Raw genomic sequence first — 55,668 nt, 5'->3', positions numbered from 1 at the left:
CAAGGCCACACTGTCGAGGCGACGAGTGACCCGGCGTGGCCTCCGTCTTCCACTGTGCCCCCGTCGCGCCCGTGCCGCACGGCCGCGACGGGGGAAGCGGACGTACCGGGGGCGGGCGGGTGCGCCGCCGCGGGCAGAATGGGGGGCATGACCACGCGTTCCTGCCCGTGCGGGCTGCCCGAGCCGTACGAGAGGTGCTGCGGCCGCTATCACGGTGGTGCCGCCGCCGCGCCGACCGCCGAGGCGCTGATGCGGTCGCGGTACTGCGCCTTCGTGCGGCGAGACGCGGGGTATCTGCTGCGGACCTGGCACCCGCGGACCCGGCCGGCGCGGCTCGACCTGGATCCCGGGATGCGCTGGACGGGGCTGGAGATCCTCGGCGCGACGGACGGTTCGGCGTTCCACGGCACCGGGACGGTGACGTTCCGGGCGTCCTACCGGGGTGGCTCGCTGCTCGAACGCAGCCGGTTCGAGCGGGTCGACGGGGCGTGGGTGTACGTGGACGGGGACTTCCCCGAGCAGTGAAGGCGCGCCGGGCTACGGCGCCAGGACGTCCAGTTCCTGGAGGGCCCCGACGGTGATCTCGCGGGTCAGCCGCTCGGCCTGGTCCGCGTCGCGGGCCCGGACCGCCTCGGCGAGCTGGACGTGGAGGGTGACGGCGGCGGGGTCGGGCTCCTCGAACATGACCTCGTGGTGGGTGCGGCCCGCCAGGACCTCGGCGACGACGTCGCCGAGGCGGGCGAACATCTCGTTCCCGGAGGCGCTGAGGATCACCCGGTGGAAGGCGATGTCGTGGACCAGGTACGCCTGGAGCCGGTGGTGGCCGCGTGAGTTGGCCACCATGCCGAGGGCGCACTCGGTGAGTTCGGCGCACTGCTCGGGGGTGGCGAGCCGGGCAGCCAGACCCGCGGCGGCCGGTTCGACGGCGGAGCGCAGCACGGTCAGCGACCGCAGCTGCCGGGGCCGGTCGGCGCCGGCCAGGCGCCAGCGGATGACCTGCGGGTCGTAGACGTTCCACTCGGCCTGGGGGAGCACGGTCACGCCGACGCGGCGGCGCGAGGCGACCAGGTGCATGGACTCCAGGACACGGACCGCCTCGCGCATCACGGAGCGTGACACGTCGAAGCGCTGCGCCAGTTCGTCGGTGCGCAGCACGCTGCCCGGCGGATACTCGCCCGCGGTGATGGCGGGGCCGAGGGTGTCCAGTACGCGGCCGTGCAGCCCTCGGCCCGGTGTGCTCATGCACTCAGCGTACGGGGCGGATCACGATCCCAAAAAGTCAGACTTATATGTCACAGACCCTTGAATTAGTCGTACCTATGGGTTTCAGTGTGGCGGACGCCGGATGTCGGCGTCCCATGTCGAGGAAGACAGCGAGGCAGTGATGCGCACCCCCCACGTCGTCGTGGTGATGGGCGTCGCCGGCACGGGCAAGACCACGATCGGTCCCCTGCTCGCCGCCCGGCTCGGCGTCCCGTACGCCGAGGGCGACGACTTCCACCCGCAGGCCAACATCGCCAAGATGACGGCCGGGATCCCGCTCGGCGACGAGGACAGGTGGCCGTGGCTCGACGCCATCGGCGCCTGGGCCCACGGGCGGGCGGGGCTGGGCGGGGTGGTGAGCAGCTCGGCGCTGAAGCGGTCGTACCGCGACCGGCTGCGGGCCGCGGCTCCCGGCGTCGTCTTCGTGCACCTGACGGGCGACCGGAAGCTCATCGAGGACCGGATGGCGCACCGCCAGGGTCACTTCATGCCGACGGCGCTGCTGGATTCCCAGTTCGCCACGCTGCAGCCGCTCCAGCAGGACGAACGGGGCGTCGTGGTCGACGTCTCCGGGTCGCCCGAGGAGATCACCGCACGCGCGGTGGCCGCGCTGGACGGCCTCGACAGCTCCACGCAGCCCTCCGAGGAGCCGCGGCCGTGAGCCCCGGCGCTTCTCCCCCACGCTCGCCGGCTGCGGCACACCTCTCCCCACCGTCCCTCTTCACCTGCAAGGGAACACCGTGACCAGACTCAGCGTCGAGATGCTGGCAGCGGACGCGCCCCCGCCGATCACCTCGGCCGGCCACGCCCAGCTCGGCATCGCCGTCCTCGCGGGCATCGCCGTCATCGTCCTGCTCATCACCAGGTTCAAACTGCACGCCTTCCTGTCCCTGACCATCGGATCGCTGGTGCTCGGCGCGGTCGCCGGGGCACCGCTCGACAAGGCGATCGCCAGCTTCACCGCCGGACTGGGCTCCACCGTCGCCGGCGTGGGCGTGCTGATCGCCCTCGGCGCGATCCTCGGCAAGCTGCTCGCCGACTCCGGCGGCGCCGACCAGGTCGTCGACACGATCCTGGCGAAGGCCAAGGGCCGGGCGATGCCGTGGGCGATGGTGCTGATCGCCTCCGTGATCGGTCTGCCGCTGTTCTTCGAGGTCGGCATCGTGCTGCTGATCCCGGTCGTGCTGATGGTGGCCAAGCGCGGCAACTACTCCCTGATGCGCATCGGGGTGCCGGCGCTGGCCGGTCTGTCCGTGATGCACGGCCTGATCCCGCCGCACCCCGGCCCGCTGGTCGCCATCGACGCGGTCAAGGCCAACCTGGGCGTGACGCTGGCGCTCGGCATCCTCGTTGCCATACCGACGGTGATCATCGCCGGTCCGCTGTTCGCCAAGGTCGCGGCCCGCTGGGTGGACGTCCCCGTTCCGGACCGGATGCTGCCTCAGCGCCCGTCGGAGGAGCTCGAGCGGCGTCCGGGCTTCGGCGCCACGCTGGCAACGGTGCTGCTCCCGGTCGTGCTGATGCTGGCCAAGGCCCTGGTCGACATCGTCGTGGACGACCCGGCGAACATGACCCAGCGTGTCTTCGACGTCATCGGCTCCCCGATGATCGCGCTGCTCGCCGCCGTGCTCGTCGGCGTCTTCACGCTGGGGATGCCGGCCGGGTTCAGCAAGGAGCGGATCTCCTCGACCGTCGAGAAGGGCCTCATGCCCATCGCCGGCATCCTGCTGATCGTGGGCGCGGGCGGCGGCTTCAAGCAGACGCTGATCGACGCCGGGGTGGGCCAGATGGTCCTGGACATCTCCAAGGACTGGTCGATACCGGCGCTGCTGCTGGCCTGGCTCATCGCGGTGGCGATCCGGCTCGCGACCGGTTCGGCGACCGTGGCGACCATCTCGGCGGCCGGTCTGGTCGCCCCGCTCGCGGCCGACATGTCGACCACCCACGCCGCCCTGCTGGTGCTGGCCGTCGGCGCCGGCTCGCTGTTCTTCAGCCATGTCAACGACGCCGGGTTCTGGCTGGTGAAGGAGTACTTCGGGCTGAGCGTCGGCCAGACGATCAAGAGCTGGTCGGTCATGGAGACGATCATCTCGGTGGTGGCGGGAGCCCTGGTCCTGCTGCTGTCCCTGGTGATCTAGCGGTACGCCATCGACGGCGGCCGTGGCCGGGCACCGCCCGGTCACGGCCGCCGCGTCCGTACGTGCCCCCCCCGCCGATGGGCCTACGGGCGCCACAGCGGGTGTTCCCCGGCCGCCCACTCGCGGGTCACCAGGCCGGTGCGCAGGCCGCGGCGGGCCTCCGGGTCGCCGAGGGCCATGCCGATGTGGCCGGCCAGGACGACACCGATGGTCAGGGCGAGCCAGTCGTGGACGAAGGTCGCGCTGGTGCGCCAGGCCACCGGGGTGAGGTGGGTGAACCACATCAGCAGGCCCGTGCCGAGCATGACCAGGCCGGCGCCCGCGATCCAGGCGGCGTAGACCTTCTGGCCGGCGTTGAACTTTCCGGCCGGGCGGGAGGCGGGCCGGGGGTCGCGGCGCAGGGCGGCGCGCAGCCAGACCCGGTCGTGCCGGCCGAAGCGGTTGAGGCGGCGCAGGTCGGCGCGGAAGGCGCGGGAGACCAGGCCCAGCAGGACCGGTACGGGCAGGGCGAGGCCCGCGCACTCGTGGACGCGGACGACCAGTTCGCGGCGGCCGACCAGTTCGGCGAGCTGGGGGATGTAGAGGCAGGCCGCTGTCACCACGCACACGCCCATGAGTGCGCCCGTGGTCCGGTGCACCCACCGCTCGGCCCGCGTGAAGCGGCGGACGCGGGTGCCGGGCGGGGCCGGGGTGTCAGCTCGTAGGGACATCGGTGCGTCCGTTCGAACGGCCGACCCAGGCGTCGACGTCGTAGCCGAGCTTCTCCCAGTAGCCGGGCTCGACGCGGTCGGTGACGGTGATGCCGGAGAGCCACTTGGCCGACTTGTAGAAGTACATGGGGGCCACGTACAGGCGGACCGGCCCGCCGTGCGCGTGGGTCAGGTCCTTGTCCTGCATGCGCAGCGCGACCAGCACGTCGGGGCGGCGGGCCTGGGCGAGGGTGAGGCTCTCGGTGTAGGTGCCGTCGAAGCAGGTGAAGCGGACGGCTCTGGCGCCCGCCCGCACTCCGGCCGCGTCGAGCAGCCGGGAGAGCCGTACGCCCTCGAAGGGTGTGCCGGGCACCCGCCAGCCGGTGACGCACTGGACGTCGCGGACCATGCGGGTGCGGGGCATGGCCCTGAGGTCGGCCAGCGTGTAGGCGGCGGGGTGGTCGACGAGGCCGTCGACGGTGAGGCGGTAGTCCGTGGCGTCCTCGTGCGGGACCGAGGCGGCGACCGAGTAGTAGCGGAAGCCGCCGCCGTTCGGCAGCAGCCCGGTCAGACCGGTGGGGTCCTTGCCGGACACCGCGCCGAGGAGGCCCTCCATGCCGCGTTGCAGCGTGGGCGCGGTGGCCACGCCGAGGGCGCCGAGGCCGAGGGTGGCGAGGAAGATGCGGCGACCCATGGGGCGGCCTTCCTCCTCGGACCGTCCCTCCTCGTCGGGGAGTTCGGGGTTCACGTCTTCATTCGAACACCCGCGCCCCCGTGCGGGCCAGGGATCGCGGGTGCCCGTCAGACTTCCGTCACTGTTTCCCGTACCCGGGGCTCAGGGCGCTGTCTCCGCGGTCTGCGCCGCCTCCGCGGCCTTCTCCAGTTGGAAGGCCTCGTTGCCCAGCCCGATGCGGGCGTGTGCCTCTGGCCGACGGGAGCGCAGTACGGCGCCCTGGACCAGGCCGACGACGAGGGCGAGGCCGATGATGCCGGGCAGCACCCGACTCAGGACCGAGCCGGGGCCGGCGTCGACCAGGACGTCGAAGTCCTTGACGGTGTAGGTGGCGATCACCAGCAGGGCCAGGCCGGCCACGGCGGAGGTGACCAGCCGCCAGGCCTGCGCGGCCGCCGCGCCGCGCCGCACGAAGAAGACGATCACCGAGACGCTGGCGGCCGCCATCAGCACGATCACGCCGAGCGCGCCGAGGTTGCCGAACCAGGTGAACAGGTGCAGCACGGGCGCGGTCGGGTCGCCGGTCGGCTTGTCGTCGGTGACGGCGAAGGCGATCACGATGACCAGTGAGACGACGGTCTGCGAGAGGGATCCGGTCGCGGGCGCGCCGCTGGAGCTGGACGTGCGCCCGAAGGCGGCCGGCAGCAGGCCCTCGCGGCCCATGGCGAAGGCGTACCGGGCGACGACGTTGTGGAAGCTCAGCATGGCCGCGAACATGCCGGTGACGAACAGGACGTGCAGGACGTCGGTGAAGGTGCCGCCGAGCCGCGACTCGGTCAGGGTGAACAGCAGCCCGGCGCTCTCCTTCTGCGCCGTGCCGATGATCGCCGAGGGGCCGGTGGCGACGGTGAGGGCCCAGCTGCTGACCGCGAAGAAGACGGCGACGCCGGCGACGGCGAGGAACATCACGCGCGGGACCAGGACGTGCGGGCGGCTGGTCTCCTCCGCGTACACCGGGGCCTGCTCGAAGCCGAGGAAGGCCGCGATGCAGAAGCACAGCGCGGTGCCGATGCCGGCGCCGGCGAGGGTGTCCGGGTTGAAGGCGTGCAGGGACAGGCCCTCCTTGGCGGGGTCGGCGATCGCCGCCACGTCGAAGATCACGACGAGTACGACCTCGATGACCAGCAGCACGCCGAGCACGCGCGCGTTGACGTCGATCTTCAGCCAGCCGAGCGCGCCGACGACGGCCGCGGCCGCGAGCGCGGGGATCCACCAGGCGACGGTGACGTCGGCGTAGGTGGCGAACAGGTTGGAGACCTCGAAGCCGAAGATCCCGTAGATGCCGGCCTGGAGCGCGTTGTAGGCGACGAGGGCGACGAGCGCCGCGCCGGCGCCCGCCGTGCCGCCGAGGCCCCGGGAGATGTAGGCGTAGAAGGCGCCCGCGTTGTGGACGTGGCGGCTCATCTCGGCGTACCCGAAGCTGAAGAGGATCAGCACGGTGCCGAGGACCACGAAGAGCAGCGGCTGTCCGACGATCCCCATCACCGCGAATGTGGTGGGCATGACACCCGCGACCACCATGAGCGGGGCGGTCGCCGCGAGCACGGAGAGCAGCAGGCCCCCCGTGCCGAGGCGGTCGGCGCGCAGGGCGCGCTCCTGTCCCTTGAACGTGCTGATGCCGCCGCCGTCGGCGGTGGTGGTTCTGCTCGTGCTCGAACTGCCCGTCGTCATCGGGGGTTCGTCCTTTCGGGCGTCGGGGTCGTGGTGCGTACGGGGTTGCGGGGCACTACACCGCACCGAGCGCGCCGGCGCGCGCGATGCGGAAGGCGGTGTACGGATCTCGGTCGGGGTACGCCCACGGCGCCTGGGTGGGATGGTCGCCGATGCGGTGGAACAGGGCGGCGGCCTCGGCACCCCGGCCCTCGCAGTGCTTGGCGTGGGCGAGGAAGTTCAGATCGACCAGGCGGCGGGGATGGCCCTCCTGCTCCCACTCCAGCCACCAGTCGAAGGCGGCCTTCATCACCTGGCGGGCCCGGCGGCCGGTCCAGTGCCCGGAGGCGGCCGGGTCGGCCTGTGCGTGGCCGGTGCCGGCCAGGACGCGGTAACGCTCGGCGTGCGCGACCACCGGGAGCATGGCCAGCGGTGAGTCGGCGGGCGCCCGCTCGGCGGCCCAGTTGGCGAAGTCGTAGACCTCGTGCAGCGGATCCGGGCCGGCGTCGGCGTGCCGCTCGGCCAGCTGGGCCACCATCAGGTGGTGCGCGTGGTGGTGGTCGGGGTGGCGGTGGTGGACCTTGTCGAAGAGGCGGACCACCTCCTCCTCGTCGCCCAGGCCCCGCTCCAGCAGGAGCAGGCCGAGCCACGGCGTGGGGTCCCCGGGCGCCAGCTCGGCCGCCGCACGGCAGGCCTCGCGGGCCCGGTCGGGCTTCTCCCTGCCGCACAGGGCACCCTGCACCAGGGACATGCCGAGCAGGACGGAGGCGTCGGCGGACTCGGGCTCGGCGAGCAGCCAGTCACGGGTCCAGGCCGCGGTGTGGGACTCCTCGGCGAGGACGGTGACGCGATGTCCCCGGCGGTCCCAGTCGTCGTTGGTGCGCACGAGCAGCGAGCGCACCGCCTGCCACCGGCCCTGCGCCAACGCCATGCGCGCGTCACGGAGTTCGGTGTCGTCGAGAGCGGTGTCGAAGGCCTGGGCCGCTCGCTTGCGGCCGCGTCCGAGGGGAGGCGGGGGTGGGGACACCGCGGGACTTCCTCACGCGCTCTTTGTTTCGTGGCCCGGTACGCCCCGGGAGCGGCCCCCCGTTCGGCCCACCGGCCTCGGCTTGCTCGTCGGTCATCGGCTTGCCATCGGCTGATCACGGACAGCAAACCCCCAGCCAATGCGCTCCGTCAAGGGTCACCCTCGCGTTACACGCGTCAACTGCCTTTGCATGTATGGCACTTGTGCGCCGCCGGGCAAGTCGACCCACGGCGTCAGCAGCAGGATCGAGGGTCACTCCTGTGGCGTATCAGGCGGGGCAGGAAGAGCCGATTCGCCGCCAAGGCGGATCGGTGTTCGGTAGGGTGACCGCGTCAGGTACCGCCGGACGGGCGGGAACGGAGCCCTCGGGCTCGAAAGCCTGTGGAGACCCGATAGGACCACCTCGGTGGCGCGGGTCGGCGAAGCAGGAAGCCTCAGAGGTGCCACATCACGCGGCACGGGCTGAATCTCCGGCATTCATGTCGGAGAGCGCGTCAAAGTCGGCCACTACGCATGGCCCGGCCGGATGATCGAGGTAGCGGCGTGTCGGTTCTGGTTCTGATTCTCGCCTTGAGCGCCGCCTGCTGCCTCGGCTTCGGTTTCGTGCTCCAGCAGAACGCGGCCCAGCGGGCACCGCTCGGCGACTTCCTCTCGCCCCGGCTGCTGCTGGACCTGATGAAGGTGCCGCGCTGGCTGGGCGGTCTGGGGCTGATGATCGGAGGCATGGTGCTGGGCGCCTTCGCCCTGGGCCGGGGCGAGATCTCGCTGGTGGAGCCACTGCTGGCCACGAACCTGCTGTTCGCCCTCGCCCTGTCCCGACGGCAGACCAGGCAGCCACTGGGCCGCCAGGGCTGGGCGGGGCTCGCCCTGCTGGCCGGCGGCGTGGCCGCGTTCATCGTGGCGGGCCGCCCGCGTGCCGGCAGCGCCGTCACCGACCCGCTGCGGCACTGGCTGATCATCGGCGTGATGGTGGGCGTGGCCCTGCTGCTGACGGCGTTCGCCAAGCGCTCGCGGCTGAGCTGGGGACCGGTCCTGCTGGCGGTGGCCGCCGGGCTGCTCTACGGCGTGCAGGACGCGCTGACCCGGGTGAGCGGGCAGCGGTTCTCGGCGGGCGGCTGGACGGAGCTGTTCACCGGCTGGCAGCCGTACGGCCTGCTGGTGATCGGCGTCGCCGGGCTGATCCTGGTGCAGAGCGCGTTCGAGACGGCGCCGCTGCGCATGTCCCTGCCGGCCCTGACCGCGGCCGAGCCGCTGGCCGGGATCGTCTGCGGGGTGGGCTTCCTCGGCGACCGGCTGCGCACCGACACCGGGGCGCTGGCCTGGGAGGCGTCGGGCCTCGCGGCGATCGTGGTGGGCATCGTCCTGCTCGGCCTGCACCCGGCGATGCCGTACGGGGCGGCGGTGCCCGAGCGGAAGCACGACCTGCAATCACGCTGAGCCGGACCGGGCCCGCGGCCACGCGGACGGTGACGGCCGCCCACCCGGACGGCGGCCTGCCGGCACGGCGGCCTGCTTGGATGTCGGCATGAGCGCTGAAGACGAGATCCTCGACATCGTGGACGAACAGGACCGGGTCGTCGGGCGGTCCCCGCGCGGCGAGGCGTACGCCAAGGGGCTGCGCCACCGCTGCGTCTTCGTCCAGGCCCGGGACGCGGAGGGCCGCCTCTTCGTCCACCGGCGCACCTCCACCAAGCTGGTCTTCCCCTCCCTCCACGACATGTTCGTCGGCGGGGTGGTCGGCGCGGGCGAGGCCTACGACGACGCGGCCCTGCGCGAGGCCGAGGAGGAACTGGGGGTGACGGGACTGCCCCGCCCCGAGTACCTCTTCAAGTTCCTGTACGACGACGGCGCCGGCCGCACCTGGTGGTCGGCGGTCTACCAGGTGCGCTGCGACCTGCCGGTGCGGCCGCAGGCCGAGGAGGTCGCCTGGCACGACTTCCTGCCCGAGGACGAGGTGGAACGCCGCCTGGGCAAGTGGGAGTGGGTACCGGACGGCCTGGCCGCCTACGAACGGCTTAAGGCGCACCGGTCACGGGGGTGAACCGGCCCCGGTGGCGGCACGGCGGGGGCCGCCCCCAGCACCCGCTCGGACGCCGGCCGGGCGTACGAACGCGCTACGGCCGCAGCGCCCGCAGCAGCAGGTCGGCCAGGTGGTCGGCGACCTGCTGGGGGCCCATCGGGCCGTCGGGCCGGTACCAGGTCGACAGGTGGTGGACGGAGCCGAAGTGGTAGTCGACCACCAGGTCCGCAGGGGTCGCCGTGGAGAAGACGCCGGCCCGCTGGCCCTCCTCGATGAGCGCGCGGAAGCGTTCGTGGTAGCGCCGGCGCTCGGCGCGCACCTGCTTGTTCTTCTCCGGGCTGAGATGGTGCATCGAGCGGAAGAAGATCATGGCGTCGTCGAGGTTCTCGATGGTGGTGACCACCACGTCCGCCGCCGCGTCCCGCAGTCGCTTCTCGACCGGTTCGTCGGCGTCCGCGAAGGCGTCGAGGCGCTCCTGCTGGACGCGCAGCACGCGCGCGTACACCTCGTGCAGGAGGTCGTCCTTGGAGCCGAAGTAGTGGTAGAGCGCACCTTTGGTGACGCCGGCCGCCTCGACGATCTCCTGCACCGAGGTGCGGTCGTAGCCCTGCTCGGCGAAGAGCCGGGTGGCGGCGGCCAGGAGCCGCTGCGGCACCGGAGTACCGCCTGAGTCCGTCGTCCTGGGCACCTGCCGCCACCTGCCTTCCGTGTTCCTGCTCGCTGTGCTGCCTACGGGAACGCAGTTCCCGACGGAGGATCTTCCCATTTGCCGTCCTCGGCAAGTCCGGCAGGATCTCGGTCGGCCCCGGTCGCCCGCGCCCCCGGTGTCAGCGGGTCTCCTCCCATGTCCGCTGGATGTGGTTCATGTTCGTCAGCCAGCGGTCGGGGTCGGCGGCCCGGGCCCGGTAGAACCCGGCGACCTCGGGGTGCGGCAGGATCAGGAAGCGGTCCTCGGCGATGCCCTCGAGCAGGGCGTCGGCCACGTCCTCCGGCTCGATCGCGGTGGGCTGGAGCACCAGGTCGCCGGCGCTGCCGGTGGCGGCCAGCATGTCGGTGCGCACGCCCTGAGGGCAGATCGCGTGCACCTTGATCCCGCGGTGGCGGTAGGTCAGCGACAGCCACTCGGCGAAGGCGTACGCGCCGTGCTTGGTCACGCTGTACGGAGCCGCGCCGATCATGGTGAGCAGCCCGGCCGCGGACACAGTGGAGACGAACCGGCCGCTGCCACGTTCCAGCCAGGCGGGGAGCAGCGCCTCGGCGGCGCGGACATGGGCCATGACGTTGACGTCCCAGGCCTGCGCCCACACCTCCTCGCCGGCCGCCTCCGAACCGCCCGAGCCGAGGCCCGCGTTGGCGCAGTAGACGTCGACCGTGCCGCCGAGCGCGTCACGGGCCGCGGCGACGGCCTCGGAGGCGTCGCCCGGGACCGCGATCCCGCCGATCTCCCCGGCCACGGACGCGGCCCGGTCGGCGTCGAGGTCGTTGACGACGACCCGGGCGCCCTCGGCGGCGAACCGGCGGGCCAGCGCGGCGCCGATGCCGCCTCCGGCCCCGGTGACGACCACTCCCGCACCCTGCACGGCTTGCACCATCGGCCTCCTTCGGCAGGCTCCGATACGACACGGATCGACTCGACTCCGCCGCTTCAGACTAACCAGTCGGTATGTGGTCTCGGAAGGCATGTTCCGCAGGAGGCGCCGTCCGCTCCGTTCCCTGGCGGGCGGGCGCAGGCTAGCGTGCGTGCACATGACACCCGCAGCGATCACGGAGGTCACTGTATGAAGCTGTCCAGACGGAGCCTGCTCGCCACCACCGCCGCCGCGGCGGCCTCCGGAGCCGTGGCGGCCCCGGCCCAGGCCGCCTCCGGGGGCAACCGCACGCTGCGCACCGGTTTCGAGCGCCTCGACGCCGAGGGCTACGCCTCCCTGCGCGGGCAGCGGGTCGGGATCGTCACCAACCCGACCGGCATCACCCGGGACGTGCGGCACATCGTGGACGTGATGCACGCCGACCGCCGGGTGGACCTGATGGCCGTCTTCGGCCCCGAGCACGGCTTCCGCGGCACCGCGCAGGCGGGTGGCTCGGAGGGCCGCTACGACGACCCGGCCACCGGGCTGCCGGTGTACGACACGTACCTCAAGAGCGGGCAGCCGCTCGCCGACGTCTTCACGGCCTCCGGCGTGGACACGGTCGTCTTCGACATCCAGGACGCGGGCGCCCGCTTCTACACCTACATCTGGACGCTCTACGACTGCATGGAGGCCGCGGCTCTCGCCGGCAAGCGGTTCGTGGTGCTCGACCGGCCCAACCCGGTGACCGGCCGGGAGGCCCTGGGGCCGGTGATGCACACGGAGTTCGCGACCTTCGTCGGCCGGAAGCCGATCGCCCAGGCGCACGGCATGACCGTCGCCGAGCTGGCGCGGCTGTTCAACGGCGAGTTCCTGACCACGCCGGTTCCGCTGGAGACCGTCCTGATGACCGGCTGGAGGCGGTCGGACTTCTACGACGCCTCCGGGCTGCCCTGGGTGCCGCCGAGCCCGAACATGCCGACGCCCGACACCGCCCTGGTGTACTCCGGAACGTGTCTGTTCGAGGGCACCAACCTGTCGGAAGGACGGGGCACCACCCGTCCCTTCGAGCTGCTCGGCGCGCCGGGCGTCGACGGACGCTGGGCGGCCGCGGCCAACGCGCTGCGCCTGCCGGGCGTGCGCTTCCGGGAGGCGTACTTCGCGCCAACCTTCTCCAAGTTCCAGAACACGACCGTCGGCGGGGTGCAGATCCACGTGCACAACCGGGACGCCTTCGACCCGGTGCGGACCGGGATCGCGCTGCTCGTGACCGCCAAGCGGGTCTGGAGCGGGTTCGCCTGGCGCTCGGACAACTGGATCGACAAGCTCACCGGTTCCACCCAGGTGCGCACGATGATCGACGCCGGGGCGGACACCGACGAGGTGGTGGCGGCCTGGCGGCAGGAACTGGCCGCGTTCCGGAAGACCCGGAAGGAATACCTCCTCTACTGACGAGCCGTGCCCCCTGGCCGGCCCGGCCCGTTGGCAGGACGATGCGCGACACATCGCTCCGCTTCCGGGAACGAGGGGGTCGGTCATGGCGGTACCGGACATCAGCGTGGCTCCCTACTGGGAACTGACCTTCGACGCCGACGGGGACGTGGACGGCGCCGAGCGGGACCGGCTGCTCGCCGGAGTCGAGCGGCGGGAGGTGCGCGACCTGATCGTCTTCGCGCACGGCTGGAACAACGACCGTTCGGGCGCGACCCGGCTCTACAGCAGCTTCTTCGGGCCCGTCCCGCGGCTCGCCCCGGTGGCCCGGATCGGGTACGTCGGGGTGGTGTGGCCGTCGATGCGGTTCTGCGACGAGCCCATCCCCGACTTCCCCCGGTCCACCGCCGCCGGGCCGGTGCCGTCGGCTGCGCTCGACAAGGACACCCGGAAGGCGCTGCGGGACACCTTCCCCGGGCGGGCCGCGGTGGTCGACGCGCTCGCGCGGATGCTGGACGGCCCCGCGCGCGAACCGGCCGCGCTGGAGGAGTTCGGACGGCTGGTGCGGCGGCTGGTCGAGGACGTGTCGCCGGGGCCGTGGGCCCGCTTCGCGGCGGACACCGTGACGGAGGGCGTGCCGCAGCGCGAGCCGGCGATGTTCGCACGGCCCGCGGCGGAGGTCTGCGCCGAGTTCGCCGGGGCCCTCGCCGGGCTCGGGGACCCGGGCGGGCAGCGGTCGTTCACGCTGCCGAACCCGTGGGACGGGGCGAAGGAGCTGCTGCGGCAGGCGACGTACTACACGATGAAGCGGCGCGCGGGCACGGTCGGCGAGCGGGGGCTCGGCCCGGTGGTCGGGCGGCTCGCGCAGGCGGCGCCCGGGGTGCGGATCCATCTGGTGGGCCACAGTTTCGGCGGGCGGCTGGTGTCGTTCGCGCTGAGCGGGCTGCCCGAGGGCGTGCGGACGGTGAAGTCCGTGACGCTGCTCCAAGGTGCCTTCTCCCACTACGCGTTCGCGCCCCGGCTGCCGGGCGATCCGCGCGCGGGCGGAGTGCTGCGGGGCCGGGAACGCCGTGTCGACGGTCCCCTCGTGTGCTGCTACTCCCGCTTCGACACGGCCCTCGGCACGCTGTATCCGCTGGCCTCGCGGATGGCGGACGACGACCGGTCGGTGCTCGGTCTCGACGTGGGCGCCCTGCTCGGGGCTCGCTGGGGTGCGATGGGGCACGACGGCGTGCAAGCGGTGCCCGGCACGCGCGCGTGCACCCTCTCCGCGGCCCTGGCCGCGCCGTTCCCGGCGTCGGGATGCGTCAACGTGGACGCGGCCGAGGTGGTCAGGCGCGGCGGCCCGCCGTGCGGCGCGCACAGCGACATCGTGCACCCGGAGCTGGCGCGGGTGGTGCTGGCGGCGGGCCGTGTCCGCTGACACCGGCCCGCCGCCCCGGTCGAGCCGCCGGTTCGCAAGACCTAACGGTGGCCGGTGTACTCCACGATCTGCTGGAAGGTCGGGCGGTTCTGCCAGCTGATCTTCCCGTGCTTGATGCCGCCCAGGGCGCGCTGGACGATCGAGTCGGCGCACCACTGGTCACCCGCGGAGCACTGGTCGTCGCCGGGGTAGACCTGGGCCGCCTTCGCTCCCGTCGCCTGCTTCAGGGTGCCGATCAGGGTGTCACGGCAGGTGCTCAGGCTGCCGCCGCCGCAGAACGTCCGGCCCAGTGGACCTTGCACCGGCTCGCCGAGCACCGCCCGGATGTCCTTGTCGACATAGCTCCACCAGCCGTACTGGAAGGCGCTTCCGGCGTGCGAGCCGGTCGGGCCGTGCCCGGCCGACGGGGACTCGTCGACCGGCAGGTTGGCGGTGAAGGCGCTGTACAGGTCGCTGCCGAGCCCCGGTTCGAACTCGGCCTTCACCAGCAGCGGCCACCAGGCGTCCAGGATCCGGATGGCCTCGGCGTTGGCGTAGGTCTTGGAGCCCGCCGAGGTCTCGGTGCGCCTGGCGCCCGCGGACAGCCACGTCTGGAGCTTGCCCACCGCCGCCGCGGCCGCGGAGTCGGTCACCGGCGAGCTGTTGATCACCTTCAGCAGGTTCGGCAGCACGTCCTCGGCCCTGAGGTCGGCCACGGCCGCGTCCGCCATCGCCCTCACCAGTGAGGCACGGGTCACCCCGCCGGCCGCGACCAGCTTCCTCACCCGGTCCTCCAGCAGGTCGCCGCGGTGCACGGAGCCGTTGCCCCAGGAGGCCGCGGAGTAGTCCAGGGCCTGCTTGTTGTTCCAGGAGACGTAGTAGTCCTGGTCGACGGAGGCGGGGTGGGCGGAGGGCGGGGTGTAGTCCGCGGTGTTGACCCCCGGGTTCCAGTTCCGCCACTCGTACGCCGGCTGCGCCCACACCGGGAACTCGGCGTCCACGCCGTTCGCCCGCACCGGGTTGTCGCCGCTGTTGTAGTACGCGGTGCGCCGGGAGTCGGCGTAGAACCAGTTGAACGTGTAGTTGATGTGCTGCGCGGCCTTCTGGAAGTCCTCGGGGCCCTTCACGAAGTCGGGGTCGTTGAGCATCTGGAAGCCGATGATCGAGTCGGCCTCGTGCAGGAAGGAGGAGCGCAGGGTGGTGTAGGCGACCTTCTTGCCACCGACGGTGGCGCGGTACTCGACCGGGCCGTACTTCGTGCGCCACGCGCGCATGGTGTAGGAGCCGGCCGCCGTTCCGTCGGCGACGGTGGGCTTCCAGGAGTTGGTCTGCTCGACCTTGTCCATGGCGGTGCAGGTGCCGCGGTACAGGTAGTGGAAGTCGTCCTGGCACAGTTCGACGGCGTAGGTGTCGATGATGTCCTGGCCGGAGGTCGTGGCGCTCCACGAGTAGTCCTGGCCGCGGCCGAGTTCGACGTACATGCTCAGGCCGGCGAAGGAGGCGCCGCGGGCGCTGATGCCCGGGCCCTGGATCTCCTGGAGCATCAGCAGCTGGGGCGCGAAGTAGCCGGTCTGCGGGCCGAAGACGGCGACCGGGTGGCCGCTCGCGGTGTGCTCGCCGCCGACGACGAGGGCGTTGGACATGCCGCGCCGGGCGGAGGTCAGGGCGCTCTTCGCGGCCGAGGAGGTGGCGCCCCGCGCGGCCGCGGTCGCCGCGCTGCCGGTGCGGTCGTACACCAGCGGCTCCTGGGCCACCGAGCCGGCGTCGGCCAGGGCCCGGCCCCTGGGGTCGTCGGGTTTCGTCGCGTACGGGTAGCTCTTGCCGTCGTGCACGGTCAGGACGGCCTCGGGGTCGTTGCGCTCACGGAAGGACTCCCAGATCCTGGTGCCCTCCTCGACGCCGAACTTGGACTGGGCGGCCAGCAGGGACAGCGCGTTGTCCACCTCGCCGCCGCCGCCCGAGCCGAACAGGGCGCCGACCACGGAGGCCAGCGCGACCAGGTCGGTGACCTTGAAGTGGGCGATGGTGCCGGCGTTGGTGATCGAGTCCTTGTGGCCGGTCAGGACGTACTCGCCGGGGAAGTAGCGGCCGGAGTCGGACGCGTCGATGTAGGCGTTGATGCCGTCGAGGTAGGCGTTCACGTCGGCGAGGGCCTGCTGCCCGCGGGCGCCGTTCCCGGCCACGGCGCGGTCGATCTGCGCCTGGAGGTCGGCCTCGGTGTACGGGGCGTTGCGCCAGAACTCCTGTTCCAGGCCCTGGTTGGCGGCCGCGCCGCCGGCGAAGGAGGTCAGCTGCCCGCGGCCGACGTGCCGGAAGACGTCCATGAGCCACAGCCGGTCCTGGGCGGCGGCGTACCCGGCTCCGAACTCGGTGCCGTAGCGGGTGGTGCCCGTGATGTGCGGCACACCGGTCTTCCTGTCGCGGACGATCGTCACGTCACTGCGGCCCGCGGGTTTCTCGGTGGAGGCGATCTGCCCGGAGGCGACGCCGAACGAGGCGTCGTTGAAGAAGGAGTTGATCTTCGCGTCGGTGAGCGCGGGGTAGCCCGTGGCCAGGTTGGCGTACGGGCCGAGCTGGTCCTCGGCGTGGCTCGGCTGGGTGCCGAAGGCCTGGTTGAGGAGGATCTGGGCGAGGGTGGCGTTGCCGTTCTCGCCGGGCGGCAGGATGTCGGAGCACTGGCCGCCGCAGTAGTCGTTCGAGGCCGCGGCGGTCGCGCCGGCGGCGCCCCCGGCCGGCGTCCCGGCCGCGGCCGCTTGGGAAAAGGGCGACAAAAGACCGGTAATGAGGACGCATACCGATGCGGTCTTCAGGAACCCGGGGAATCTGCGGGGAGTTCTCAGTCTGGCAAGCGCGAAGTGTGGGGTGCGCCGGTGCATGGCAGCTCCTCCCGACGGGGGTGGTGCCGGGACGTTACCGCCGGTATCACCCAGGGGGAAGATGAACATGCGTCACTTTTTGGGGCCACCCCGTGGAGGTCAACCAGGGCGGCGTTATGGCGGGCATCGGAAAACGGATGGAGCCGGATCGAATGTCGGCACGTCTATCCGGCGGAGCCGTCGCGACGGCTCCGTACGACGACGCCGCAGTGACCGAAGTGCGGATGCAGGTGTGACGGAGGTGCAGGGCGATGGCCGGTTTCCGGAGTCTGGCGAGACAGGTGAGGGACCCGCGGTGCGATCTGGCGCTGCGGCGTTACTCGCTGCGCAAGTGCCTCGAGCGGTTCGCTCCCTATGGGCACAGGGCGACCTGGGACCATCTGTGCTCCCGGGCCGGGTTCGGACCCGAGGACAGGTCCCCCGATCCAGTGCGGCTCGTGGCCGCACTGGACGAACTGGAAGAAGCGCGTTCGGTGTGGCTCGACTACGAGGCCGGGTTCGCCAGGCGCCGCAAGCAGGAGAAGCACGACGGGCTGCGCAGGCCGGGCAGCGTGGACGACTGGCACCGGATGACCTGGGGCGGCTTCGGGGTCGCCTGGTGCGACGACCCGCGGGTGCACCCGCGGGAACCGCTGGCCGAGGTGCTGCGCCGGCTGATCGCCGCGCTGGAGCGCGAACCGGGCGCGGCGTGCCCGGTGTGCGGTGGTGAGCGGCTGGCCTGGACGTACGACCTGGATCACGAGCCGTCGTCCGGCCCGGTCTGCGCGGTCTGCGGGATCCTGGTCCCGCTGCCCGTTCTCACGCCCGAGGCCCTGGCGTACGCCAGGCGGGGGCGGCTGCTGATGTCCGCCTGACCACGACGTCAGGCCCTTGAGGTGAGGTGCACCGGTCCTGCCGGACGGATGACGGAGCGCCTCGGAGCCCGCCCGGCGGCCGGGGGACCGCCGGCGCCCGTCGGCACGCGGCGGACCGGCGCGTCTCGCAGGGCGGTCCGGGGAGTTCGGCGCGGCGGCGGCCGATTCCGCCGGGATGCGCTGCCGCCCACCGCGGGGGGACTACGCGCGAGCGGCGCCGCTCCCCCGTTCCGCCATCAGGCGCGAGCCCGTCAGGCGTTCGCCGAAGACGTCGTCCGGGTTGGACAGCACGCAGGTGTCCAGGGACAGGCAGCCGCAGCCGATGCAGTCGGTGAGGTGGTCGCGCAGGCGGTTGAGCTGCCTGATGCGCTCGTCGAGTTCGGAGCGCCAGGCCTCGGAGAGCCGTGCCCAGTCCTCCCGGGTGGGGGTGCGCTCCTCGGGGAGCCGGGCGAGCGCCTCACGGATCGTGGCGAGCGGGATGCCCACGCGCTGCGCCGCCCGGACGAAGGCGACCCGGCGCAGCGTGTCGCGGGAGTAGCGGCGCTGGTTGCCCGTTGTGCGGCGGCTGCTGATCAGACCCTTGGACTCGTAGAAGTGCAGGGCGGAGACGGCGGCGCCGCTGCGGGCCGACAGCTGGCCGACGGTCAGCTCGTGGATCTTCTCGGGGATCTGGGGCACCTCTCAGAGCCTACCCACCGCGCCACCCGCCCGGTCCGTTGACAGGGACCCCGCACGCGACCATGCTAAGCAGTTGCTTAGACTTCGACCGTGAGGCGGGAGGCCGGACACATGGCAGAGCCGAGGATCTTCACGTCCCCTGACGAACTCAGGGCGGCGGTGGGTGAGCGGCTGGGGTACACCGACTGGCTGGAGATCGACCAGAAGCGGATCGACCTGTTCGCCGACGCGACCGGCGACCACCAGTGGATCCACGTGGATCCGGAGAAGGCCGCCGCGGGCCCCTTCGGTACCACCATCGCCCACGGCTATCTGACCCTGTCGCTGCTCCCGCTCTTCGGTCCGCAGCTGATCGCGGTCGAGGGCGTGCGGATGGGCGTCAACTACGGCACCAACAAGGTCCGTTTCCCCGCCCCCGTCCCGGTCGGCTCACGGCTGCGGTCCACCGCCGCGATCACCGGCGTGGCCGACGTGCCGGACGGGGTGCAGGTGACCGTCGCCTTCACCGTGGAGCGCGAGGGCGGCGACAAGCCGGTGTGCGTGGCGGAGTCGGTGGTGCGCTACTACTTCTAGAGCGTCTCGGGAAGGTTCCGGTTCTAGAGCGTCTCGGGAAGGTCCCGGCCGGCCCCGACCATCCGCAGCACGAGGTCGGCGTACAGCGCGCCGACCTCCTCGGGGGTGCGGGGGCCGTCGAGGTTGAACCAGCGGGCGACGTCGATGCACAGGGAGAGCACCGCCAGCGTGGTGCCGCGCACGTCCGGCACGTCGAACTCGCCCGAGGCGACGCCGTCCTCGATGATCCCGCGCACCTCGGCGTCGACCTGGCGGCGCAGTGCGAGGATCTCCGCTCGGGCGTCCGGACCGAGCGAGTCCAGTTCGTACTGCACGACCCGGGCGGTGGTGCGCCCGCCCGCGTGCCAGCGCACGAAGGAGCTGACGGCGTCGGCGAGCCGCTCGGTCGCCCCGCCCTCGCGCCGGGCTGCGGTGCGCAGGATCTCCAGCGCCTTCTCGTGGCCGATCCGGCTGATGCGGTGGAGCAGTTCTTCCTTGGTCCGGTAGTGGATGTAGAGGGCGGCCGGGCTCATTCCGGCCCGGCCCGCGATGTCGCGGGTCGTCGTCGCGTGGTAGCCCCGTTCGGCGAAGGCCTCCACGGCGGCCACGAGCAGCCGCCGGGCCGCGTCCGGGGTGACCTCGCCCCACGGCTGCGGGTCACCGCCGGCCGTCTCCTCCGCCGTAGTCATCGCTCGCCCCTCTTTCGCGTCAGGGCGTCCACCATACCGCCGAGGGTGAGCGCTCGCTTAGCCTGCTGGGCCGGCGGTGTACGGCGGCCCGCGGCCTCACAGCTTCTCGAAGGGATCGTGTTCGGAGAGCAGCTTCTCCAGCCGTGCCTGGTCGACCCGGCTGACGATCCGGCCGGCCTCCTGGCGGTCCCTGATCACCTTGGCGAGCGTGAACGCGGAGGTGACAAGGTACAGGACGGCGATGGCGAGGAAGGCGCGCACCCAGGCGTCGGCGTTCAGTCGGAAGATGCCGATGGAGGTGGCCGCCATGGCGATGCCGAAGGAGGCGACCGCCTGGCCGTAGAAGGCGGCCGTGTTCTGCTGCTTGACCGGTGTGTCACTCATGGCGACCAGCGTCGGCCCACGGGCCCGGCACCGCATCCGCCGGGATACTCAGCTCGCGTACTCAGAAACTCCGGGTACCGGCGCGCGGGGCCCGGAACGCCCGCCCGCGGGAGCACCGCCTGTTCGATCCCGCCGCTCTACGATGTGCGCCATGGCCCGACCCCGCACCCCCCTCCTCAGCACCGGCCGCATCGTCGCGACGGCGCGGGAGCTCGTGGACGCGGAGGGCCTGGCGGCCGTCTCCACCCGCCGGCTCGCCGCCGAGCTGGGGGTGAGCGGGCCCTCGCTCTACAACCACTTCCGGACCAAGGACGAGATCCTGGAGGCGGTCGCGGACTCGGTGAGCGCCCAGGTCGACCTGTCGATGTTCGAGGACGGCCGGGACTGGCGGACCGCGCTGCACGACTGGGCCGTGTCCTACCGGGCCGCCCTGCGCGACCACCCGAACATCGTTCCGGTCCTGGCCCGCGGCCCCGGCCGCCGTCCCGCCGCGCTGCGGCTGGCCGACGCGGTCTACGGCGCGATGGCCGACGCGGGCTGGCCGCCGGCGCAGGCGACCTCCATCGGCGCGCTGATGCGGTACTTCGTCATGGGCTCCGCGCTCGGCTCCTTTGCCGGGGGCTTCGTGGACGACACCGGCGCCTACGACCCGGCCGACTACCCGCGTCTCGGGCAGGCCCATCTGCTGGCCGAGCAGCAGGAGAAGATCGACGAACGGGCCTTCGAGACCGGTCTCGTGGCCCTGCTGGACGGGCTGGCGCGGCAGTACGAGCAGGTGGGGCGGAGCGCGTGAGCACACTTCGGCGCGCGCCGAACCGTCGGTGTCCCATGCTGGCCTCATGAGCACCGGAGAACGGGTACGGACCCGGCGCGCGGACCCCGTGGCACCATCGCTGGCCGCGCTCGCCGGGCTGATCGCCGACGAGACGCGGGCCGCGTGCCTGCTGGCGCTGCTCGACGGGCGGGCGTGGACGGCCGGCGAACTGGCCCGGCACGCGGGCGTCGCCGCCTCCACGCTCAGCGAGCACCTGGGCAAGCTCGTCGCGGGCGGGCTGCTCACCGAGGAGCGGCAGGGCCGGCACCGGTACGTGCGCCTGGCCGACGCGCGGGTCGCCCAGCTCGTGGAGGACCTGGCCGCCCAGGCCGCACCGAGGACCGCGCGCCGGCCGCGCACACTGCGGGAGTCGAGCGCCGGGTCGGCGATGGCCCGCGGGCGCACTTGCTACGACCATCTCGCCGGGCGGCTCGGCATCGCGCTCACCGACGCGCTCACCGCGCGCGGGCTGCTGCGCCAGGACCTCGGCTTCGCGCTCACGGACGCCGGGCTGAACTGGTTCGGCACGCTGGGCATCGGCCTGGACCGCACGGGGCGGCGCCCGCTGGTCCGGGCCTGCCTCGACTGGACGGAACGGCGCCCCCATCTCGCGGGGGCCGCCGGCGCGGCCCTGTGCCGGCACGCCTTCGACGCGGGCTGGTGCGTGCGCATCGGCTCGGAGCGCGCCGTCGGGGTCACCCCGGCCGGCGCACGCGCCCTGTCCGACCTGCTGGGGATCGAGACGGCGGCGCTGCGCTGAACGCACCGCGGCCGGTCCTGGCCGTCCGAAATCCGCGAGCCCCGCACACCCCTGCCCGCCTAGCCTCAGGAAGCATGATGAACGTCTCTCCATCCCGCCTGGCCGCAGCGGCCGCCACGGTCACCGTGGTGCTGTGGGCCTCCGCCTTCGTCTCGATCCGCAGCGCGGGTGCCGCGTACTCGCCGGGCGCGCTGGCCCTCGGGCGGCTGCTGGCCGGAGCCCTGACGCTGGGCGCGATCTGCCTGGTGCGGCGGGAGGGGTGGCCGCCGCGGGCGGCCTGGCGCGGGATCGCGATATCCGGGCTGCTGTGGTTCGGCTTCTACATGGTGGCCCTGAACTGGGGCGAGCAGCAGGTGGACGCCGGTACCGCGGCGCTGGTGGTCAATGTCGGCCCGCTGCTGATCGCGCTGCTCGGGGCGCGGCTGCTGGGGGATCCGATGCCGCCTCGGCTGCTGGCGGGCATGGCGGTGTCGTTCGCGGGGGCGGTGACCGTGGGCCTGTCGATGTCGGGCGGCGGCGGCTCCTCGGTGCTGGGCGTGGTGCTGTGCCTGCTGGCGGCGGTCGCGTACGCCTCCGGGGTCGTCGCCCAGAAGCCGGCGCTGGGCCGGGCGAGTGTGTTGCAGGTGACGACGTTCGGGTGCCTGGTCGGCGCGGTCGTCTGCCTCCCCTTCACCGGCCAACTGCTTCACGAGGCCGCCCGCGCCCCGCTGCCGGCCACGCTCAACATGGTCTACCTGGGCGTGTTCCCGACCGCGCTCGCCTTCACGACCTGGGCCTACGCGCTGTCCCGCACGACCGCGAGCCGGATGGGCGCGACGACGTACGCCGTACCGGCCCTGGTCGTGCTGATGTCGTGGCTGGCGCTGGGTGAGGTGCCGGGGCCGGTGACCCTGGTGGGCGGGGCCCTGTGCCTGGCCGGAGTGGCCGTCTCCCGCTCCCGTCCGCACCGCCGGACCTCCCGGACGGCGCGCGAGGAGCCCCGGCCGGAACGCGTGTCCTGACCCCGGGACGAGCGGCGGGCCTCAGAACACCACCAGCGCCCGGCCGCCCTTGCCGGCCAGCATGTTCTCGAAGGCGGCCGGGATGTCGTCCAGGGAGATCCGGTCGGTGACCAGGGTGGTCAGGTCCAGCCGGCCGGCGCGGACGTGCTCGGCGAGCACGGGCAGGTCCCTGGCCGGGTCCGAGTTGCCGTAGACGCAGCCGGTCAGGGTGCGGCCCCAGTGGAAGAGTTCGAGGGCGTTGAAGGTGACCTGCTCGTCCTTGCCGCCGATGCCGACGACCGTCGTGCGGCCGCCACGGCGGGTGGACTCCCAGGCGGCGCGGATGGTGACCGCGCGGCCCACGCACTCCACGGCGGCGTCGACTCCCTGTTTCCCGGTGAGGGCGCGGATCTCGCGGGGGGTGTCCCCGGTGGCCGGGAGGAAGTCGGTGGCGCCCGCCCGGCGGGCGAGTTCCTCCTTCTCCGGGGAGACGTCCACGGCGACGATCCTCTCGGCGCCGGCGATCCGGGCGGCCTGGAGGGTGGCGAGGCCCACCCCGCCGACGCCGAACACCGCGACCGTCTCACCGGGGCGCACCTTCGCCGCGTGGTGGACGGCGCCGTAGCCGGTGAGGACGGCGCAGCCCAGGAGCGCGGCGTCGGCGACCGGGACGCCGTCCGGGAGGGGCAGCACGCAGGAGGCGGCGACCACCGTCTCCTCGGCGAAGGCGGCGACGTTCAGACCGGGGTGCAGTTCGGTGCCGTCGGCGGTGCGGGCGTGCATGTCGGCGGCGCCGTTCATCGCGTTGGCGCACAGCCAGACCTCGCCGAGCGAGCAGGCGTGGCAGTTCCCGCAGGACGGCGCCCAGTTGAGCACCACCGCGTCGCCCGGCGCGACCTGGTTGACGCCCTCGCCGACCGCGACGACGGTCCCCGCGCCCTCATGACCGAGAACGGCGGGCACCGGCACCGGCAGGGTGCCGTTCGTCAGGGACAGATCGGAGTGGCAGACCCCGGCGGCGGCGAGCCGGACACGGACCCGGCCGGGCCCGGGCTCCGGCAACTCGATCCCGGTGATCTCCAGCGGGGAGCCGATGGCGGGCAGGACGGCGGCACGTACGGCCATGACGCGTGACTCCCTTAGAACTGGAGGGACTTGGTCTGGAGGTATTCGGTGAGGCCGTGGGCGCCGAGTTCGCGGCCGACGCCGGACTGCTTGTAGCCGCCGAAGGGGGCGAGGGGGTTGAAGCGGCCGCCGTTGATGTCGACCTGGCCGGTGTCCATCCGGCGGGCGAAGGCCACCGCCTCCGCCTCGTCCCCCGCCCAGACGGCCCCGGCGAGGCCGTAGACCGTGCCGTTGGCGATGCGCAGGGCGTCCTCCTCGTCGTCGTAGCGGAGGATGGAGAGGACCGGGCCGAAGATCTCCTCCTGGGCGACGGTCATCTCGGGGGTGACGTCGGCGAGGACGGTGGGGCTGACGAAGTAGCCCCGTTCGCACGGGGATTCGGGGCCACCCGCGACGAGGCGGGCGCCTTCGGCGACACCCTTCTCGATGTAACCGCGCACGCGTGCCCGCTACGTCCCGGCCCTCGGCGGGACGCCAGGCGCCGTCGATGTACATGCCGTCGTGTGCCTTCATCGTGCTCCTCCGGGGCGGGGGCCGTCGTCGGTCTCGTCCGCGTGGACAAGCTTCCGCGTGAACAAGCTACTGACAGCCCATGAACCAGCGCCGGTAGCTTTCCGTCAACCTCACACCCCTCACCCGGCCGGCCCGCGACCTGCCCGGGTCCTTCACTCCTCCAGGTCGGGCAGGCGGTCCGGGGCCGGGCAGATGCGCTCGCCGCGCTGGTCGAAGACGAACAGGCGGGCGATGTCGACCAGGAGCGGCACCTGCATGCCGTGCCGCAGTTCGATGTCCGGTGTGGTCCGCACGACCAGGTCGCCGGGCAGGCGCGGCTCGGGCGCGGCGACCGGTTCCGGCGCGGGTCCGGCGGGGTGCTCCAGCACCACCACGGGTCCCGCGCGCAGGGCGCCCGCCCGGTCCCGCAGCCGGTTCAGGACCGTGCCCTCGCGCCGGCGCCGCCGGGTCGGGCGCCGGGTGGGACGCGGGGCCTCCAGATCGGGTACGACGGCGGGGCGGGAGCCGGTGTTGAAGTGGACGAGGACCTCGTGGCCCTGGAACTCCATGTGCTCCACCAGCCCGGTGATCGCCACCTCCCCGGGCCGTGCGGCGGGCGCGGGGGCTCTCGTCCGCCGGGACGAAGCCGAGAACTTGGGGTCGATCCGAACGGCCTCCGAGCGCAGCCCCACGATCACCTCGCGGCCCTGCTGCACGCGCAGCAACTGGTGGTCCAGGGAGAGGGGTTCGGGCAGGCGCAGGAACTGCTTGCCCAGGCTGATGGTCATGGCGCCGTCGAGCGGGGCGCGGACCAGGCCGCGCAGCAGGTTGATGCGCGGGGTGCCGATGAAGGCGGCCACGAAGACGTTGCGGGGCAGGGCGTACACCGCGCGCGGGGTGTCCACCTGCTGGAGGACGCCGCCGCGCAGGACGGCGACCCGGTCGCCCACGGACATGGCCTCGGACTGGTCATGGGTGACGTAGACCGTGGTGACACCCAACTCCCGGGTCAGCTTGGATATTTCGGCGCGCAGATGGTTGCGGAGCTTGGCGTCGAGGTTGGACAGCGGCTCGTCCATCAGGAAGGCGGAGGGATGCCGGGAGATCGCGCGGCCCATGGCGACCCGCTGGCGTTCGCCGCCGGAGAGCTGGCTCGGGAAGCGGTCGAGGAGGTCCTCGATGCCCAGCATCCGGGCGGTGGCGTCGACGCGGCCGGCCGGATCCGCGCCGGGCGACTCGATGCGCAGCGGGAAGCCGATGTTGTCGCGGCTGGTCATGTTCGGGTAGAGCGCGAAGTTCTGGAAGACCATCGCCATGTCCCGGCCGGAGGGCGGCAGATCGTTGCCGTACTCGCCGTCGAGCAGCAACTGCCCCTCGGTGATCTCCTCCAGCCCGGCGATCATCCTGAGCACGGTGGACTTCCCGCAGCCGGAGGGCCCGAGCAGCACCAGGAACTCGCCGGGCGCGATGTCGAGCGAGAGGCGGTCCACCACGCGGACGCCCTTGGTGTAGGTCTTGGTCACATCGTGCAGAGAGATGGCGCGTGTCATGAGGCATTCCCCCGGGACTCACCAGAGCACTGAGGCTCCGCGGGTCGAACGCCTCGTGCGGGTCGTACGGGGCGTATGAGCCACGGAAGTTAACGGAATGTGCGCGCCGGGGGGAAGGGACCGGGCAGGATCGGGCGCCGCCGTCCGCCGGGCGGGAAAGCGGACGATCGCGTTCAGCACGGGTGGCCGGCCGTGGGCCACCCGCCCGCCGCGCCGCGCGGCGTCAGGTCGTCGAGGTCAGGTGGGCGAAGACGACGACGTGGCCGGAGTAGCCGGCTCGGTGGGCGCAGAGGCCGCCGCAGGTGATCACGCGGAGTTCGGAACGGCGGGACGTGCCGTACACCTCCTTGTCCGGGAAGCGGGCCTTGTCGAAGACCCGTACCTTGTCGACGGTGTGGACGGCGGTGCGGCCGTCCTCGCCCCGGACCTCGATGCGGTGGCCCAGACCGAGTTGGCCGAGCCCTGCGAAGACGGTGGCGCCGGTCCTGGTGTCGCGGTGCCCGACCGCGACCGCCGTGCCGGGCTCCCCGGGCGTGGGTCCGCCGTCGTACCGGCCGACGAGCTCGGGCTTGTCGACCGGTGGCGTCCGGAGCTCCCGGTCGCCGTCGAGGCCGACCCTGATGATGGGCGCGTCGATGCCGAGGGAGGGGATGCGCAGGGTGGTCGCACGGGACCGGGGCAGCGGCGCGGGTGGTCGCGAAGCAACCGGCACCCTACGCGCCGTCACCGTTCCCCCGCCCGGCGCAACCGTTTCCCGCCCCTCCCCTCCGGGACCTGAGGGCACCGGGAAATCGGCCTCAGTCCAGCACCCGCTCCAGGTAGGCACGCAGCATCCGCCGCATCTCCTCGATGATCCGCTCGTCGCCCTGCGCGTCGACACGGAAGGCGAGTTGGACCAGGGTGTCGGCGGTCTCGACGGCGATCAGGAAGGTGCGGCGCAGGTCGTCGTCGGGCGGGCGGCGCAGATAGCCGGACAGGAGGTCGGTGAGCCGGTCGGCGACGCGGTGGTTGGGTTCGGCGTAGCGGGCGCCGACGGGGATCTGGTTGCCGAAGTCGACGAGGGAGAACCCGGGGGCGGTCCGCTTCATGGCCAGGTACTCGTCCAGGACGGCGTCCATGGCGGCACGCCATCCGCCGGTCCCCGTCTTCTTCGCCTTCTTCAGCCGCCCGGTGACGCGCTCGGTGTACCGGTCGAGGTTGCGCTGGGCGAGCGCGTCCGCCATCGCCCGCTTGTTGCCGAAGAACCGGTAGACCGAGCCGATGGGCACACCGGCGCGCTCCGCGACGGCGCGCGTGGTCAGCGCGTCGTAGCCGACCTCGTCGAGGAGATCGGCGCAGGCGTCGAGGATCCTGGTCAGCCGTTCGGCGCTGCGTCGCTGCACGGGCGCACGGCGAAGCGGGGTCGGGTGGGGCACGGCTTCATCATGCCTTCCCCCGGCGAGCGGGTGAAGCGCGCCTCCCGGCAGGCCGGGCCGCGCCCCGCCACGGCTTCGGAAACACGGCCTGGGCAGGCTCCTTCGGAGACACGGCCTGGGACGACACCGGCGATTCCGGCGACTCCGGGGGCGCGGCCGTGATGTCGGCCGTGCTCTGGACCGGATGGCCCGCGACCGCCCAGACCGTGCCGTCGTCGGCGTAGAGGCGGACGGTGACGTGATAGGTGCCGTGGGGGACGAACCGGCCGGAGAGGCGGTACTCCGGGGCGCGCAGGCGGACGACGAGCCGACCGTCCACCAGCAGTTGGGCGAGGCCGCGCCCGGCCGTCGCCCGGGCCGCCGTGCCGGCCGGGGAGAAGCGGAAGCGGCGCACGGCCAGCCGTACGTCCCAGTCGCCGTCGGCGCCCGGCCGCACCTCGACGCGCACCTCGGGCGCGGTCTTCCGGTCCACCTCGCGGTAGCGCCGGCCCTCCTCGTCGGTGTGGTCGAGGAGCTTGCCCACGGGCTCGGCCGGTTTCCCGTCCACGGGCCCGTGCGCGCCTTTTGGTCCACAGCCCGCCGGCCCGGCGAACAGCAGGGCACAGACCGCGAGCGCAGCGAGTGATCCCCGCGTCCACGACGACATGACTGGGGAGCGTAGAGCAGCGGCCGGACCCGCCGGATCCCCCTGAGGTCGGGTTCCGGCCTCCGCCCGGAGTAGGGGGCCTTGCGCCCCGGAATACCCAATCCTACGGTGTTCCATAGGAATCAGGTTGCAAGGGAGCGATCATGAGCGGGGACGCACGCAAGACCGCCGAGAAACTGACCTACCTCTCCGGGTTCGGCAACGAGCACGGTTCCGAGGCGGTTCCGGGCGCGCTGCCCGAGGGCCGCAACTCCCCGCAGCGCGCCCCCCTCGGGCTGTACGCGGAGCAGCTCAGCGGTACGGCGTTCACCGAGCCGCGGGCCCACAACCGCCGCTCGTGGCTGTACCGGATCCGCCCGTCGGCCGCGCACCCGGCGTTCGCCCGGACCGGCAACGGCATGATCCGCACGGCGCCGTTCACCGAGACGGTGCCCGACCCGAACCGGCTGCGCTGGAACCCGCTGCCGGAGCCCGCCCGCGGCACGGACTTCCTCGCCGGACTGTGGACGCTGGGCGGCAACGGCGACGCCACCCAGCGCACGGGCGTGGCCGTGCACCTCTACCACGCCGACTCCTCGATGGAGCGCGTCTTCAGCGACGCGGACGGCGAGTTGCTGATCGTGCCGGAACGCGGCGGGCTGCTGCTGCACACCGAGTTCGGGATGCTGCACGCCGAACCGGGCGACGTGGCGCTCATCCCGCGCGGGGTGCGCTTCCGCGTGGAGCTTCTCGACGCCACCGCCCGCGGCTACGTCTGCGAGAACTACGGCGCCCCCTTCCGCCTCCCCGACCTCGGCCCCATCGGCGCCAACGGCCTCGCCAACGCCCGCGACTTCCGCGCTCCGGTCGCCGCCTACGAGGACACCGAGGGCCCGGTGGAGGTGGTGAACAAGTTCTGCGGCAATCTGTGGACCGCCACCTACGACCACTCCCCGCTGGACGTGGTGGCCTGGCACGGCAACCTCGTGCCGTACGTCTACGACCTGCGCCGCTTCAATGTGATCGGCACGATCTCGTACGACCACCCGGACCCGTCGATCTTCACGGTGCTGACCTCGCCCTCCGACACCCCGGGCCTGGCCGGCGTGGACTTCGTCGTCTTCGCGCCGCGCTGGCTGGTCGGCGAGGACACCTTCCGGCCGCCGTACTTCCACCGGAACGTGATGAGCGAGTACATGGGCCTGATCGAGGGCGCCTACGACGCCAAGGCGGAGGGCTTCGTGCCGGGCGGCGGCTCGCTGCACAACATGATGTCTGCGCACGGCCCGGACCGGGAGACCTTCGACCGGGCGAGCGCGGCGGAGCTGAGGCCGCACAAGGTGGACGACGGTCTGGCGTTCATGTTCGAGACGCGCTGGCCGCTGGCGCTCACGCCGGACGCGGCCGGGGCCGAGCACCTTCAGCGGCGGTACGACGACGTGTGGCAGGGGCTCGAGCGGCACTTCCGCCCCTTGCCCTGATCGATTCCCTACCGGTACGGATGAACCGTGACCTCCTTCGCCCCGGATTCGATCGTCCTGAACCGCAAGTTGCCGCTGTGGTACCAGGTGTCGCAGTCGCTGCGCGCCTCGATCCTCGGCCGCTCGCCCCAGGATCCGCTGCGCCTGCCCACCGAGGAGCAACTGGCGGGGCACTACGGCGTGAGCGTGCTGACCATGCGGCAGGCGCTGAAGGAGCTGGAGGACGAGGGGCTGATCACCCGGCACCGGCGGCGCGGCACGTTCATCGAGCCCGGTGCCCGGCGGGGCGCCCCGGTGCGGCTGCTGGGCTCGGTGGACGCCATCGTGGCCCAGCAGTCCGGCATGACCACCGAGCTGCTGGCCCACGGCACGGAGGCGGTGCCCGCCGAACTGGCCGAGTACTTCCCGGATCTGGGCGAGGTGGCGACGTACCACCGGCTGCGCGGCGACGAGAAGACCGGTGAGCCGACCAACCACGCCCGCAACTACGTCCGTCCGGAGCTGGCCCGCCGGATGGCGCCGGAGGATCTGGTGCGGTGGCCGATGACCAAGGTGCTGCGGGACGTGGTGGGCGCGGACATCAGCCGGATCACGGACACCGTGCAGGCCCGGCTGGCCGACCCGGAGACGGCGCGGCTGCTGCAGGTCCCGCTGCTCAGCCCGATCCTGCACTACACGGGGATCACCTACGACGCGGCGGGGCGGCCGCTGGACGTGGCGGTGATCCACTACCGGGGGGATCGTTTCTCCTTCACGGTCACCCTCGACGCCACCTGACCCGGCCGTCCGGGTCAGGTCGTACGATGCCCGGCGTGACGCACGACGACGCTCCGCCGCTGGCCGACCTCATGCCGTGGTCCGTCGCACCGCCGCGGCTGGGCCGGGGGTGGCCGATGGCTCCCGACGCGGGCTGTCTCAGGGCCCGCTGGAAGGCCCTGCTGAAGGCCGAGGGCCCCGACCGGGAGGCCCTGTTCGAGCCGACGCGCTCGCGCACGCCGTACACGGCCGTCGGGCAGCTGCCGGGCCGGACCGGCGGCACCGAGAGGCTGATCCGCGCCTCGGGCCCCTGTCCGGAGCCGGTGCGGGTGCTCGTGGCGCCGTTCGACGAACAGTGGCTGATCCCCGACCACCGTCTGATCGACGCGGCCCGGCCCGAGTTGTGGCGGGTGGCGGACGCCCGGCAGGTCTTCGTGGCGGAGACGGCCGCCGCGCCCGGCACCGGACCGCCCCTGCTGGCGACGTCCCTGCTGCCCGTCCTGCGTCCGGGACGCATCCGGCCGCTGTACCGCCGCCCGTCGGCCGCGGAACCGAACCTGGCGCCCGGCCTCCTGGACCACCTGGCCGCCCGCCTCGGGCACCGCCCCGCCCCGGAGGAGGTCCTCGCCTGGACGCTCGCGGCCGCGCGCCCCGGTCCGGACGGCCCGGTGGTCCCGCTCACCGGGGACTCCGGGGTCTGGGCGGCCGGAGTGGAGCTGGGCCGCCGGACGCTGTGGCTGATGCGCCGCGACGGCGAGCGCCCCAAGCTCCCCGGCGGTCGCCGCCCCTACGTCCGTGCCCCGCTGCCCGCACGCCCGCTGACCCTGCGCTACGACCGCGACGAGGAGGCCCTGCACCTCGACGAGGGCCGCGTCTCCCCCGTCCCGCCGCAGGCCTGGGACTTCGAGGCCGGCTCGGGGCGGGTCCTGGAACAGTGGTTCGCCGCGCGGACCGCGCAGGGCGAACCGGGCACCCTGGCGGCCGTCCGCCCGGCGACCTGGCCGCAGTCGTGGACGTCCGAGCTCCTGGAGCTGATCACGGTCCTCGCCCTGCTGGCGGAACTGCGTCCGCGGCGCGAGGCGTTGGAGGTGACGGCTCCGATCACCGCGACCGATCTGCGGTCCGCGGGGATCCTGCCGGTCCCGGACGCGGCCCGCCGGCCGGCCTCGGTCCTCGATCACCTCGAAGAGGGTCCGGAGGGTCAGTTCGCCCTGGTCTGAGGACGCCTCAGCCGCGCGGTGCGAACGCGTCGAGGACCCGCCCCAGCGCCCGATCGAACACCGCCTCCAGGTCGATCGGCCCGGCGTCCTCCGCGAAGGCCGCCGCCATCCGCGGATACTCACCCGTGGCAATCCGCCCGCCGAGATAGGCGATCCGCACCGCGTGCTCCTGCTCCTCCGACCAGGGCAACGACCGGGCGCGCTCGACGGTGGCCAGCTCGTTCGCCACGTACATGGTCACCACGCTGTTGACCATCGCGACCAGTTCCATCTTGGTGCCGTAGGACACCTCGAGCGGGTCGAGGCAGACCAGGCAGTGCTCCAGATACCGCAGGGCGTTGGGGCTGAAGCCGTAGATGCTCGACATCAGGCGCGGCAGCCAGGGGTGGCGTCGCATGAGGCCGCGGGTCTGGTGGGCGACCCGCAGCGTATCGGCGCGCCAGTCGCCCGAGGGCTCCCACAGTTCGTGCTCACCGCTGACGGCGTCGACCATCAGCTCGTACAGGTCCTCCTTGCGGGGGACGTAGTTGTACAGCGACATGGTGCCGCAGCCCAGTTCGGCCGCCACGTGCCGCATGGAGACCGCGTCCAGGCCTCCGGCGTCGGCGATCCGCACCGCGGCGGCCGCGATGTCGGCACGGCTGTACGCCGGCCTCGGCCCCCGGCCCGCCCGCTCGGGGCGGGCCCAGATCACTTCGGGTACGGCCGCTCGGCCAGTCATTGATCATCACCTCGCCCCACCATCGTAGTTACGTACACCGTACGTAGTGCGCTATCGTCGACACATGGCTACTACGTACGGTGTACTTAGTGAAGGTCTGGAGAAGCGGTTCGGGGAGGTCCACGCCCTGCGCGGGCTGGACCTGGCCGTGCCACAGGGCACCGTCTGCGGGCTGCTCGGGCCGAACGGGGCGGGCAAGACCACGGCCGTTCGGCTGCTGACCACGCTGCTGCGTCCGGACGCGGGGTCGGCACGGGTCGCGGGGCACGACCTCGTCCGGGAGGCGGCGGCGGTGCGCCGCAGGATCGGTGTCACCGGGCAGTACGCGTCGGTCGACGGGGACCTCACCGGGCGCCAGAACCTGCGGCTGTTCGCGCGGCTGCACCGGGTCGGGAACGCGGCCGCGCGGGCCGACGAACTGCTGGAGCGGTTCGGCCTCGCCGAGGCGGCCGACCGGACCGCGTCCACCTACTCCGGCGGAATGCGACGCCGCCTCGACCTGGCGGCCAGCCTGATCCGCCGCCCGGACGTGCTGTTCCTGGACGAGCCGACCACCGGGCTCGACCCGGCCAGCCGCAACCGCATCCGGGACGCCGTACGCGACCTGAAGCAGCAGGGGACGACGGTGCTGCTGACCACCCAGTACCTGGAGGAGGCCGACCAACTCGCCGACGAGGTAGCTCTGATGGACCGGGGCCGGGTCGCGCACACCGGATCGCCCGCCCAGCTCAAGTCGCTGATCGGCTCCTACGCGGAAGTCGTCGTCGCGCGGGCCGACGCGATGGAGCGGGCCGCGGGCGTCCTCGACCGGCTCACCGGCTCCGAGCCGGCGTTCGACCACGAACGGCACACCGTCGGCGCGGTCACCACCGATGCGACGCTCACTCTCCCCCGCCTGGTGCGCGAACTCGACGCGGCCGGCGTGCCGTTGCTCGACGCGAGCCTCAGGCCGCCGACCCTCGACGATGTCTTCCTCCGGCTGACCGGGCAGTCCCCCGGCACCTCCCCCGACACCAAGGAGCTCGTGGCATGAGCGCGTTGACGTACGACGGCATGGCGATGGTGGGCCGGCAACTGCGCCGGGTCCGCAACAGTCCGGGACTGGCGATCCTGACCCAGGTCATGCCGATCAACATGCTGCTGTTCTTCGGCTACGTCTTCGGCAGCGCGCTGGCGATGCCCGGCCGGGAGTACCGCTCCTTCCTGGTGCCGGGGCTGCTGGTGGCAACCGCCGCGGGCGGGATCATGACCGGGATGTTCCAGGCGGCGCAGGACACGCACCGGGGCGTGATGGACCGCTTCCGCACGATGCCGGTGAGCCGGGCGGCGGTGCCGCTCGGGCAGGCGGTGGCGGACCTCGTCGTCACGGCCGCCGGAACGGTGCCCCTGCTGCTGGTCGGGCTCGCGGTGGGCTGGCGGGTCGAGGGGTCGGCGCCCGAAGCGCTGGGCGCCGTGGGCCTGTTGCTGCTGTTCCGGTTCGCGTGCACCTGGATCGGGATCCTCCTCGGGCTGCTCACCCGCAGCGAGGAGGCCGCCGGGCAGCTCGGCGCCGCCACCTTCGTGCTGCCGCTGCTGTCCAACGCCTACATCCCGACCGACAACCTGGCGGGCTGGCTGCGCACGACGGCCGAATGGAACCCGATCAGCGCGGTGACCACCGCCCTGCGGGACCTCTTCGGCAACGCACCCGTGCCCGAGGGCGCCGCCTGGCCGGTGGCCCACCCCGTCGCCGGGTCGCTGGCCTGGTGCGCGCTCCTGATCGCCCTGTGCGGGCCCCTCGCCGTCCGGCGGTACGCCCGCAAAGAGGGCTGACAGCGGGCGCCGGACTGCCCTGACCTCCGGCAGGAAGAGCGCGGCCGTCGCCCGGAAGTGCGCGGCCGCCCGTGGCGGTCGCCCGCCGCCCGGCGCGCCGCCCCCGCCGCCGGATCCGTCGATCCACCGGAAGACCAGGGCCCACCGCCGGATCCGTCGATCCACCGGAAGACCAGGGCCCACCGCCGGATCCGTCGAGCGCCGGTCAGCGGCGCCACGGTCGGCAGCGCCCGCCAGGGCCCGCGCCGCCAGTCGGCACCCCCGCCTCGGCACCGCCGCCGCGAGCCCCGGCCCGCGCCCCCCGGCCGGCAACCGGGCCTGCACGCCCCGGTCTGGGCCCCCGGCCGGCACCCGGGCCTACGCGCGCCCGGCCCGCACGCCCGGCCCGCGCCCCCGGCCGGCTCGACGAGCCGCCTGACGCGGTGACCCGTCGGTGGCCGGCCATGCCCGCTGCTGACAAACCCGCTGGGCGCGGGTCATGATCCGGGGCATGGATCAGCTTCCGCCGCCCCTGGAGGGCGTCACCGTGGTCGCTGTCGAGCAGGCCGTGTCGGCGCCGTTCGCCACCCGGCAGCTCGCCGACCTCGGCGCTCGGGTCATCAAGGTCGAGCGGGTGGACGGGGGTGACTTCGCGCGGGGATACGACACCGCGGCGGGCGGACTCGCCTCGCACTTCGTGTGGTGCAACCGGGGCAAGGAATCCGTGGCGCTGGACCTGAAGGACCCGCGGGGTCTGGACGTCGTACGGCGGTTGATCGCCCGCGCGGACGTGTTCGTGCAGAACCTCGCCCAGGGCGCGGCGGCCCGGCTCGGCCTGGACGCGGCGACGCTGTGCGCCGGGCATCCGCGGCTGATCGCCGTCGACATCTCGGGCTACGGGTCGGGCGGTCCGTACGCGCACAAGCGGGCCTACGACATGCTCGTGCAGTGCGAGGCGGGGCTGGTGTCCGTGACCGGCACGCCGGAGCAGCCGGTGAAGGCGGGGATCCCGGCGGCGGACATCGCGGCGGCCATGTACGCCTTCTCGGGCGTGCTGGCCGCGCTGGTGCGGCGCGGCACGACGGGGCGCGGCGGTCCGGTGGAGGTGTCGATGCTGGAGGCGCTCGCCGAGTGGCTGGGGCATCCGCTGCACCACGCGATGCACGGCGGGACCGCCCCGGCGCGCACCGGCCTCGCGCACGCCGTCATCGCCCCCTACGACGCCTTTCCGACCGCGGACGGCGGACGGGTGCTGCTGTCGGTGCAGAACGACCGGGAGTGGCGCCGGCTCGCCGAACACGTGCTGCGGCAGCCGGAGTCGGGGGACGATCCGATGTTCGCGACGAACGCGGCACGGGTCGCGCACCGGGAACGCACCGACGAACTGGTCGGCAAGGCGCTCGGCGCGCTGGACACCGACGAGGCGCTGGCCCGGCTGGAGGGCGCGGGCATCGCCTGCGCACGGCTGAGGGACGTGCACGAGCTCGCGGAGCATCCGCAACTCGCGGCCCGGGAGCGGTGGCGGGAGGTGGGTACGCCGGCCGGCCCGCTCAGGGCGCTGCTGCCGCCGATCACGCTGCCGGGCGGGACCGGGCCGAGCATGGGAGACGTTCCCGCGCTCGGACAGCACACCGGGGCGCTGCTGCGTGCCGTGGGAATGACGGACGGCGAGATCGCGGCGCTGCGCCGGGACGGCGTGGTGGCCTGAGCGCGGGTCGGGTGAACGGGCCGAGGAGACGCAGGTCGGGACTCAGCGCGCGCCGAACAGCGAGCGGCGCAGCCTGCGCAGCGGCGCGAACAGCGACACGCGGTGGACCCGGGCGCGCCTGCCCGTGCGGTCGTGCGGGCCACGTGCGGTCAGCTCGCGCATCAGCGACGTCGCCTCGGCCGTCTCCCGCTGCGGCACGGCAGGACCGGCCAGCACCGACAGATGACGGTCGAGACGCGAGCTGGTCGCGCTGCTCCCGCAGGTGATCGCAGGGACCCTGGCCCTGCTGCGCACTGTTATCTGCTCCATGTCACTCCCCACCCGTACGAGTCCACCCGGCCCGGGCAGAGTAACCCTATCGCCCCGTTGGGGCACTCGTGTATCGCGGTGGCAGGATTCACCTTCCCTGGAGGGGTGTTGACGATTACTCTCCGAATCCGACCGCGTTCAAGGCGAGTTGAACAATTGGCCGCGTAGTGGGCCCGGGTGACCCCCCATCGGGCTCGACCGTCACGGCGAGTGATGTCGCCGACCGGGTGAGCCCCGAGACGACCAGGGGCGCGTCACCCTCGAACAGGCCGAGAGAGCGCGGTGGTGCGCCGGGGCGCATGAGCCACAGCTGGCGCACCCGGCCACTGGGCGGGTCCGCGTACCCGCCCAGGGTCACCACGGCCTGCTCCCGGGAGGCCGAAGCGATCACTCCGATACTGCGGCCCTCCGCGTCCCGGCTGGTGGCGGCCCGGGTGTCCGGGGCGGCGAGAACGTGGGCGATCTCACGTGCCCGGTCCCGCTGGGCCGCCAGCTCGTCCTCGGTCCGGTTCGCCTGGACGGCGAAGAGCGCGGCGACCACGAGGGCCGCGGCGGCGGTCACGGTGGCGAACGGCACGAACAGGGGGCGCGGCCGGGGCGCACGGGTGCGCGCGGGCGGCGGCCGGGTGCCCCAGACGTGCGGGGGCAGTTGGGGCGTGTGCTCACGCGCCGGGGCGGGATCCTGAGGGGTGTCGCGTATCGCGGCCAGCACCCGCTCGCGTAGCGCGGCGGGCGCCGGGGTGGCGGCGGACCAGGCCAGACGCACCGCGTCCTCGGCCAGGGCACGCACCTGGGCGGCGCACGCGGAGCAGTTCCTCAGGTGCTTGTCGAAGCGGACCCGTTCGGCGGGCTCCAGGGCGTGGAGGGCGTAGGGCGCGGCGAGGGAGTGCGGGTCCTCGCGGCGCAGCAGGCGGTCGAGCAGGCTCATGCGGCACATCCCAGGCACTCGCGCAGCCGGATGAGCCCGTCGCGCATCCGCGTCTTGACCGTGCCCAGCGGCAGGGACAGCCGCTCGGCCACTTCACGGTAGGTGTAACCGTCGTAGTAGGCGAGGGTGACCGACTGGCGCTGCAGGGCGGTGAGGCGGTCCAGGCAGCGCCGTACCCATTCGCGTTCCAGGCCCGCCTCGACCTCCTCGGTGACGTGGTCGAAGGCGGGCGAGGCGGCGCGCACCGCCTCGCGCCGCTCCCGCTCGCCGGCGGCGCGGACGCTGCGCACCCGGTCGACGGCGCGGCGGTGGGCGAGGGTGAGCACCCAGGACAGGGCGCTGCCCCGCCCTGGGTCGAACCTCGGGGCGGAGCGCCACACTTCGAGCAGCACCTCCTGGGTGACCTCCTCGGACTGGGCCGGGTCGCGCACCACGCGCCGCACCAGCCCGTAGATGGGCCCGGACACCAGCCCGTACAGCTCCTCGAACGCCTTGTGGTCGCCCCCCGCCACGAGCACCAGAAGCTCGTCCGCCTCCACCCGCCGCCCCCTCTCCCCCGGCCGCCGTGGGCCCGTCCTCACGCACGCGGGGCACGCGGCGTGCGCGCCCTTCGGATGAAGTACGGATCCGCGGGCCGAAAACGCGGGTCGAGCGGCGGGAAAAGAAATCCGCCGGCGGACCGATCCGTCCCGGCCCGGTCTCCGAATCCCCGTACGACAGGCAAGTCGGCACTGAGGACGGATCGGCATGACACCTTTCTCCAGTCTCTCCAAGCGCGGCGGGGGAACCCCCAGGCGTTCGGCTCCCGGGGAGGGACGCAGAGGCCTCGCCTCCCTCGTCTGCGGCGCGCTGGCCGCCGGGGGGCTCGCGGCCGCCGGCACGGCCGTGCTCGAACCCGGGCGGGCCGCCGCCTCCAGCCACCGAGAGGCGCCGCTCGTCTCGGGCGCCCCGCAGTACGACAACACGGACCTGTACGCGTTCGTCAGCCCGGACAAGCCCGACACCACGACCCTGGTGGCGAACTGGATACCGTTCGAGGAGCCGGCCGGGGGTCCGAACTTCTACACGTTCGCGGAGGACGCCCAGTACGACCTGCACATCGACAACGACGGTGACGCGCGGAGCGACCTGGTCTTCCGGTACACGTTCAGGACGCACGTCAAGGACAAGAACACGTTCCTCTACAACACGGGCCCGGTGCACAGCCTGGACGACCCGAACCTGAACGTGACCCAGGCGTACGACGTCGACCTGATCAGGCTGCGCCACGGGCGGGAGGTGTCCACGACGCGGCTCGCGGACGGTGTGCCGGTGGCGCCGTCGAACGTCGGCAAGGCGTCGATGCGGGACTACGGCGCGCTGCGGAAGCAGGCCGTCCACCGGACGCCGGGCGGTGCGGCGACGTTCGCCGGGCAGGCCGACGACCCGTTCTTCGCGGACCTGCGCGTCTTCGACCTGCTGTACGGCGGGGACCTCTCCGAGGTCGGCGACGACACGCTCAAGGGCTACAACGTCAACACGATCGCCCTCCAGGTGCCGAACGACCTGATCCGCGAGTCGGCCGGGCAGCCCGTCGTGGGCATCTGGTCGACCACGCAGCGCAAGAACGCCCGCGGCGGCTTCACGCAGGTCTCGCGCCTGGGCAACCCGCTCGTCAACGAGGTCGTCAACCCGCAGAAGGACAAGGACGTGTTCAACGCGTCCTCGCCCTACGGCGACGCGCGGTTCCTCCGGAACGTCACCCATCCCGAACTGCCGAAGCTCGTCGAGCAGATCTACAAGATCAAGGCGCCCGCCGAGCCGCGCGACGACCTCGTGGAGGTGTTCCTCAAGGGCGTGAAGGACCTCAACCAGCCGCCGTACGTGCGGCCTTCGGAGCAGCTGCGGCTGAACACCTCGATCGCGCCGAGCCCGCATCCCAAGCGGCTGGGCGTCCTCGACGGCGACACCGCGGGCTTCCCGAACGGCCGCAGGCTCACCGACGACGTGATCGACGCGGCGCTCCAGGTGATGGAGGGCGCTCTGCTCGGCGCGAAGAACGACCTGGGCGACGCGGTCGACGCGAACGACAAGGAGTTCGAGAGCTCGTTCCCGTACGTGGCCGAGCCGACGTCCGGTTCGCGCGGACGGGCCGCCGGGAGCACGGGCGCGAACGTGCGCAGCGGGCCGGGCGACGCGTTGCGGCCGGCGGGCGCCTCCGGGGACACGATGCTGATGGCCGGTTCGGCGGCCGCGGGAGCGGCCGGAGTCCTGCTGATCGGCACGGGTCTGTCCTGGTGGCGCCGCCGCTCGCAGCGCCCGTACTGACCCCGTACCGACTCACGCCCCCACCGGCCGGCGCGGCCCGCGTTCCACCCATCCCCCACGACGCGGGCCGCGCCACCCCACGCGAACCCGGCCGTACCGGCAGTACGGCCCGACCACCCAGGCGACCAAGGAGAGGGCATGGCCCGGCGCGACGATCCCATCCCACCTGACCGCGGACACCACGCCACCGGTCCCGCGACGCCCTCGGAGAACCGGCCCGCCGAGCCCGAACACGGCCCGGCGGACCCACCGAGGGAACACCACCGCGAACACCCGCACGACGACACCCCCGCGGCCCCGGCGGAGCGCGAGGCCGAAGGCCCGCAGGACGGCACCGGCGAGGGTGTCGACGGAGCCGTCGCGGACGGGCGCGTCGCCGCGGCGGGACGCCGCCGGCGGCGGGGGCCGCTCGTCGGACTCGTGGTGCTGCTGGCCGTGGCGATGACCGGGGGTGCCCTGGCCGTGGGGACGGGGCGGGACGGCCACGATGCGGCCGGCCTCGCGGGCGGCGCCGTGGCGCCGGAGCTGCTCGCCGGGGGAAGTCCGGGCACCGACATCACGTCGCTCCAGGCGCGTCTGCGGGTGCGGCCGAAGGACCACGCCGGCTGGGCCGCCCTCGCGCTCGCCTACGTCGAGGAGGCGCGGACCAAGGGCGATCCCTCGCGGTACCCGCAGGCCGAGAGGGCGCTGGCGCGGTCGCTGAAGCTGGCGCCCGGAAACGACCAGGCCCTCGCCGGCCGCGCCGCGCTCGCCGCCGCCCGGCACGACTTCGCCGGCGCCCTGACCCACGCGGACCAGGCCCTGGAACAGAACCCCTACAGCGAGCGCGCCCTGTCCTCCCGGATCGACGCCCTCGTCGAACTCGGCCGGTACGACGCGGCGTCCGAGGCCGCCGACACCGCCGACGCCCGGCGCCCGGGCGTGCCGGTCTTCACGCGCTACGCCTACGTGCGCGAACTGCGCGGCGACGTCACCACCGCCCGCCGTGTCCTCGAACAGGCGCTCGCCGCCGCCACCTCCCGCGGCGACATCGCCTACGTCGCCACCCAGCTCGGCCAACTCGCCTGGAACCAGGGCGACTACAAGGCCGCCCTCGGCCACTACGCGCGGGCCCTGGCCGCCGACGACGGCTACCTGCCCGCCCTGGAGGGCCGCGCCCGCGCCCGGGCGGCGAGCGGTGACCTCGCCGCCGCCGTCAGGGACTTGGAGGACGTCGTCTCCCGCTACCCGCTGCCCGGACCGCTCGTCGCGCTCGGGGAGCTGTACGAGGCCCGCGCCGCCGCCGGCGACCGGGCGAAGGCGCGGAACCAGTACGCCCTCGTCGACGCCTGGATCGCGCTCGCCCGTGCGGGCGGTGTCAACGCCGACCTCGACACGGCGCTCGCCGCCGCCGACCACGGCGACGCCGGGGCGGCGCTGCGCGCGGCCCGCGCCGAGTGGGCCCGCCGGCACACCGTGCACACCGCGGACGCGCTCGCCTGGGCACTGCACCGGAACGGCCGCGCCCGGGAAGCCCTCCCCTACGCCCGGCGGGCCACGGCCACCGGCTACCGCAACGCCGCGTTCCTCTACCACCGCGGCATGATCGAGCACGCCACCGGCCACACCGACGCCGCCCGCACCCACCTGACCGCCGCCCTGAGGCTGAACCCCGGCTTCTCCCCCCTCGGCGCCCGCACGGCACGCACGACCCTGAAGTCCCTGGAGACAGCCCGGTGAAGCACCTCCGTCCACTCCCCGCCGCCACGGCCGCCCTCACCAGGGCGCTGCACAGGAACGACCGTGTCCGGGAAGCCCTCCCCTTGCAAGGCCGCCGCGAACGCGAACCGCGCCTTCTCCCCCCTCGGCGCCCGCACAGCACGCACGACGCTGAACTCCGCGGAAGCGGCCCGGTGATGCGCCTCCGCCCACTCCGCGCCGCCGCGGCCGCCCTCGTCGCGGCCTGCGCGCTCGTCCTCGTCCCGGCCGGCGCCGCGAGCGCGCACCCGCTCGGAAACTTCACCGTCAACCGCTACGACGGACTGGTCGCCACCCCCGGCGCGCTCCGCGTGGACCACGTCGAGGACCTCGCCGAGATCCCGGCGACCCAGGCCAAGCCGGACATCGAGCGGATCGGCCTGACCGCGTGGGCCCGGCAGCGGTGCGAGAAGGCCGCGCGGGACAGCGCCGTCACGGTCGACGGACGCACGGTCGCCCTCACCGCGCACGGCAGCCACGCGCGCGTGCGCCCCGGCCAGGCGGGCCTCGACACCCTCCGGCTGGAGTGCGGGCTGAGCGCGCCGCTGCCCGAGGGGGCCACCGCCGCCGTCGGCTTCCGCGGCGCGGAGGCGTCCTCCGGGCCCGGCTGGCGGGAGATCACGGCGCGCGGCGACCGGATGACGCTCACCGCGTCCGATGTGCCGAAGACCTCCGTGTCCGGCGAACTGACCCGCTATCCGGCACGGTTGCTGTCCTCCCCGGCGGACACCTCCACCGCGTCCCTGCGGGTGCGGCCTGGCGGCCCCGCGCTCGCCGACGAGCGGCGCGACGCGCCCGCCGCCTCCGTGCTGCCCCGCGGCGCCGACCGCTGGACGCGGGCCCTGGACCGCCTGGTCGCCCGGCACGACCTCACCCTCGGCTTCGCCGCCCTCGCCCTGGTCGTCGCGGTCGGGCTCGGCGCCCTGCACGCCCTGGCCCCGGGCCACGGCAAGACCGTCATGGCGGCGATGGCGGCGGCGCGCGGCGGCCGGGCCCGCCCGAGGGACGTCCTGCCGCTGGCCGCCTCGGTGACCGTCACCCACACCCTCGGCGTGGTCGCCCTCGGGCTGCTGGTGGCGGCCGGCTCCGCGGCCGCGCCCTCGGTCATCGCCTGGCTGGGCGTCGCCGGCGGTGTCCTGGTCACCCTGGCGGGCGCCGGCCTCGTACGCCGCGCCTGGCGCAACCGCGACCACGGGCACGGGCATTCGCACAGCCACGACCACGCTCACGACCACACCCACGGCCTGGAACACTCCCACGGCGGCCACACCCACACGCACCCCGCGGTCCCCACCCTCCGCGGCACCCTGCTCCTCGGGTTCGCCGGCGGGCTCGTGCCCAGTCCGTCCGCCGTGGTGGTCCTGGTGGGCGCGGCGGCGCTGGGGCAGGCCTGGTTCGGGCTGCTGCTCGTGGTGGCGTACGGCGTCGGGCTCGCCCTGACCCTCACCGCGGCCGGGATCGCCGTGGTGAAGCTGGGCAGCGGCGCGAACCGGCTGCTGGACGGGCGCCCCCGCTGGACCGCGGGCCCGGCGGCGGCCCTGGTGCGCAGGACCGCGCCGCTCGGGTCGGCGTGCGCGGTCGTCGCCCTGGGGGCCGGGCTGATGCTCAAGGGGGCGGCAGCGGCACTGGGCTGAGCACTGGCCGAGAGATCCCGGAGGCCCGGCCCGAGGGGCGGGCCGGCGCGGCGGAGACCCCGTCGGGCGGAGTCTCCGCTTCGGGCGCGAAGAGGCCCTGGTGGTGACGGTGGGTCAGGCCGCCTTGGTGAACACGGGGAGGTAGCCGCCGGAGTGGCCGGCCGCCGTCGGGTGGTAGGACTCGCCGATGTTGAGCCAGTTGACGCTGTGCAGCCAGGAGCTGCCGGAGCAGATCTCATGGCCGGTGAAGGTGGTGCGGACGTCGCCGAAGACGAAGCCGTGGTTGGCGGCGATCTTGGCGGTGGCGGCGTCGATGTAGTCGGCGGCGCCGTTGATGGCGGAGCGCTTGGCCTCGCTGAGCCCCAGGCAGAGCTGGCCGAGCAAGTAGAAGCGGGGGTAGCCGATGACGACCACGCGCGCGTTGGGAGCCTTGGAGCGGATCGTCGAGTAGAGGTTGTTCAGCTTGCCGGGCAGCGTCGAGTCGACGTACGCCTTGGCGGTGTTGATGCGCGAAAGGCAGTCGCTGTCGGACTGGAGCACACAGGTCGTCATGACGTCGGAGAACCCGGCGTCGTTGCCGCCGACGGTGATCGAGACGAGGGTGGTGGCGGAGTTGAGCGGACCGAGCTGGTTGGCCAGTACGTCGTCGGTCCTGGCACCCGAACAGGCGGTGAAGGAGAACGACGACGGGGAGTGGGCCGCGTTCCACAGGTAGGGGTACGCGTTCGTGCTGCGGTTGCAGCTGCCGCTGGAGCTGATGTAGCTGCCGGCGCCCACGCCGGAGGAGTAGGAGTCGCCGAGGGCCACATACGGGCCGTTCGCCGCCAGTTGGGACGCCTGCGCCATCGTCGCCCCGGTCAGGGCGAAGCCGATGGTCAGGAGGAGGGAACCGATATAGGCGGAAATTCGGGAACTTCGTCTCATGGAACCTCCCTTTAGCAGGATCTCTGCCGTAACCGTCGTAGCAGCTACGCGTGTTGACTGGAAGTGTCCATGCCAAGACTTTTCAGCGATCAACGAAATTCGTTGTGGCACAAGGGGCTTGGGAGGTCGGGAACCGGCCACTCGAACGGAGTTCGCAAGCAGGCGAGAACCCGTACGGGCGGCTTCCGCATCTTGACGGGCGGCGCGGGCTGCGCGACATTGAAGCCCGGCATCCGGCGCTTCGGGGGGCAAAGTCGCCAATGCAGACCATACGCATCAAGACAGCTTCAACACCGGGCAGTCAGCGGGCGCGGCCAGGGCCGGGGAGGGACCTGTCACCGCTGCTCGCGGGCGCCGCGACGGCAGTCGGGGGGATCGGTGCGCTGCTCGCGCTCACCGGCTCCGACTCCCCTCTGCGCGGCCCGTTGACGCTGTTCTTCCTGCTCGCGGCGCCGGCCGCGGCCATCGCCGCCGCGCTGCGCGGGCTGGATCCTTTCGGTCGCGTCCTCGCCTCGGTGGCGGGCGCGGTCGTCCTCGACATGCTGGTGGCCCAGGGGATGCTGGCCGTGCACCGATGGTCCGTCAGCGGCGGACTGCTGGCCGTCACCGCGTTCAGCTCCCTCGTTCTCCTGCTGGTTCTGGTGCGGCGGCAGCGCGGCCGTACGGCGAGAAGACAGGGCTCCTGACGTGGACATCAACGTGTACCGCCCCGGCGAGCTGAGCGCCGCCGACCGGGCGGCGTGGACCGCGATGCAGTCCAAGGCTCATCTGCACGGTGCGGAGGAACTGGGGAACCCCTTCCTGTCACCCGAGTTCGCGCTCGCGGTGGGCCGGTGCAGACGCGGGGTGCGGATCGCGGTGGTCCGCGAGGACGGCGAGCCCGCCGCGTTCTTCCCGTTCCAGAGATCGGCGACCGGCGTAGGCCGGGCCATCGGGCTCGGCGTCTCCGACTGCCAGGGCCTGGTGCACCGGCCCGGCTTCACCTGGGACGCCCGTGAGCTGCTGCGGGCCTGCTCACTGGCTGTCTGGGAGTTCGACCACCTGGTGGCGGGCCAGGAGCCGTTCGAGGCGGGAGCCTCCGGCAGCTTCCCGTCCCCGGTCATGGACGTCGACCAGGGCTACGACACCTACGTGCGCGAACTGCGCGCCCGGTCGCCGAAGTTCACCCGGACCACGCTGGCCAAGGAGCGCAGGCTGGGCCGTGACACGGGCCCGGTGCGCTACGTCCACGACGAGCGCGACCCCGCCGCGCTGCGCAGGCTGATGGCCTGGAAGTCCGCCCAGTACCGGCGGACCGGGCGCAGCGACCGCTTCGCGCACGAGTGGATCACCCGCCTGGTGACACAGCTGTTCCACACCCGCTCCGACTCCTTCGCGGGGATCCTGTCGGTGCTGTACGCGGACGGCCGGCCGGTCGCCGCCCACTTCGGGCTTCGCTCCGAGCGGGTGCTGGCCTGCTGGTTCCCGGCCTACGACCCGGCGTACGCGAAGTTCTCCCCGGGACTGATCCTGCATCTGCGCATGGCCGAGGCGGCCGCCGCCGACGGCATCGCGTACCTGGATCTCGGCCGGGGCCAGAAGGAGTACAAGGACTCCCTGAAGACACGTGAACTCAGCGTGTCCGAAGGGTGGGTGACACGCCGCCACCCGGTGGCGGCCGGGCATCGGGCGCGCCGCGCCCCGGTCCGGGCGCTGCGCAACGCGGTGCTGTCGCGGCCGGAACTGTTCGAGCCCGCGGACAGGATCCTCAAACGCATGGGACAAATCCGTTCCAGGCGCTGAACAGTACGTACAGGGTTTCGTTACGGCAAAACCAACAAAAACGTGAGGCCTCGTTCCAGGTCTTGCCATACTGGTTCAATCATCAATACCGTCGTACATCTCACCCGCATCGGTCCGTCGGCAAGCGGCTCTAGGGGAGGGCTCAGGGCCTGGACGTTCCGGCGCGGAGCGCGGTAGGGGGGTGCCGTGCTCGGTGACCACAGGTGTGACCGAGCCGTGCCGCGCGACCGGCTGCCGTTCTTCCGGCAGGCCGGACAGCTTTGCCAGCTCACCCGGTGTGTTCGGAGAGCCGTTCCGGCGCGCCCCGGGTGATCAACCCCCCTTTCGAACCGGATACACAGCCGGGCCGCCCGAGGGGCGGGCGGTCCGCCGGACGAGAGGGAACACGACTCATGAGCTCCGTTCTGCGCTCGCCTTCGTCGGAACAGGATCCGACGCTCGCCGCGGAATACCGGCCCATTTCCTCGCACTTGGCCATCACACCGCCGGTGAGCGTGGTGATTCCCGCCATGAACGAGGCCGAGAATCTGCCTTACGTCTTCAAGACACTTCCGGACTGGATTCACGAAGTGGTCCTCGTGGACGGCAATTCCACCGACGACACCGTCGAAGTGGCCCGGGAACTGTGGCCCAAGGTGAAGGTCGTCGACCAGCGCGGCAAGGGCAAGGGGGATGCCCTGATCACCGGTTTCGAGGAGTGCACCGGCGACATCATCGTGATGGTCGACGCGGACGGCTCGGCCGACGGCGGCGAGATCGTCTCCTACGTCTCCGCCCTGGTCTCGGGCGCGGACTTCGCCAAGGGCTCCCGGTTCGCCAACGGCGGCGGCACCGACGACATGACCTTCATCCGCAAGCTCGGCAACCGGGCCCTGTGCGCCGTGGTCAACCGCAAGTTCGGCGCCCGCTACACCGACCTGTGCTACGGGTACAACGCGTTCTGGCGGCACTGCCTGGACAAGATCGAGCTGGACTGCACCGGCTTCGAGGTCGAGACGCTCATGAACATCAGAGTGGTCAAGGCCGGACTGAAGGTGCAGGAGATCCCCAGCCACGAGTACCTGCGCATCCACGGCGCCAGCAATCTGCGCGCCGTGCGGGACGGGCTGCGGGTGCTGAAGGTGATCCTCAAGGAGCGCTCCAACCGGCGCGAGCTGCGCCGCCAGGGCCGCCAGGCCCGCCGGTCACCGATGCTCGACGCGGTGCGGGGAGAGGCGTCTTGAGCGGTCTCGGCATCTCCGTCGTGATCTGCGTCTACACCGAGGACCGCTGGGAGGACATCCTCGCGGCGGTCTCCTCGGTGCGGGCGCAGTCCCGGCCTGCCCTGGAGACCCTCCTGGTGGTGGACCACAACCCGGCACTGCTGGAGAGGCTGGCCGAGGAGTACAAGGAGTACCGGGACGGCGGCGAGGTGCGGGTGCTCGCCAACGCGGGCCCGCGCGGCCTGTCCGCCGGCCGCAACACGGGCATCGCCGCCTCCCGCGGCGAGATCGTCGCCTTCCTCGACGACGACGCCGTGGCCGAGCGGGACTGGCTGCGGCACTTCGCCGAGGGGTACGCGGACCCGCGGGTCATGGCCGTCGGCGGCCGGACGGTCCCGGTCTGGGCGTCGGGCCGCCGGCCGGTCTGGTTCCCGGAGGAGTTCGACTGGGTGGTGGGCTGCACCTACCGCGGCCTGCCGCCGGGCCGGGTCCGGGTGCGCAACGTGCTCGGCGGCAACGCCTCCTTCCGGCGTACGGCGTTCGACGCGGCGGGCGGCTTCGCCACCGGTATCGGCCGCGACGGCGACAAGCGCCCGCTGGGCTGCGAGGAGACGGAACTGTGCATACGGCTCACCCGGTCCCGGCCGGACGCGGTCCTCCTGATCGACGACCGGGCGGTCATCCACCACCGGGTGCCCGAGGCGCGCGAGCACTTCCGCTACTTCCGCACCCGCGTCTACGCGGAGGGCCTGTCGAAGGCGCTGGTCGCGCGGAGTGTCGGCGCGCAGAAGGGCCTCGAGTCCGAGCGCCGGTACACCACCCGGGTGCTGCCCGCCGGGGTGGCCCGCGGGCTGCGGGACGCGCTGCTGGCCCGGCCGGGCGGCGCGGGCCGGGCCGGCGCGATCGTCGCCGGGGTGCTCACCGCCGCGGGCGGCTACGCCGTCGGCAGTGTCAGGGCCCGGCGGGGCGGCACAGGGTTCTCGGTGACCTCGGTGACCGGGATCGCGCACGCCCCGCGGGACGGGAGGACCGGGCAGACCCCGCGGAGCGGGGGAACCGGGCAGGACGAGGGGGGACGCATCGCATGAACGGCCCTACCAGCGCACCCGTGCCGGTGCTCATGTACCACGCGGTCGCGCCGGAGCCCAACGAGGCCACCCGCGAACTATCCGTGACGCCCGAGGCGTTCGCGGAGCAGATGGCCGTGCTCAAGGACCGGGGCTTCCAGCCGGTCACCACGGCCCGGCTGGCCGAGCACTGGCGTGGCACGGGCCTGCCGCCGCTGCCCGCGAACCCCGTCCTGATCACCTTCGACGACGGCTACGAGGGCGTGCACCGCTACGCGCTGCCGACGCTGGACCACTACGGCTTCCCCGCCACGCTGTTCGTCTCCACGGGCTGGATCCGCGGCGCCCACGACACCGGTGGGGGCCTGGACACCATGCTCGACTGGGACCAGGTGCGCGAACTCGCGGCCGGCGGGGTCGAGATCGGCGGGCACAGTCACACCCACCCGCAGCTCGACCAGCTCGACGACGACACCCTGTGGTCGGAGCTGATCCGCTGCAAGGAGATCGTCGCCGGTGAACTGGGCACCGTGCCCGCTTCGTTCGCCTACCCCTACGGCTACTCCAGCCGCCGGGTACGGGCCCGGGTGCGGGCCGCGGGCTTCACCCAGGCCCTCGCCGTCGGCAACGCCCTGGCCCGCCGACGGCAGGGCCCGTATGCGCTGCACCGGCTCACGGTGCGCCGCAGCACGACCACCGAGGAGTTCGAGCGGATCGTCCAGGGCCGCGCGATCACCCGGAACTTCGCCAGGGACCGCGCCCTCACCAAGGGCTACGCCATGGTCCGCAGAGCCCGACAGGTCCGCCGGAAGGCCATCAGCACCCGTGTCTGACACGACCACCACCACCGAGGCATCAGCCACCGGGCCCGAGGCGACCGAGCAGCCGGGGCGCCGTCTGCGGCTGCCAGGACGGGGCCGGTCCGCCGGCGGCAACCCGCTGTTCCGCAACGCCTACGCGCTGATGCTCAACACCGGGATCTCCGCGGTGCTGGGCCTCGGCTACTGGCTGGTCGCGGCCCGCTACTACTCCGACGACGCGGTCGGCCAGGGCTCGGCCGCCATCGCCGCCATGAAGCTCCTCGCCGGGCTGACCGCGGTCACGCTCACCGGGGCCCTGGCCCGCTTCATCCCGATCTCCGGCCGCGCCACCGGACGGCTCATCGCCCGTACGTACGTGGGCAGTTCGCTCATCGTGGCGTGCGCGGCCGGGGTGTTCCTGCTCACCCTCGACATGTGGGGGCCGTCGTACCGCTTCCTGCACGGGCTCGCCCACGGCCTCGGCTTCGTCGTCGCCGTCATGGCGTGGAACCTGCTCACCCTCCAGGACGGGGTGCTGACCGGGCTGCGCAGCGCGCCCTGGGTCCCGGTGGGCAACACCGTGTTCTCGGCGGTGAAGCTGGCCCTGCTGGTGGGGCTCGCCGTCGCGATCCCGACGACCGGCGTCTTCGTCTCCTGGGTCGCGGCGATCGCCTTCTCCATCGTGCCGCTGGGCTGGCTGGTGTTCCGGCGCCTGGTGCCCCGGCACATACGGGCGACCGAGGACCACGCCAGGCCGCCGACGGCGAAGGAACTCGGACGGTTCCTGGCGGGCGACTACACCGGCTCGCTGTTCTCCCTCGCGGTCGTCTACCTGGTGCCGGTGATCATCGCCGCGCAGGTCAGCTCCGCGGACAACGCGTACTTCTACATCACGACCACCATCGGCGGCACGGTCAACCTGCTCGCCATCAACATGGGTGCCTCGCTGACCGTCGAGGGGTCGCACGACCCGGCCCGGCTGGCCGCCAACACCCGCGCGGCGCTGAAGCGGATGGCCCGCATCATGCTGCCCATCTGCGGGCTGCTGTTCCTGCTGGCCCCGTACATCCTGCACGTCTTCGGCGAGGGCTACGCGCACGCGGCCACCCCGCTGCTGCGCTGGTTCGCCGTCGGCGCGCTGCTTCGGGTCGTGATGGAGACGTACTTCGCGGTGCTGCGCGCCCAGAGCCGTACCGCGGGACTGGCCTGGCTCCAGGGCCTGTTGTGCGCGCTGGTGCTGGGTCTGACGCTGCTGCTGCTCCCCCGGATGGGGCTGACCGGCGCCGGCGTCGCGGAGATCTCCAGCCTCGCCGTGATCGTCGCGATCGCCGCGCCGAAGCTGTACCGGACCGTCAGGGCCGTGCCCGCCGCCGGCGTGCCCGACGACGCGGCACCCGACGGGGACCTCGCCGACCTGGGGGCGCGCGAGGTCCCCGCCGATACCGCACCGCACCGGCGGCCCGCCTGGGCAGTGGAGTCCGACACCCTCGCCCTGGGCATCCACGTCGACTTCGACCACGTGGAGCGCCGGCCGGACGTACGGCCCGGACCGGGCACCCCGCCCGCCGGCACCGCCGCGGTGGACCCCGACCGGCCGCCGGCCGGGCCGCACGGCCCGGAGGCTCTGGGGCTCCCGGTGAAGGAGCTGAAGCCGGTCTCACCTTCCTCGCCGGGACCGGCCGAGCGGGAGGTGGACGCCCCGTTCGGGACGGAGGAACGAGCCGTCGCACCCGGCGGTCCCAACTCCACCGGAGAGCAGGCCGCAGTACCGGACGGCCCGTACTCCACCGGCGAGCGGGCCGTCGTACCGGAGGCGCATTTCACGGCCGGGGGCCTGGACCTCGTGCCGAAGGTGGGGACCTCGCCACCGGAGGCCGCGGCGGAGGAGGACCTTCTCGCCCGGAGCGGGCCCGACCCGTCCTGGCGGGAGCGTCTCGCGCCCACCCGGGCCGGCGTCCTGCTCGGTTGTCTGCTGACCACGGCACTGCTGCTGTACTGGGTGCCCGCGCTGCGCCTGGACGACTCCGACCTGGACCGGATGGGCGGCCTCGGCCTCGTCTCGGTGCTGCCGCTGCCGACCCTGGCCGGCGCCGCGCTGCTGATCGGGGTGTTCGCCGCGCTGCTGTGGCTGCGCCGCGAACACCGGGCGCTGCTGCTGGTCACCCTGGTCGCCACCGTTGTCTCCCTGCACGCGCTGCCTGCGGTGATCGAGAGCGAGCCGCGCTTCGCCACCGCCTGGCAGCACCTCGGCTTCATCGACTTCATCGACCGCACCGGATCGGCCGTGCCGGACCTGGACGCGCGGTGGAGCTGGCCCGGGTTCTTCGCGGTGGCCGCCTTCGTCGCCCGCGCATGCGGTCTGAGCGACTTCACCGAGGTCATCCGCTGGTGGCCGCTGACCGTCCAACTGCTGTACCTACCCCCCATGTTCCTGCTGACCCGCTCGCTGCGGGCGAGCTGGCGGGCCAGGTGGACCGGCGTGTGGATCTTCGTGCTGAGCGGCTGGGTGGGCCAGGACTACTTCTCCCCGCAGGGCTTCACCTATCTGCTGTACCTGGCCTTCGTGGCGATCCTCCTCGTCTGGTTCCGGGCGCCGCGGATGCTGTGGACCAAGGCCCGGCCGGGCGAGGCGGAGGTGGAGCCGGCCGACCGGCGGCAGCGGGCCGTGCTGCTCCTGGTGGTGATCGGCCTGTTCGCCGCCAGCGTCCCGGCGCACCAGCTCACCCCGTTCGTGATGCTGGGCGTGCTGGCCGTGCTCGTCCTGGTCCGCAGATCCGAACTGCGCGGCCTGCCCGTGCTGTTCGCGGTCCTGGCGGCGTTCTGGCTGGGCTTCATGGCCGAGCCGTACTGGTCCGGGCACTTCGACGAGCTGTTCGGCGGGGTCGGCGGGGTCGGCAGCAACGTCTCGACGTCCGTCTCGGGCCGGATCCAGGGTGGCGACTCGACCCACCAACTGGTGCTGTACACGCGCGTGCTGCTGGCCGGCTCCGTGATGGCCTTTGCCTGCTGGGGCTGGTGGCGGCGGCGCGAGAACAAGTACCGCGAGCGGTCGCTGCTGGTGCTCACCTTCGTACCGTTCCTCGGCTTCGGCATGCAGTCCTACGGCGGCGAGATGGCGCTGCGGGTCTTCATGTTTGCGCTGCCCGGGGCCGCCCTGCTCGGCGCGCTCGCGCTCTTCCCGCGCACCGGCGCCACCGCCGAGGAACGGGACAAGGACCGGGTGAGCCTGGCGCCGCTGGCCGCGCTGATGGCGGGCCTGCTGCTCATGGGCGGCTTCCTGGTCGCCCGGTGGGGCAACGAGACCTTCGAGCGGATCCGGCCCGGCGAGGTCGCGGCCATGGACTATGTGTACGCCCACGACAAACCGACGGTACGGCTGCTGTGGCTGAGCAACGACCCGGCCACCAACGTCACCCCGGCCATGCCGTGGGGCGCGCGGGACATGGAGCGCGTCGACTACGTGCCCACCCTGGCACCGACCGACCCGGTGCTGGTCTCCGGCCTGGTCAAGTCGCTCAAGGACGCGGGTCCGAACGCGTACCTGATGGTCAACCGCAGTCAGGTGACGTATCTGCGGATGGACGTGGGCTACTCGGCCACCTGGGAGTCACGGCTCGTGCGCCACCTCGACGACCGGCGGGAGTTGAGGAAGGTCCTCGGCAACGACGACGTGACCCTGTACGAGCTGCGCGAGCAGCCCTCCGGTCCCGTGCCCGAGCCGGATCCGGGGCCGATCGGGCCGAGGGTGACGTGGACGCCGTGGTCGGTGGTCGGCGGAGTCGCGGCGCTGGCGCTGACCGTGATGCTGACGGCGCGGGAGGTCCTCCGGGTCGCGATGCGGCCCAGTGTGCGCCGGCTGCGGTGGCTCCAGGGCAGCTTCTGGTTCTCGCTGCCGCTGCTGGCGGTGCTGTTCGCCTCGCTGGTGCAGCGGTTCCTGACCATGGGGGGCGGCTGAGCGGACGGCGGGTGGAGCGGCTCCGGCGGACTACCGCTGGAGCCACTTCACCTCGTACGCCTTCATGTCGAAGCGCCTGCCGTCGATCTGCGCGCTGATCGTGCGGTTCAGGATGTTGACCACCAGGACGGTCCGGTCGTCGGCCAGCACGCGCACGTTGGGCACGTCGTCCGGGGCGACGGACACCGTCCGGTACCCGGCTCCCGGCGGGAACGCCCGGTTGAAGCGGGAGACCAGGTCGTACATGGGCAGCTCCCGGCCGCCGCCGGAGGAGTCGGTCGGGGTCCACAGGCAGCCGGGGCAGTCGCCCGTGCGGTTCTCCGGGTTCCAGTAGAAGCCGGTGGAGGCGCCGCCCTTGGCCATGGCGATCAGGCCGGCGGCCTGGACGGCGACGCGGTGCGGTTCGGACCAGTCCTTGCGGTCGTCGTTGCGGTCGGCGGGCTCGACGTAGTACTCGGCCCACCACAGCGGCAGGCCGCCCGTCTGCCGCCGCACCCACCGGCCGACGTCCGTCAGCTTGTCGGTGGCGCGGAACTCGTCGGGCAGCAGGTCGTCGTCCTTGGTGTAGCTGGAGCCGTCCACGACGACGAAGTCGGCGCCCGCCTTGTGCTGGTTCCAGTAGGCGAAGGCGTCCAGGACCCGCTGGTCCAAGGCTCCCCAGGGGCCCCGCAGGACGGTGGAGGCGTCCTGCTTCTGCCGCGGGTCGACACTGTCCATGACCAGGTACGGTCCCCCCACCATGATCTTGGGGTCGACCTGCTTGAGCGCCTTGTGAACCAGGTTGTAGAGCTCGGTGTAGCCCTCGTAGTCCCAGCGGCCCTCGGCGTTGTTCCAGAAGCCCTTGAACTCGTTCCAGACGATGAAGTGGCGTACGTCCGGATAGCGTTTGGCGACGGTCGCGGCGAGTGCGGCGTAGTCCTTGTAGTGGTCGCGGGTCGGCGCGGTCTCCAGGGCGTCCTGGCTCCAGTCGGTGTTGTCCACGCCGGCCCGGCCGCCCTTCATCCAGTCGGGCGCGCAGCACAGCGTGATCACCGGAGTGCCGCCCGAGGCGCGGACGAAGTCGATCCGCCGGTCCAGCGCCTCGAAGTCGTAACGCCCCTTGACCGGCTCGGGGTTGTCGGCGCCCCAGCCCATGATCGCCTGGTTCTGCGGCAGGCCGCCGTCCTTCGACAGCAGCGCCCCGACCCGGCCGGTCGCGGCCGCGCTGCCCTCGTCGGCGCTGAACTGGGTGTGGGTGAAGCCCCAGCCGACGTCCGGCTCGTCCGCGTTCCGCGGGGTCGCCGGTGTCCCGTGCACCTTGTCGCCGTGGCGTGTGGTGCCCTCGGTACTCGCGCCGCCGGGCAGCGTGCTCAGCAGGGCCACGACCAGGGCCACCGCCATCACTCCCACGCCGAGCAGCGCGGGGAGCCGCCACCGCCCCGCCTCCGGATTCCCCCCATGACGTCTCATCAAGGACAACAGTAAGGGCGGAAATCATCCGCGGGACAGGGTTCCGGCAGGCTCGGCCCACAACAGGCTCAGTCCGGGCGCCGGCACGGGACGCGCGGGGGAAACCGGGTGCGCACGGCGCCCGCGTGACAGATCATGGCGGCATGTCCGCGAACCCACACGACGCTCTGCCGATCCGGCTCACCGTCGACGACTCCGACTCGCCGTCCGACGTCGTCGACGCGCTGTTCCTCGGCCGCTTCGCGACGGGCGAGCAGCCGTACTCGCACGCGGCGAACATCGACCGCGTGCGCCCCGGCGCCACCCTGCTGCCCAAGGACGCCCGGGTGCTGCGCGCGGCCCGCGACGACGACCGCAGCGCGACCCTCGCCGAGGGCGAGGGCTGGACGCTGCTGGTCTCCCGGTGGAACCGGGGCGCCGACGTCACTGTCACCGCGACCAGCGCCGAGCTGGCCGCGAAGGTGCTGGAGCAGGCGACGGACGGCGCCGCGGACGAGCCGGAGCCGCAGCCGGAGAACGTGACGATGGGCTTCTGGTACGTCTCGCCCCGGCGCGGCCCGCACCGCACCACACGGCAGATCGCGGCGGGCACCTGGGACGAGCTCCGGCCGAACTACACCGCCCCGGTCGCGGACGCCATGGACCGGCTGATGAAGACGACCCCCGAGGACATCGCGGGCCGGCTGCTCCTGCTGCACGGCCCGCCGGGCACGGGCAAGACCTCGGCGCTGCGGACCCTGGCCCGGTCCTGGCGCGACTGGTGCCAGGTGGACTGCGTGCTGGACCCGGAGCGGCTGTTCAGCGACGTCGGCTACCTGATGGACATCGCCATCGGCGAGGAGGACGCGGCGGGCAAGGGGCGCTGGCGGCTGCTTCTGCTGGAGGACTGCGACGAGCTGATCCGCGGCGAGGCGAAGCACACCGCGGGCCAGGCGCTGTCCCGGCTGCTGAACCTCACCGACGGCCTGCTCGGCCAGGGGCGCAACGTACTGGTCGGGGTGACGACCAACGAGGATCTGGAGCGCCTGCACCCGGCCGTGGTCCGCCCGGGCCGGTGCCTGGCCCGTATCGAGGTGGGCCGGCTGACCCGCCGGGAGGCGGTGGACTGGCTGGGCACCGAGGAAGGGGTGAGCCGCGACGGGGCGACCCTCGCCGAGCTGTACGCGCTGCGGCGGGGCACGTCGCCGACGGCGCTGCCGGAGCCGCGCGAGGGGGCCGACGCGGGTCTGTACCTGTGACGGGTCCCCGTGCGGGAACCGGTGCTTTGATGGGCGTATGACCCTGTTCGTCGGGACGTCGGGCTGGCAGTACAAGGACTGGCGGGGCGTGCTGTACCCGCAGGGGTGCCCCACGCGGCTGTGGCTGGAGGAGTACGCCGCCGCCTTCGCCACCCTGGAGGTCAACAACGCCTTCTACCGGCTGCCCGCGCGGGAGACCTTCGAGGCCTGGCGGGAGCGGGTTCCGGCGGACTTCGTGGTCGCGGTGAAGGCGAGCCGGTACCTCACCCACATCAAGCGGCTGAAGGACCCCGAGGAGCCGGTGCACCGCCTGATGACGCACGCGGCGGGCCTCGGCGACCGGCTGGGCCCGGTACTGCTCCAGCTCCCGCCGACCCTGCGCGCGGATCCGGAACTGCTGGACGCCTGCCTGGCGTGCTTCCCGTCCGGCACCCGGGTCGCGGTCGAGCCGCGCCACGAGTCGTGGTGGACGCCGCGGGTGCGCGAGGTCCTCCGGGCCCGGGGCGCCGCCCTGTGCTGGGCCGACGCCTACGCCCGCCCGGTCACGCCGCTGTGGCGGACGGCCGGCTGGGGGTACGTCCGCTTCCACGTGGGCCGCGCCCGGGCCTGGCCGCACTACGGCCGGCGGTCACTGGAGACCTGGGTCGACCGGATCGCCACGACCTGGCCGGGCGAGCGGGACGTGTACGCCTACTTCAACAACGACCCGACGGGGGCGGCCGTCCAGGACGCGGTGGTGTTCGCCCGGGCGGCCAGGAGCGCGGGCCTGGCGGTGACCCGCACTCCGGCGCTCACGGGCGACCGGCAGAAGGTCCCGCCGGGCCGGTGACTCGCGGGGCCGCCGCTCCCCTAGACGAGTCATTCCGATGTGATTAGTGGTCGTAGGCGATCAGGGATCGCATGACCGGCTGTCCGGTCTTGTGGTTGTGCCAGATCGCCGCGGC

52 protein-coding genes and 1 pseudogene are annotated in these 55,668 nt (G+C 72.9%); 30 read left to right on the top strand and 23 right to left on the bottom strand.

All coding sequences use genetic code 11. The features are described 5' to 3' along the window. The first annotated feature begins 147 nt into the window (after positions 1-147). Positions 148-525 carry a YchJ family protein gene (locus tag ACWEK3_RS12605; protein WP_365774383.1) on the top strand — a complete coding sequence of 126 codons (378 nt, stop codon included), beginning with the start codon at positions 148-150 and terminating at the stop codon, positions 523-525. A 12-nt stretch (positions 526-537) separates the two neighbouring features. Here ACWEK3_RS12605 and ACWEK3_RS12600 read toward each other — a convergent pair whose 3' ends face one another. After that, on the bottom strand, positions 538-1,242 hold the full coding sequence (locus tag ACWEK3_RS12600) for a FadR/GntR family transcriptional regulator (RefSeq protein ID WP_376549930.1): 705 nt from the start codon (positions 1,240-1,242) through the stop codon (positions 538-540). 142 nt (positions 1,243-1,384) lie between these two features. Between ACWEK3_RS12600 and ACWEK3_RS12595 the strand changes: the two genes are divergently transcribed. Both ACWEK3_RS12595 and ACWEK3_RS12590 read left to right on the top strand, forming a co-directional pair. Beyond that, a complete protein-coding gene (locus ACWEK3_RS12595; protein ID WP_450538790.1) occupies positions 1,385-1,924 on the top strand; it encodes a gluconokinase in 540 nt (179 codons plus the stop codon). 79 nt (positions 1,925-2,003) lie between these two features. Then, positions 2,004-3,401, top strand: a complete 1,398-nt coding sequence (locus ACWEK3_RS12590) for a GntT/GntP/DsdX family permease (protein ID WP_390724451.1) — start codon at positions 2,004-2,006, stop codon at positions 3,399-3,401. 83 nt (positions 3,402-3,484) lie between these two features. Here the strand turns inward: ACWEK3_RS12590 and ACWEK3_RS12585 are convergent, their stop codons facing one another. From ACWEK3_RS12585 to ACWEK3_RS12570, 4 genes are all read right to left on the bottom strand, one after another. Next, complete coding sequence (locus tag ACWEK3_RS12585; RefSeq protein WP_450538726.1) at positions 3,485-4,111, bottom strand: cytochrome b/b6 domain-containing protein; 627 nt, start codon at positions 4,109-4,111, stop codon at positions 3,485-3,487. Further along, positions 4,095-4,784 (bottom strand): molybdopterin-dependent oxidoreductase, encoded by a 690-nt coding sequence (locus tag ACWEK3_RS12580; protein ID WP_365774411.1) that lies wholly within the window; start codon positions 4,782-4,784, stop codon positions 4,095-4,097. Before ACWEK3_RS12580 ends, ACWEK3_RS12585 begins: the two co-directional genes overlap by 17 nt. Positions 4,785-4,925: 141 nt before the next feature. Beyond that, a complete protein-coding gene (locus tag ACWEK3_RS12575; protein WP_450538728.1) occupies positions 4,926-6,494 on the bottom strand; it encodes an APC family permease in 1,569 nt (522 codons plus the stop codon). A 55-nt stretch (positions 6,495-6,549) separates the two neighbouring features. Next, the gene (locus tag ACWEK3_RS12570; RefSeq protein ID WP_450538730.1) at positions 6,550-7,500 is read right to left on the bottom strand and encodes a hypothetical protein; all 951 of its coding nucleotides are present in this window, start codon (positions 7,498-7,500) and stop codon (positions 6,550-6,552) included. 543 nt (positions 7,501-8,043) lie between these two features. Here ACWEK3_RS12570 and ACWEK3_RS12565 point away from each other — a divergent pair. Continuing rightward, positions 8,044-8,937 carry a DMT family transporter gene (locus ACWEK3_RS12565; protein ID WP_450538732.1) on the top strand — a complete coding sequence of 298 codons (894 nt, stop codon included), beginning with the start codon at positions 8,044-8,046 and terminating at the stop codon, positions 8,935-8,937. An 88-nt stretch (positions 8,938-9,025) separates the two neighbouring features. Continuing rightward, on the top strand, positions 9,026-9,541 hold the full coding sequence (locus tag ACWEK3_RS12560) for an NUDIX hydrolase (protein WP_453249658.1): 516 nt from the start codon (positions 9,026-9,028) through the stop codon (positions 9,539-9,541). A gap of 73 nt (positions 9,542-9,614) precedes the next feature. Here ACWEK3_RS12560 and ACWEK3_RS12555 read toward each other — a convergent pair whose 3' ends face one another. Both ACWEK3_RS12555 and ACWEK3_RS12550 read right to left on the bottom strand, forming a co-directional pair. After that, entirely contained in the window at positions 9,615-10,208 is a 594-nt protein-coding gene (locus ACWEK3_RS12555) for a TetR/AcrR family transcriptional regulator (protein ID WP_365431629.1), read from the bottom strand. A 139-nt stretch (positions 10,209-10,347) separates the two neighbouring features. Beyond that, positions 10,348-11,112 carry an SDR family oxidoreductase gene (locus ACWEK3_RS12550; protein WP_384424495.1) on the bottom strand — a complete coding sequence of 255 codons (765 nt, stop codon included), beginning with the start codon at positions 11,110-11,112 and terminating at the stop codon, positions 10,348-10,350. Between the two features lie 186 nt (positions 11,113-11,298). Here ACWEK3_RS12550 and ACWEK3_RS12545 point away from each other — a divergent pair, with 186 nt between their 5' ends. Beyond that, the gene (locus ACWEK3_RS12545; protein ID WP_453249657.1) at positions 11,299-12,540 is read left to right on the top strand and encodes an exo-beta-N-acetylmuramidase NamZ family protein; all 1,242 of its coding nucleotides are present in this window, start codon (positions 11,299-11,301) and stop codon (positions 12,538-12,540) included. 85 nt (positions 12,541-12,625) lie between these two features. Then, a complete protein-coding gene (locus ACWEK3_RS12540; RefSeq protein ID WP_453249656.1) occupies positions 12,626-13,942 on the top strand; it encodes a serine-threonine protein kinase in 1,317 nt (438 codons plus the stop codon). Positions 13,943-13,983: 41 nt separating this feature from the next. Here ACWEK3_RS12540 and ACWEK3_RS12535 read toward each other — a convergent pair whose 3' ends face one another. Then, positions 13,984-16,797, bottom strand: a complete 2,814-nt coding sequence (locus ACWEK3_RS12535; protein WP_453249655.1) for a penicillin acylase family protein — start codon at positions 16,795-16,797, stop codon at positions 13,984-13,986. 92 nt (positions 16,798-16,889) lie between these two features. Here ACWEK3_RS12535 and ACWEK3_RS12530 point away from each other — a divergent pair, with 92 nt between their 5' ends. Together ACWEK3_RS12530 and ACWEK3_RS12525 are read left to right on the top strand one after the other, a co-directional pair. Beyond that, the gene (locus ACWEK3_RS12530) at positions 16,890-17,033 is read left to right on the top strand and encodes a hypothetical protein (RefSeq protein ID WP_453249654.1); all 144 of its coding nucleotides are present in this window, start codon (positions 16,890-16,892) and stop codon (positions 17,031-17,033) included. 15 nt (positions 17,034-17,048) lie between these two features. Further along, the gene (locus tag ACWEK3_RS12525; RefSeq protein WP_361416451.1) at positions 17,049-17,651 is read left to right on the top strand and encodes a hypothetical protein; all 603 of its coding nucleotides are present in this window, start codon (positions 17,049-17,051) and stop codon (positions 17,649-17,651) included. 201 nt (positions 17,652-17,852) lie between these two features. Here the strand turns inward: ACWEK3_RS12525 and soxR are convergent, their stop codons facing one another. Then, a complete protein-coding gene (soxR, locus tag ACWEK3_RS12520) occupies positions 17,853-18,329 on the bottom strand; it encodes a redox-sensitive transcriptional activator SoxR (RefSeq protein ID WP_450538738.1) in 477 nt (158 codons plus the stop codon). Between the two features lie 111 nt (positions 18,330-18,440). Between soxR and ACWEK3_RS12515 the strand changes: the two genes are divergently transcribed. Then, positions 18,441-18,902, top strand: a complete 462-nt coding sequence (locus tag ACWEK3_RS12515) for a MaoC family dehydratase (protein ID WP_450538739.1) — start codon at positions 18,441-18,443, stop codon at positions 18,900-18,902. 23 nt (positions 18,903-18,925) lie between these two features. On the opposite strand, the gene ACWEK3_RS12510 is transcribed toward ACWEK3_RS12515, so the two are convergent. Further along, on the bottom strand, positions 18,926-19,570 hold the full coding sequence (locus tag ACWEK3_RS12510) for a TetR/AcrR family transcriptional regulator (RefSeq protein WP_450538741.1): 645 nt from the start codon (positions 19,568-19,570) through the stop codon (positions 18,926-18,928). A 96-nt stretch (positions 19,571-19,666) separates the two neighbouring features. Beyond that, on the bottom strand, positions 19,667-19,954 hold the full coding sequence (locus ACWEK3_RS12505) for a YiaA/YiaB family inner membrane protein (RefSeq protein ID WP_450538743.1): 288 nt from the start codon (positions 19,952-19,954) through the stop codon (positions 19,667-19,669). Between the two features lie 151 nt (positions 19,955-20,105). Between ACWEK3_RS12505 and ACWEK3_RS12500 the strand changes: the two genes are divergently transcribed. From ACWEK3_RS12500 to ACWEK3_RS12490, 3 genes are all read left to right on the top strand, one after another. Continuing rightward, positions 20,106-20,747, top strand: coding sequence for a TetR/AcrR family transcriptional regulator (locus ACWEK3_RS12500; protein WP_450538745.1), 642 nt, complete (start codon positions 20,106-20,108; stop codon positions 20,745-20,747). Positions 20,748-20,793: 46 nt separating this feature from the next. Next, complete coding sequence (locus ACWEK3_RS12495) at positions 20,794-21,528, top strand: ArsR/SmtB family transcription factor (protein ID WP_450538747.1); 735 nt, start codon at positions 20,794-20,796, stop codon at positions 21,526-21,528. 74 nt (positions 21,529-21,602) lie between these two features. Further along, complete coding sequence (locus ACWEK3_RS12490) at positions 21,603-22,529, top strand: DMT family transporter (protein ID WP_376545143.1); 927 nt, start codon at positions 21,603-21,605, stop codon at positions 22,527-22,529. Between the two features lie 21 nt (positions 22,530-22,550). On the opposite strand, the gene ACWEK3_RS12485 is transcribed toward ACWEK3_RS12490, so the two are convergent. From ACWEK3_RS12485 to ACWEK3_RS12460, 6 genes and pseudogenes are all read right to left on the bottom strand, one after another. Beyond that, entirely contained in the window at positions 22,551-23,633 is a 1,083-nt protein-coding gene (locus ACWEK3_RS12485; RefSeq protein WP_453249653.1) for a Zn-dependent alcohol dehydrogenase, read from the bottom strand. A 14-nt stretch (positions 23,634-23,647) separates the two neighbouring features. Further along, positions 23,648-24,082, bottom strand: a pseudogene (locus tag ACWEK3_RS12480) (aldehyde dehydrogenase family protein); the annotation flags it as partial. 216 nt (positions 24,083-24,298) lie between these two features. After that, entirely contained in the window at positions 24,299-25,675 is a 1,377-nt protein-coding gene (locus ACWEK3_RS12475) for an ABC transporter ATP-binding protein (RefSeq protein WP_450538751.1), read from the bottom strand. Positions 25,676-25,898: 223 nt separating this feature from the next. Continuing rightward, entirely contained in the window at positions 25,899-26,459 is a 561-nt protein-coding gene (locus ACWEK3_RS12470) for a class F sortase (RefSeq protein ID WP_453249652.1), read from the bottom strand. A 13-nt stretch (positions 26,460-26,472) separates the two neighbouring features. Further along, on the bottom strand, positions 26,473-27,090 hold the full coding sequence (locus ACWEK3_RS12465) for a TetR family transcriptional regulator (RefSeq protein ID WP_450538753.1): 618 nt from the start codon (positions 27,088-27,090) through the stop codon (positions 26,473-26,475). A gap of 7 nt (positions 27,091-27,097) precedes the next feature. Further along, positions 27,098-27,736 carry a hypothetical protein gene (locus ACWEK3_RS12460; RefSeq protein ID WP_453249651.1) on the bottom strand — a complete coding sequence of 213 codons (639 nt, stop codon included), beginning with the start codon at positions 27,734-27,736 and terminating at the stop codon, positions 27,098-27,100. A 143-nt stretch (positions 27,737-27,879) separates the two neighbouring features. Between ACWEK3_RS12460 and hmgA the strand changes: the two genes are divergently transcribed. From hmgA to ACWEK3_RS12445, 3 genes are read left to right on the top strand one after another with little or no spacing between them, the layout of a single operon-like run. After that, a complete protein-coding gene (gene hmgA / locus ACWEK3_RS12455; RefSeq protein ID WP_453249650.1) occupies positions 27,880-29,196 on the top strand; it encodes a homogentisate 1,2-dioxygenase in 1,317 nt (438 codons plus the stop codon). A 27-nt stretch (positions 29,197-29,223) separates the two neighbouring features. Beyond that, positions 29,224-29,973 carry a GntR family transcriptional regulator gene (locus ACWEK3_RS12450; RefSeq protein ID WP_384085112.1) on the top strand — a complete coding sequence of 250 codons (750 nt, stop codon included), beginning with the start codon at positions 29,224-29,226 and terminating at the stop codon, positions 29,971-29,973. Between the two features lie 26 nt (positions 29,974-29,999). Continuing rightward, entirely contained in the window at positions 30,000-31,172 is a 1,173-nt protein-coding gene (locus ACWEK3_RS12445; protein WP_453249649.1) for a type ISP restriction/modification enzyme, read from the top strand. 7 nt (positions 31,173-31,179) lie between these two features. Here the strand turns inward: ACWEK3_RS12445 and ACWEK3_RS12440 are convergent, their stop codons facing one another. After that, a complete protein-coding gene (locus tag ACWEK3_RS12440; protein ID WP_453249648.1) occupies positions 31,180-31,893 on the bottom strand; it encodes a TetR/AcrR family transcriptional regulator C-terminal domain-containing protein in 714 nt (237 codons plus the stop codon). Positions 31,894-31,957: 64 nt separating this feature from the next. Here ACWEK3_RS12440 and ACWEK3_RS12435 point away from each other — a divergent pair, with 64 nt between their 5' ends. The 3 genes from ACWEK3_RS12435 to ACWEK3_RS12425 all read left to right on the top strand — a co-directional run bounded on the left by ACWEK3_RS12435 (position 31,958) and on the right by ACWEK3_RS12425 (position 35,392). Next, positions 31,958-32,926, top strand: a complete 969-nt coding sequence (locus ACWEK3_RS12435; protein WP_450538763.1) for an ATP-binding cassette domain-containing protein — start codon at positions 31,958-31,960, stop codon at positions 32,924-32,926. Beyond that, positions 32,923-33,705 carry an ABC transporter permease gene (locus tag ACWEK3_RS12430; protein ID WP_376651707.1) on the top strand — a complete coding sequence of 261 codons (783 nt, stop codon included), beginning with the start codon at positions 32,923-32,925 and terminating at the stop codon, positions 33,703-33,705. Before ACWEK3_RS12435 ends, ACWEK3_RS12430 begins: the two co-directional genes overlap by 4 nt. 490 nt (positions 33,706-34,195) lie before the next feature. Then, a complete protein-coding gene (locus tag ACWEK3_RS12425) occupies positions 34,196-35,392 on the top strand; it encodes a CaiB/BaiF CoA transferase family protein (protein ID WP_361416507.1) in 1,197 nt (398 codons plus the stop codon). Positions 35,393-35,434: 42 nt separating this feature from the next. Here the strand turns inward: ACWEK3_RS12425 and ACWEK3_RS12420 are convergent, their stop codons facing one another. From ACWEK3_RS12420 to ACWEK3_RS12410, 3 genes are all read right to left on the bottom strand, one after another. Beyond that, positions 35,435-35,701 (bottom strand): hypothetical protein, encoded by a 267-nt coding sequence (locus tag ACWEK3_RS12420; RefSeq protein ID WP_141362413.1) that lies wholly within the window; start codon positions 35,699-35,701, stop codon positions 35,435-35,437. Positions 35,702-35,816: 115 nt separating this feature from the next. Next, positions 35,817-36,629 carry an anti-sigma factor gene (locus ACWEK3_RS12415; protein ID WP_450538765.1) on the bottom strand — a complete coding sequence of 271 codons (813 nt, stop codon included), beginning with the start codon at positions 36,627-36,629 and terminating at the stop codon, positions 35,817-35,819. After that, positions 36,626-37,168: a sigma-70 family RNA polymerase sigma factor gene (locus tag ACWEK3_RS12410; protein ID WP_376405546.1), complete on the bottom strand. Its 543-nt coding sequence runs from the start codon at positions 37,166-37,168 to the stop codon at positions 36,626-36,628. Before ACWEK3_RS12410 ends, ACWEK3_RS12415 begins: the two co-directional genes overlap by 4 nt. A 208-nt stretch (positions 37,169-37,376) precedes the next feature. On the opposite strand from ACWEK3_RS12410, the gene ACWEK3_RS12405 reads away from it, so the two are divergent. From ACWEK3_RS12405 to ACWEK3_RS12395, 3 genes are all read left to right on the top strand, one after another. Then, a complete protein-coding gene (locus ACWEK3_RS12405) occupies positions 37,377-38,936 on the top strand; it encodes a DUF4331 domain-containing protein (RefSeq protein ID WP_453249647.1) in 1,560 nt (519 codons plus the stop codon). A gap of 138 nt (positions 38,937-39,074) precedes the next feature. Further along, positions 39,075-40,655, top strand: a complete 1,581-nt coding sequence (locus ACWEK3_RS12400; RefSeq protein WP_453249646.1) for a tetratricopeptide repeat protein — start codon at positions 39,075-39,077, stop codon at positions 40,653-40,655. Between the two features lie 176 nt (positions 40,656-40,831). Beyond that, a complete protein-coding gene (locus ACWEK3_RS12395; protein WP_453249645.1) occupies positions 40,832-42,307 on the top strand; it encodes a nickel transporter in 1,476 nt (491 codons plus the stop codon). 114 nt (positions 42,308-42,421) lie between these two features. Here the strand turns inward: ACWEK3_RS12395 and ACWEK3_RS12390 are convergent, their stop codons facing one another. Beyond that, complete coding sequence (locus ACWEK3_RS12390) at positions 42,422-43,231, bottom strand: SGNH/GDSL hydrolase family protein (protein ID WP_390726626.1); 810 nt, start codon at positions 43,229-43,231, stop codon at positions 42,422-42,424. A gap of 260 nt (positions 43,232-43,491) precedes the next feature. On the opposite strand from ACWEK3_RS12390, the gene ACWEK3_RS12385 reads away from it, so the two are divergent. The 6 genes from ACWEK3_RS12385 to ACWEK3_RS12360 all read left to right on the top strand — a co-directional run bounded on the left by ACWEK3_RS12385 (position 43,492) and on the right by ACWEK3_RS12360 (position 52,037). Beyond that, positions 43,492-43,917, top strand: coding sequence for a hypothetical protein (locus ACWEK3_RS12385; protein WP_450538774.1), 426 nt, complete (start codon positions 43,492-43,494; stop codon positions 43,915-43,917). A gap of 1 nt (position 43,918) precedes the next feature. Then, positions 43,919-45,013: a GNAT family N-acetyltransferase gene (locus ACWEK3_RS12380; protein ID WP_453249644.1), complete on the top strand. Its 1,095-nt coding sequence runs from the start codon at positions 43,919-43,921 to the stop codon at positions 45,011-45,013. A gap of 392 nt (positions 45,014-45,405) precedes the next feature. Beyond that, entirely contained in the window at positions 45,406-46,236 is an 831-nt protein-coding gene (locus ACWEK3_RS12375; RefSeq protein WP_141362394.1) for a glycosyltransferase family 2 protein, read from the top strand. Then, on the top strand, positions 46,233-47,303 hold the full coding sequence (locus tag ACWEK3_RS12370; RefSeq protein ID WP_450538778.1) for a glycosyltransferase family 2 protein: 1,071 nt from the start codon (positions 46,233-46,235) through the stop codon (positions 47,301-47,303). Before ACWEK3_RS12375 ends, ACWEK3_RS12370 begins: the two co-directional genes overlap by 4 nt. After that, a complete protein-coding gene (locus ACWEK3_RS12365) occupies positions 47,300-48,115 on the top strand; it encodes a polysaccharide deacetylase family protein (protein WP_450538780.1) in 816 nt (271 codons plus the stop codon). Before ACWEK3_RS12370 ends, ACWEK3_RS12365 begins: the two co-directional genes overlap by 4 nt. Then, positions 48,108-52,037 carry a lipopolysaccharide biosynthesis protein gene (locus ACWEK3_RS12360; protein WP_450538782.1) on the top strand — a complete coding sequence of 1,310 codons (3,930 nt, stop codon included), beginning with the start codon at positions 48,108-48,110 and terminating at the stop codon, positions 52,035-52,037. Before ACWEK3_RS12365 ends, ACWEK3_RS12360 begins: the two co-directional genes overlap by 8 nt. Positions 52,038-52,067: 30 nt before the next feature. Here ACWEK3_RS12360 and ACWEK3_RS12355 read toward each other — a convergent pair whose 3' ends face one another. Beyond that, complete coding sequence (locus tag ACWEK3_RS12355) at positions 52,068-53,486, bottom strand: GH39 family glycosyl hydrolase (RefSeq protein WP_450538784.1); 1,419 nt, start codon at positions 53,484-53,486, stop codon at positions 52,068-52,070. A 143-nt stretch (positions 53,487-53,629) separates the two neighbouring features. Here ACWEK3_RS12355 and ACWEK3_RS12350 point away from each other — a divergent pair, with 143 nt between their 5' ends. After that, positions 53,630-54,724, top strand: coding sequence for a DUF5925 domain-containing protein (locus tag ACWEK3_RS12350; RefSeq protein ID WP_450538785.1), 1,095 nt, complete (start codon positions 53,630-53,632; stop codon positions 54,722-54,724). A 37-nt stretch (positions 54,725-54,761) separates the two neighbouring features. Continuing rightward, positions 54,762-55,553 carry a DUF72 domain-containing protein gene (locus ACWEK3_RS12345; protein ID WP_384424422.1) on the top strand — a complete coding sequence of 264 codons (792 nt, stop codon included), beginning with the start codon at positions 54,762-54,764 and terminating at the stop codon, positions 55,551-55,553. Positions 55,554-55,668: the final 115 nt, after the last annotated feature.

Source organism: Streptomyces sp. NPDC004721, from assembly GCF_053601495.1.
This window is presented reverse-complemented; position numbering and strand designations above follow the sequence as displayed.

Coding starts and splice junctions, on each gene's coding strand:
- ACWEK3_RS12430 (WP_376651707.1), top strand. CDS start 32,923: ATGAGCGCGTTGACGTACGACGGCATGGCGATGGTGGGCCGGCAACTG.
- ACWEK3_RS12605 (WP_365774383.1), top strand. CDS start 148: ATGACCACGCGTTCCTGCCCGTGCGGGCTGCCCGAGCCGTACGAGAGG.
- ACWEK3_RS12405 (WP_453249647.1), top strand. CDS start 37,377: ATGACACCTTTCTCCAGTCTCTCCAAGCGCGGCGGGGGAACCCCCAGG.
- ACWEK3_RS12580 (WP_365774411.1), bottom strand. CDS start 4,784: ATGGGTCGCCGCATCTTCCTCGCCACCCTCGGCCTCGGCGCCCTCGGC.
- ACWEK3_RS12415 (WP_450538765.1), bottom strand. CDS start 36,629: ATGAGCCTGCTCGACCGCCTGCTGCGCCGCGAGGACCCGCACTCCCTC.
- ACWEK3_RS12495 (WP_450538747.1), top strand. CDS start 20,794: ATGAGCACCGGAGAACGGGTACGGACCCGGCGCGCGGACCCCGTGGCA.
- ACWEK3_RS12540 (WP_453249656.1), top strand. CDS start 12,626: ATGGCGGTACCGGACATCAGCGTGGCTCCCTACTGGGAACTGACCTTC.
- ACWEK3_RS12435 (WP_450538763.1), top strand. CDS start 31,958: ATGGCTACTACGTACGGTGTACTTAGTGAAGGTCTGGAGAAGCGGTTC.
- ACWEK3_RS12510 (WP_450538741.1), bottom strand. CDS start 19,570: ATGACTACGGCGGAGGAGACGGCCGGCGGTGACCCGCAGCCGTGGGGC.
- ACWEK3_RS12365 (WP_450538780.1), top strand. CDS start 47,300: ATGAACGGCCCTACCAGCGCACCCGTGCCGGTGCTCATGTACCACGCG.
- ACWEK3_RS12575 (WP_450538728.1), bottom strand. CDS start 6,494: ATGACGACGGGCAGTTCGAGCACGAGCAGAACCACCACCGCCGACGGC.
- ACWEK3_RS12350 (WP_450538785.1), top strand. CDS start 53,630: ATGTCCGCGAACCCACACGACGCTCTGCCGATCCGGCTCACCGTCGAC.
- hmgA (WP_453249650.1), top strand. CDS start 27,880: ATGAGCGGGGACGCACGCAAGACCGCCGAGAAACTGACCTACCTCTCC.
- ACWEK3_RS12390 (WP_390726626.1), bottom strand. CDS start 43,231: ATGAGACGAAGTTCCCGAATTTCCGCCTATATCGGTTCCCTCCTCCTG.
- ACWEK3_RS12445 (WP_453249649.1), top strand. CDS start 30,000: ATGCCCGGCGTGACGCACGACGACGCTCCGCCGCTGGCCGACCTCATG.
- ACWEK3_RS12345 (WP_384424422.1), top strand. CDS start 54,762: ATGACCCTGTTCGTCGGGACGTCGGGCTGGCAGTACAAGGACTGGCGG.
- ACWEK3_RS12485 (WP_453249653.1), bottom strand. CDS start 23,633: ATGGCCGTACGTGCCGCCGTCCTGCCCGCCATCGGCTCCCCGCTGGAG.
- ACWEK3_RS12490 (WP_376545143.1), top strand. CDS start 21,603: ATGATGAACGTCTCTCCATCCCGCCTGGCCGCAGCGGCCGCCACGGTC.
- ACWEK3_RS12440 (WP_453249648.1), bottom strand. CDS start 31,893: ATGACTGGCCGAGCGGCCGTACCCGAAGTGATCTGGGCCCGCCCCGAG.
- ACWEK3_RS12355 (WP_450538784.1), bottom strand. CDS start 53,486: ATGAGACGTCATGGGGGGAATCCGGAGGCGGGGCGGTGGCGGCTCCCC.
- ACWEK3_RS12500 (WP_450538745.1), top strand. CDS start 20,106: ATGGCCCGACCCCGCACCCCCCTCCTCAGCACCGGCCGCATCGTCGCG.
- ACWEK3_RS12535 (WP_453249655.1), bottom strand. CDS start 16,797: ATGCACCGGCGCACCCCACACTTCGCGCTTGCCAGACTGAGAACTCCC.
- ACWEK3_RS12515 (WP_450538739.1), top strand. CDS start 18,441: ATGGCAGAGCCGAGGATCTTCACGTCCCCTGACGAACTCAGGGCGGCG.
- ACWEK3_RS12585 (WP_450538726.1), bottom strand. CDS start 4,111: ATGTCCCTACGAGCTGACACCCCGGCCCCGCCCGGCACCCGCGTCCGC.
- ACWEK3_RS12505 (WP_450538743.1), bottom strand. CDS start 19,954: ATGAGTGACACACCGGTCAAGCAGCAGAACACGGCCGCCTTCTACGGC.
- ACWEK3_RS12395 (WP_453249645.1), top strand. CDS start 40,832: ATGCGCCTCCGCCCACTCCGCGCCGCCGCGGCCGCCCTCGTCGCGGCC.
- ACWEK3_RS12420 (WP_141362413.1), bottom strand. CDS start 35,701: ATGGAGCAGATAACAGTGCGCAGCAGGGCCAGGGTCCCTGCGATCACC.
- ACWEK3_RS12425 (WP_361416507.1), top strand. CDS start 34,196: ATGGATCAGCTTCCGCCGCCCCTGGAGGGCGTCACCGTGGTCGCTGTC.
- ACWEK3_RS12560 (WP_453249658.1), top strand. CDS start 9,026: ATGAGCGCTGAAGACGAGATCCTCGACATCGTGGACGAACAGGACCGG.
- ACWEK3_RS12460 (WP_453249651.1), bottom strand. CDS start 27,736: ATGTCGTCGTGGACGCGGGGATCACTCGCTGCGCTCGCGGTCTGTGCC.
- ACWEK3_RS12375 (WP_141362394.1), top strand. CDS start 45,406: ATGAGCTCCGTTCTGCGCTCGCCTTCGTCGGAACAGGATCCGACGCTC.
- ACWEK3_RS12385 (WP_450538774.1), top strand. CDS start 43,492: ATGCAGACCATACGCATCAAGACAGCTTCAACACCGGGCAGTCAGCGG.
- ACWEK3_RS12545 (WP_453249657.1), top strand. CDS start 11,299: ATGAAGCTGTCCAGACGGAGCCTGCTCGCCACCACCGCCGCCGCGGCG.
- ACWEK3_RS12525 (WP_361416451.1), top strand. CDS start 17,049: ATGGCCGGTTTCCGGAGTCTGGCGAGACAGGTGAGGGACCCGCGGTGC.
- ACWEK3_RS12400 (WP_453249646.1), top strand. CDS start 39,075: ATGGCCCGGCGCGACGATCCCATCCCACCTGACCGCGGACACCACGCC.
- ACWEK3_RS12475 (WP_450538751.1), bottom strand. CDS start 25,675: ATGACACGCGCCATCTCTCTGCACGATGTGACCAAGACCTACACCAAG.
- ACWEK3_RS12595 (WP_450538790.1), top strand. CDS start 1,385: ATGCGCACCCCCCACGTCGTCGTGGTGATGGGCGTCGCCGGCACGGGC.
- ACWEK3_RS12600 (WP_376549930.1), bottom strand. CDS start 1,242: ATGAGCACACCGGGCCGAGGGCTGCACGGCCGCGTACTGGACACCCTC.
- ACWEK3_RS12550 (WP_384424495.1), bottom strand. CDS start 11,112: ATGGTGCAAGCCGTGCAGGGTGCGGGAGTGGTCGTCACCGGGGCCGGA.